The sequence below is a fragment of the Streptomyces malachitofuscus genome, from assembly GCF_055571035.1.
The window spans coordinates 206,844-251,718 of sequence record NZ_JBVIGA010000007.1 but is presented as its reverse complement, the minus strand read 5'-3'; the positions used below and the strand labels follow the sequence as shown (position 1 = coordinate 251,718).

Annotated in this window: 35 protein-coding genes (1 of these 35 running past the window's edge); 18 read left to right on the top strand and 17 right to left on the bottom strand. The window is 72.4% G+C overall.

Annotated elements, in window-relative coordinates; genetic code table 11:
- Positions 1–104: 104 nt before the first annotated feature.
- The 6 genes from fxsT to ACZ44S_RS13090 all read right to left on the bottom strand — a co-directional run bounded on the left by fxsT (position 105) and on the right by ACZ44S_RS13090 (position 12,898).
- Entirely contained in the window at positions 105–4,649 is a 4,545-nt protein-coding gene (gene fxsT, locus ACZ44S_RS13115; RefSeq protein WP_466927907.1) for an FxSxx-COOH system tetratricopeptide repeat protein, read from the bottom strand.
- The gene (locus tag ACZ44S_RS13110) at positions 4,650–5,735 is read right to left on the bottom strand and encodes an AAA family ATPase (RefSeq protein WP_466927905.1); all 1,086 of its coding nucleotides are present in this window, start codon (positions 5,733–5,735) and stop codon (positions 4,650–4,652) included.
- Positions 5,732–7,288 carry a VMAP-C domain-containing protein gene (locus ACZ44S_RS13105; protein ID WP_466927903.1) on the bottom strand — a complete coding sequence of 519 codons (1,557 nt, stop codon included), beginning with the start codon at positions 7,286–7,288 and terminating at the stop codon, positions 5,732–5,734. The genes ACZ44S_RS13110 and ACZ44S_RS13105 overlap by 4 nt, the downstream gene beginning before the upstream one ends.
- 507 nt (positions 7,289–7,795) lie before the next feature.
- On the bottom strand, positions 7,796–10,351 hold the full coding sequence (locus ACZ44S_RS13100) for a polynucleotide kinase-phosphatase (protein WP_466927901.1): 2,556 nt from the start codon (positions 10,349–10,351) through the stop codon (positions 7,796–7,798).
- Positions 10,348–11,811: a 3' terminal RNA ribose 2'-O-methyltransferase Hen1 gene (locus ACZ44S_RS13095; protein WP_466927898.1), complete on the bottom strand. Its 1,464-nt coding sequence runs from the start codon at positions 11,809–11,811 to the stop codon at positions 10,348–10,350. The genes ACZ44S_RS13100 and ACZ44S_RS13095 overlap by 4 nt, the downstream gene beginning before the upstream one ends.
- Positions 11,812–11,974: 163 nt before the next feature.
- Positions 11,975–12,898: an LLM class F420-dependent oxidoreductase gene (locus ACZ44S_RS13090; protein WP_466927895.1), complete on the bottom strand. Its 924-nt coding sequence runs from the start codon at positions 12,896–12,898 to the stop codon at positions 11,975–11,977.
- A 225-nt stretch (positions 12,899–13,123) separates the two neighbouring features.
- Between ACZ44S_RS13090 and ACZ44S_RS13085 the strand changes: the two genes are divergently transcribed.
- On the top strand, positions 13,124–13,327 hold the full coding sequence (locus ACZ44S_RS13085) for a hypothetical protein (RefSeq protein ID WP_466927893.1): 204 nt from the start codon (positions 13,124–13,126) through the stop codon (positions 13,325–13,327).
- Positions 13,328–13,353: 26 nt separating this feature from the next.
- Here the strand turns inward: ACZ44S_RS13085 and ACZ44S_RS13080 are convergent, their stop codons facing one another.
- The 4 genes from ACZ44S_RS13080 to ACZ44S_RS13065 all read right to left on the bottom strand — a co-directional run bounded on the left by ACZ44S_RS13080 (position 13,354) and on the right by ACZ44S_RS13065 (position 16,126).
- Positions 13,354–13,824, bottom strand: a complete 471-nt coding sequence (locus tag ACZ44S_RS13080) for a DUF6099 family protein (RefSeq protein ID WP_190164935.1) — start codon at positions 13,822–13,824, stop codon at positions 13,354–13,356.
- A gap of 203 nt (positions 13,825–14,027) precedes the next feature.
- Positions 14,028–14,402 carry a nucleotide pyrophosphohydrolase gene (locus ACZ44S_RS13075; RefSeq protein WP_466927892.1) on the bottom strand — a complete coding sequence of 125 codons (375 nt, stop codon included), beginning with the start codon at positions 14,400–14,402 and terminating at the stop codon, positions 14,028–14,030.
- Positions 14,395–15,609, bottom strand: coding sequence for a P-loop NTPase family protein (locus tag ACZ44S_RS13070; protein ID WP_466927888.1), 1,215 nt, complete (start codon positions 15,607–15,609; stop codon positions 14,395–14,397). The genes ACZ44S_RS13075 and ACZ44S_RS13070 overlap by 8 nt, the downstream gene beginning before the upstream one ends.
- A 121-nt stretch (positions 15,610–15,730) precedes the next feature.
- Positions 15,731–16,126, bottom strand: coding sequence for a cell division protein SepF (locus ACZ44S_RS13065; RefSeq protein WP_190164938.1), 396 nt, complete (start codon positions 16,124–16,126; stop codon positions 15,731–15,733).
- Between the two features lie 206 nt (positions 16,127–16,332).
- Here ACZ44S_RS13065 and ACZ44S_RS13060 point away from each other — a divergent pair, with 206 nt between their 5' ends.
- Positions 16,333–16,947: a YdeI/OmpD-associated family protein gene (locus ACZ44S_RS13060; protein WP_466927884.1), complete on the top strand. Its 615-nt coding sequence runs from the start codon at positions 16,333–16,335 to the stop codon at positions 16,945–16,947.
- 50 nt (positions 16,948–16,997) lie between these two features.
- Here the strand turns inward: ACZ44S_RS13060 and ACZ44S_RS13055 are convergent, their stop codons facing one another.
- Complete coding sequence (locus ACZ44S_RS13055; RefSeq protein WP_466927882.1) at positions 16,998–17,945, bottom strand: helix-turn-helix transcriptional regulator; 948 nt, start codon at positions 17,943–17,945, stop codon at positions 16,998–17,000.
- A gap of 78 nt (positions 17,946–18,023) precedes the next feature.
- Between ACZ44S_RS13055 and ACZ44S_RS13050 the strand changes: the two genes are divergently transcribed.
- On the top strand, positions 18,024–18,992 hold the full coding sequence (locus tag ACZ44S_RS13050) for an alpha/beta fold hydrolase (protein ID WP_466928089.1): 969 nt from the start codon (positions 18,024–18,026) through the stop codon (positions 18,990–18,992).
- Positions 18,993–19,024: 32 nt separating this feature from the next.
- Positions 19,025–19,615 carry a YdeI/OmpD-associated family protein gene (locus ACZ44S_RS13045; protein ID WP_466927881.1) on the top strand — a complete coding sequence of 197 codons (591 nt, stop codon included), beginning with the start codon at positions 19,025–19,027 and terminating at the stop codon, positions 19,613–19,615.
- Here the strand turns inward: ACZ44S_RS13045 and ACZ44S_RS13040 are convergent.
- From ACZ44S_RS13040 to ACZ44S_RS13025, 4 genes are all read right to left on the bottom strand, one after another.
- Positions 19,606–21,099 carry a glycoside hydrolase family 3 protein gene (locus ACZ44S_RS13040; protein WP_466927878.1) on the bottom strand — a complete coding sequence of 498 codons (1,494 nt, stop codon included), beginning with the start codon at positions 21,097–21,099 and terminating at the stop codon, positions 19,606–19,608. The genes ACZ44S_RS13045 and ACZ44S_RS13040 overlap by 10 nt on opposite strands.
- A gap of 9 nt (positions 21,100–21,108) precedes the next feature.
- Entirely contained in the window at positions 21,109–21,939 is an 831-nt protein-coding gene (locus tag ACZ44S_RS13035; protein WP_466927875.1) for a carbohydrate ABC transporter permease, read from the bottom strand.
- Positions 21,936–22,922, bottom strand: coding sequence for a carbohydrate ABC transporter permease (locus tag ACZ44S_RS13030; protein ID WP_466927874.1), 987 nt, complete (start codon positions 22,920–22,922; stop codon positions 21,936–21,938). Before ACZ44S_RS13030 ends, ACZ44S_RS13035 begins: the two co-directional genes overlap by 4 nt.
- Before the next feature lie 88 nt (positions 22,923–23,010).
- Entirely contained in the window at positions 23,011–24,288 is a 1,278-nt protein-coding gene (locus tag ACZ44S_RS13025; RefSeq protein WP_466927872.1) for an extracellular solute-binding protein, read from the bottom strand.
- A 371-nt stretch (positions 24,289–24,659) separates the two neighbouring features.
- Between ACZ44S_RS13025 and ACZ44S_RS13020 the strand changes: the two genes are divergently transcribed.
- The 8 genes from ACZ44S_RS13020 to ACZ44S_RS12985 all read left to right on the top strand — a co-directional run bounded on the left by ACZ44S_RS13020 (position 24,660) and on the right by ACZ44S_RS12985 (position 34,320).
- A complete protein-coding gene (locus tag ACZ44S_RS13020) occupies positions 24,660–25,424 on the top strand; it encodes a GntR family transcriptional regulator (protein WP_466927869.1) in 765 nt (254 codons plus the stop codon).
- Between the two features lie 159 nt (positions 25,425–25,583).
- Positions 25,584–27,104, top strand: a complete 1,521-nt coding sequence (locus ACZ44S_RS13015) for a glycoside hydrolase family 3 protein (protein WP_466927867.1) — start codon at positions 25,584–25,586, stop codon at positions 27,102–27,104.
- 131 nt (positions 27,105–27,235) lie between these two features.
- Positions 27,236–28,261 carry a phytanoyl-CoA dioxygenase family protein gene (locus ACZ44S_RS13010; RefSeq protein WP_466927864.1) on the top strand — a complete coding sequence of 342 codons (1,026 nt, stop codon included), beginning with the start codon at positions 27,236–27,238 and terminating at the stop codon, positions 28,259–28,261.
- On the top strand, positions 28,258–29,589 hold the full coding sequence (locus tag ACZ44S_RS13005; RefSeq protein WP_466927863.1) for a DUF6271 family protein: 1,332 nt from the start codon (positions 28,258–28,260) through the stop codon (positions 29,587–29,589). The genes ACZ44S_RS13010 and ACZ44S_RS13005 overlap by 4 nt, the downstream gene beginning before the upstream one ends.
- Positions 29,586–31,274, top strand: coding sequence for a GNAT family N-acetyltransferase (locus ACZ44S_RS13000; protein WP_466927861.1), 1,689 nt, complete (start codon positions 29,586–29,588; stop codon positions 31,272–31,274). The genes ACZ44S_RS13005 and ACZ44S_RS13000 overlap by 4 nt, the downstream gene beginning before the upstream one ends.
- On the top strand, positions 31,274–32,494 hold the full coding sequence (locus ACZ44S_RS12995) for an MFS transporter (RefSeq protein ID WP_466927858.1): 1,221 nt from the start codon (positions 31,274–31,276) through the stop codon (positions 32,492–32,494). The genes ACZ44S_RS13000 and ACZ44S_RS12995 overlap by 1 nt, the downstream gene beginning before the upstream one ends.
- Positions 32,495–32,552: 58 nt before the next feature.
- Positions 32,553–33,143, top strand: coding sequence for a flavoprotein (locus ACZ44S_RS12990; protein ID WP_466927855.1), 591 nt, complete (start codon positions 32,553–32,555; stop codon positions 33,141–33,143).
- Positions 33,130–34,320: an NAD(P)/FAD-dependent oxidoreductase gene (locus ACZ44S_RS12985; RefSeq protein ID WP_466927853.1), complete on the top strand. Its 1,191-nt coding sequence runs from the start codon at positions 33,130–33,132 to the stop codon at positions 34,318–34,320. The genes ACZ44S_RS12990 and ACZ44S_RS12985 overlap by 14 nt, the downstream gene beginning before the upstream one ends.
- A gap of 34 nt (positions 34,321–34,354) precedes the next feature.
- Here the strand turns inward: ACZ44S_RS12985 and ACZ44S_RS12980 are convergent, their stop codons facing one another.
- Both ACZ44S_RS12980 and ACZ44S_RS12975 read right to left on the bottom strand, forming a co-directional pair.
- Complete coding sequence (locus ACZ44S_RS12980; protein WP_466927850.1) at positions 34,355–34,999, bottom strand: superoxide dismutase; 645 nt, start codon at positions 34,997–34,999, stop codon at positions 34,355–34,357.
- A gap of 133 nt (positions 35,000–35,132) precedes the next feature.
- Complete coding sequence (locus ACZ44S_RS12975; protein WP_466927847.1) at positions 35,133–36,347, bottom strand: MFS transporter; 1,215 nt, start codon at positions 36,345–36,347, stop codon at positions 35,133–35,135.
- Between the two features lie 453 nt (positions 36,348–36,800).
- Here ACZ44S_RS12975 and ACZ44S_RS12970 point away from each other — a divergent pair, with 453 nt between their 5' ends.
- The 6 genes from ACZ44S_RS12970 to ACZ44S_RS12945 all read left to right on the top strand — a co-directional run.
- Complete coding sequence (locus tag ACZ44S_RS12970; RefSeq protein WP_466927844.1) at positions 36,801–38,474, top strand: serine/threonine-protein kinase; 1,674 nt, start codon at positions 36,801–36,803, stop codon at positions 38,472–38,474.
- A 374-nt stretch (positions 38,475–38,848) separates the two neighbouring features.
- Positions 38,849–40,327 (top strand): sugar transferase, encoded by a 1,479-nt coding sequence (locus tag ACZ44S_RS12965; RefSeq protein ID WP_466927841.1) that lies wholly within the window; start codon positions 38,849–38,851, stop codon positions 40,325–40,327.
- Between the two features lie 70 nt (positions 40,328–40,397).
- Positions 40,398–41,714, top strand: a complete 1,317-nt coding sequence (locus ACZ44S_RS12960; RefSeq protein WP_466927839.1) for a nucleotide sugar dehydrogenase — start codon at positions 40,398–40,400, stop codon at positions 41,712–41,714.
- Positions 41,704–42,999 carry a glycosyltransferase family 4 protein gene (locus tag ACZ44S_RS12955; protein ID WP_466927836.1) on the top strand — a complete coding sequence of 432 codons (1,296 nt, stop codon included), beginning with the start codon at positions 41,704–41,706 and terminating at the stop codon, positions 42,997–42,999. The genes ACZ44S_RS12960 and ACZ44S_RS12955 overlap by 11 nt, the downstream gene beginning before the upstream one ends.
- Complete coding sequence (locus tag ACZ44S_RS12950; protein ID WP_466927833.1) at positions 42,996–44,360, top strand: Wzz/FepE/Etk N-terminal domain-containing protein; 1,365 nt, start codon at positions 42,996–42,998, stop codon at positions 44,358–44,360. Before ACZ44S_RS12955 ends, ACZ44S_RS12950 begins: the two co-directional genes overlap by 4 nt.
- A protein-coding gene (locus tag ACZ44S_RS12945; RefSeq protein WP_466927831.1) for a Wzz/FepE/Etk N-terminal domain-containing protein crosses the window boundary here: on the top strand, positions 44,357–44,875 show its 5' portion. Its footprint extends 1,215 nt past the window's final position; only the first 519 of its 1,734 coding nucleotides appear in the window; the start codon lies at positions 44,357–44,359; the stop codon falls past the right edge of the window. Before ACZ44S_RS12950 ends, ACZ44S_RS12945 begins: the two co-directional genes overlap by 4 nt.

Genomic DNA, 44,875 nt, shown 5'->3' with positions numbered 1-44,875 from the left:
AAAAAACCCCGCAAAGATACGACCTCCCCAAACGCGCCCCCCCCCCCCCCCCTCCCCCCCCCCCCCCCCCCCCCCCCCCCCCCCCCCCCCCCCGCCGCCGTGTGTCACAGGGGCATCGGGGCCATGTCGCACTCGATGCGGGCCCGCTGGAGGGCCGCCGCGAGCCAGTGGTGGTCCGGACGGAGCACCCGGCTGAAGCCCTCCACCGCCTTGCGCTGCAGCTCCTCCGCCTCGGCGCCACGGCCCAGACCCCGCTTGTCGAGGGCGAGGTTCGCGGTCAGGGCCAGCGTGAGCGGGTGGTCCTCTCCGGCGACCTCCGCCAGCAGCGGCAGGTTGGCCGAGTCGATCGTGTGGGCCCGCTCGAAGTCGAGCTGCCCGTACGCCGTGTTCGCCCGGCCGATGGCCACGGTCAGGGTGGTGATGTGCCGCTCCCCCACCGTTTCGGTCAGCCGGCGTTCCGCGTCCTCCTCCAGGTCGTGGGCCGTGTCATGGGCCCCCAGCGCACGCCAGGTCGCGGCAAGGTTGGCCTTCGTCAGCAGCGTGTAGGCGTGATGCGCACCGAGGCGCTGCTCGAACCGCCGCACGGTCGACTCCGCCAGCTCACGGGAGCCTTCCAGATCGCCGGCCAGGCGCCGGTCGACCGAGAGGTTGACGGCCGTCGACAGGGAGTCGAAGTGGTCCGGCCCGTACCGGGCGACGAACCGCCGCAAGGTCTCCTCGGAGAGCTTCGTCGCCTCCGTGAGCGCACCGTCACGGCGCTGGCAGACCGCGAGGTTGCGGGCGATGCGCAGGGTGAGGGGGTGCTCCCCGCCGAGCGCCGCCCTGGCGCGGCGGTGGACGTCCTCCTGGAAGTCCCGCGCACCCATGAAGTCGCCGCTCTCGCGCATGTCGATGGCGAGACCGTTGAGGGTGTTGAGCGTGAAGAAGCTGGCCGGACCGAACAGCAGTTCACGCTGCCGGGCGTTCTCCTGGTCCAGTGGCAGCGCCTGGCGGAAGTCGCCGCACAGCCGGAGGTCCCTGCCCCAGGCATGGATGGCGCGCAGCGTCACCGGGTCGTCCGGGCCGAACAGCGACCGGGCCAGCTCGGTGGCCTCCTCGGTCAGCTTCCGGGCCTCGAGGAACCGCCCCTGGTAGCCGCGGGCGTCGGCCATCTCGCACAGCGAGTCGATCATGTCCTCGGTGTCGGCCTCGATGCGGCGCGAGACCTCCAGCGCCTTCTCGGTGAGCGGGATGGACTCCGGCACCTGGCCGTTCTGGCGGAGCAGGAATCCCAGGCTCTTCGTCATGCGGATGACCTGGTTGTCCTCCTCGCCGGAGGCCGCGAGCCACGCGCTCCACGCCTGCCGCGCGTAGTCCGCCGCGCCCTCGTGGTCGCCCCAGTAGTAGAGGAACCAGACGGTGTCGAAGACCAGCTCACGCACATAGGTGTCGGTGGCGGTCACCGCGTGCGAGGTGAGCACGTGCGGGAGCAGCGCCTGATAGGCGCGCCATTCCAGCGACGAGCCGGGCGGGCCCGGCTTGGCGGCCGACAGCAGCTGGTGGGCGGCGTCCCGCATCCGCTCGCGCTCCTGCCGGCCCAGCTTGGCCAGGAGCACCGTCTGCAGCAGACGGTGCATCTGGAGCGTGTCGGAACGCGGGTCCACCCTGATCAGGGAGAACTGGCTGAGGTCGCGGACCGCGCGGTTCAGCTTGATCGCCTCCCGCAGCAGCGGGTCGACCTCGGGCGTCACGTTCACACCCCGGCTGCCGCGCAGCATGGACCGCGGGATCGGCTCCGGGGCCATGCTCGCGCAGATGTCGAGGAGCTGGCGGGCGCCCGGGTTGTTCTGCTGGATCCGCTCCAGCGAGATGTCCCAGGCGGCGGCCACGGAGACCGGGTAGTCGGGGGCCGGGTCGAGTTCGAGGATCTCGGGGCTGCGCTGGGCGAGCAGGTCGAGGTACTCGTCGACGAGCATGCCGGTGACCGCGCGCCAGGCACCGGCCTGCTCGACCGCCAGCGGCAGGTCGCCGAGGGCCTCGGCGAGCCGGTCGGCGTCGGCCTCGGTGAGGTCGGGCGAGCGCCGCTGGAGCAGCTCGATCGACTCCTCGCGGTCGAACACGTTGACCGGCAGCGGGGTGGCGACGCGTTCCCAGGCCCGGTTCCGGGAGGTGACGATGACCTTCCCCGGCCCGTTGGTCGGGAAGTACTGGCGGACCGCCTCGACGTCCTCCGCGTTGTCGAAGACGAGCAGCCAGTTGTCGTACGGCGTGCCGGTGCGCAGTGCCTCGAGGACGGCGGGCACGGCGGTGTTGGCGGCGGGCGCGCCCGTGCTGTCCTGCCCCGCCGGGGCGACGCCCAGCTGGGCCGCGAGCTGGGCCAGCGCGGCGAGGATCAGGCTCTCCCGTTCGGCGGGGATCCAGCAGATGACCTTGTAGTCGTGCTGGTGGGTGTAGATGTACTCCAGCGCCAGCTGGGACTTGCCGACACCACCCAGCCCGTGCAGTGCGTGCGGGAGCACGGCAGCCGTGTCCTGGGCACCCAGTTGGTCCTCCACGGCCCTCAGCAGCGCCTGCCGGCCGACGAACGAGGTGTTCCGGAGGGGAACGTTCACCAGAAGGGCGGGCGTCGGGGTCATGGTGCTCTGCATGAGCGGCTCAGCCTCCGGGGCTTCTTGTGGGGTGGCGTCGGTTACCGGGCTTGGCACGGGCTCTCCTGGTTCGTCGGGACCGTTCGACGGTGGCAGGCTTCCCCCTCCGTCGGACGATCCCCCATCATTGGCACGGTTCACCTCAGAGGGCGTAACTTCGGACGAATCGGAATGCACCCGTTCGGCCGTGTCCGCGCCGGTGCCGCGGGAGAGACGGGGCTCGATCCGCCGCGCCCGTTCGGAGTACGGCCCGGACAGTGCCCGCATCACCGCCAGCTCGCTGCGCGCCCAGTCGCGCAGGGACGGGTCCGGCAGGGCGGCGCCCAGGGGGTCCCGCAGGGCGGCGCGCAGGGCGACACCGCGCTCACCCGCCGCGGGCAGTTCGCCCACCACACTGACGGTGTGGGCGAGTTGGCTGCGCGTGGTGGCGGAGAGGAGTTCCTCGCGGACCCCCTCGGCGAACTCGGGCCGGCCCTCGGCGCCGTGGTCCCAGTCGATCAGCCCGCCCATCAGGATCTCCGCCAGATGGTCCGGCCGGGTCTCCGGCATGATGCGGTGCCGGAGCTGTTCGAAGAGGTCGAAGTCGAACGGCACGGCGGCGAGCTGGGAGGCGAGCCGACGCGCGGCGGGTGTGGCGAGGGTGAAGAAGCGACGGACGGCGGCTCTGGCGGCGCGCGGGAAGCGCGGGGCGCGCAGTCCCGGCGCCGGTGCGCCCTTGACGAGGGTGCCGGCCAGCACGATCGGCAGCGCGCGGCGCACGCCGCGCTCCCCGGTCACCAGTCCGGCCCAGGCGGCGAGCGAGCCGGGCTTGAGGGAGAGCACGGGCACCGGCACCGCCCCGTCGCCGCCGTCCGGCAGCGGCCGCAGCGGATCGGGTCCGCCGGGCGGCGGCCAGTGGGTGAGGGCGTCGTTGGCGGCGCCGAACCCGCCGGCCTCCAGCACGGCCTCGTAGGGGTAGAGCGTGGAGCGGCGGCGCATGTGGGGCGGCAGCAGGTGCACCAGGGCGGTGGGGCCGGCCTGGGCGAGGCGGCCGAGGAGTTCGTCGGCGGCCGGCGCGGCCCAGCCGTGGGCGAGTCCGTCGGTGACGACGAGGTAGATGCGGCCGCCGCGGCCGTCGAGGAGTTCACCGGGGTCGGAGGTGGTCCGTCCGGTGCCCCAGCGCAGGGTGGCGGGGCCGGTGCGCGGCACGTTCACCCGGACGGTGCGTACGGTGCGGAAGGCGCCGCTGTGTTCGGCGGCTCTGGCCAGGCGGGCGACGGAGTCCTTCCAGATCCGCAGCGTCGGGGCGTCGTCGACGAGCAGCACCAGATGGAAGGCCGAGGAGCGGGCGGGGCGCAGGAAGGGCATCCACATGCCGTCGGCGACCCCCTGCTCGGCGGTGGTCTCCTCGTCCAGCTCCAGGGTGTCGCGGGAGGGGACGCGGCGGGCGAGCAGATGCAGGGCGCGCGCGAACTGGGCGGTGACGCGGCCGGGTCCGTGCGGGGAGCGGTCCTCCGCGGGCAGCAGGGGCCGCCCGACGTCCGCGGCGAACGGCCCCTCCGGGTCGGGTAACAGCTGTGCCGCCGGGCCCGGTCCGCCGGCCGCGCGTCCGGCGGACCGGGGGCGGGGCGGGTCGCCGGGGACGGCGGTGCCGTGGCCGGTCAGCGGGCCGTCGGTCGCGGAGGGGGCGGGGGCGGCCGGGAACGCGCCGGCCGGGGGCGGCTCCGGCCGATCCTCCTCCTCGGCCGACGGCGCGGGCACAGGCACGCGACGGGGCGGTGCGGGCGGGGACGGCGCCACGGCGGCGGGGGCGGCCGGGGGCGCGCCGACGACCGGGCCGCCGTGACGGTCCCAGTACGCGGCGAGCCAGACCGCGTCGGCGACGTCCTGCCAGCGCGCTCCGGTCGGGTCCGGGGCGTCACGCGGTGCTGCTCCGCGCTCGCTCGTGTCGTCGGGCTCAGGGAACGCCGAAGGGGGCGACGACCCCGAGCGGGGGAAACCGTCGCCGAGCCCGGATGCGTGCTCCCTGGGGTAGCCCTTCATTCAGCGGCCCTTCGCGAGGTCGCGTAGGAGCATTTCCACGAGCTTAGCCCCGTGACCATCCGCCTGGAAACCACCAGCCGTAGTCATCTGGACAGCGTTGAGCAACTGGTCGAGCGAGTGCGTACCGCCCGCTTGGACCCGTTGGACGAACAGTTCCACCAGGTCTTCCGTGCCCTGGGGCCGGGCGCCGAGGTGCCCCTCCACCATGGCCAGCAGCTGCTCCCGAGTGGGCGTACGCATCTCCAGTGGCAGACACCGCCGGCGGAACGCGGCCGGAAACTCACGCTCTCCATTGCTGGTGATCACCACGACCGGGAACTCCCGGCACTCGACCCGCCCGTCGCGCACGTCGGCCCGGCTCCCGGGGTCGCTGGTGTGGACGCGGGCCGTGTCGGCGGCGTCACGCACCAGTTCCGGGACGTCATAGCTTCCATTCTCCAGGACGTGCAACAGATCGTTGGGCAGGTCGATGTCGCTCTTGTCGAGCTCGTCGACGAGAAGCACCCGGGGTCGATCGTAGGGCAGCAGAGCCGTGCCGAGTGGCCCCAGAGTGATGAAGTCTCCCAATGCGGGGGGAAGTTGACGTGTCCTTGACTCGCCGGTGGTGTCGCCGTCGCCGGCCGCCGCGTCCTCGGCGTTCCCGGTGGCGCGGTTCAGTCCCGCGCGCCAGGCGGCGATGGCCTGGGCCCTTCCCATGGCGTCATGCGCGTACAGGCCGTCGCGCAGCACGGTGCGGCTGACGATGTTCCACTCCAGGACGCGGCCCAGTCCCAGTTCCCGGGAGATCAGATAGGCGAGGGTGGACTTGCCGACTCCGGGCGGGCCCGTGATCAGCAGCGGCCGCCGCAGCAGCAGGGCCGAGTTGACGACGTCGATCTCCTCCTCGCCCAGCTGCGGCGCCATGTCGCCGGGACCGAGGCGGCGCACGGCGGCCTGGGTGTCGGCGGGCGGCACCGGACGGGGCGGACCGCCGCCGAACGTGCGCCAGGGCGGCGGCTGCGGCAGCGCGGGCGGGACGGCCGGTTCCCTGCCCGTGCCGTGGAACACCCGCCAGCCGTTGGGGGCCGTCTGCTCCTGCGCGGTCATGCGGTCGCCTCCTCGTCGGCGAGATCGCCGGGATCGGTGGGCTGGAAGTCGATCGGCCGGGTGGGGTCGTCCCAGAAGAATCCGATGTGGCGGCCGAGCAGTTCGCCCGGCCCCTGCCCGTCACTCTCGGCGTTCCTGCGCAGCAGATGCACGGCGGTCGGTATGCGTGACGGGGTCTGGGCGGCGGCGAACAAGGCGGTCACCACCTCTCGTCGCTCCTCGGCGAAGACTCCTCTGCGGTCCCATACGGCGAGCCCTATCCCTTCCGCGATGGCGGCCTTGAGCGCCGCCAGGGCACGGGTGTCGCTGGGCGCGTCCAGTACGACCGCCGTATGTCTTGTTTCCCCGGCGAGGCCCGCCTGCCACGCATCCAGCCGGGAACCGTCCCGTTCCCGCCATCCGTGGACGGCGACGCCCTGCTCCCGCAGCGTGCGCCAGCGCTGTTGCCACTGGTCGCGGATCACGGTGTCGTCCGAGCACATCCGCTCCAGACTGCGCAGATGCACGCCGTACTTGAGGCTGAGCGGCAGCGGCTGGCCGTCCCCGACCCGGTGCGTCAGGCCGGCGACGTCGTGGTTGAGCAGGTCGTAGGGGAGGACGAACTCGATGTACGGCGGTGGGGGCCGGCGTCCTCTCGTGTCCGGCTCGCGCTGTGCCGTCCAGAGCCGGGTGCCCTGTCGCAGCGCCTGTCCTACGGCGATGCCGAGGTCGTCCAGGGTGGTGTAGGCGGGTTCCCCCGGCTGGGGGTTCCAGTGCCCCGGGACGGTGTTGAGCCAGGGACGTACGACGATGTCGCGGGTACCGTCCCGCGCCGGTTCCACGGCGATGACGAGGCAACACGGTATGTCCGGGTCGCCCGGGGTCGTGGGGGCGGCCTGCCGGCGTTCCTCCAGCTGCTCGGTCAGTCCGGCCCGGCGGGCCCAGTCGTCGGCCCAGCCGGCCAGGGCGGTGCGATGGGCCGGGGTGGCGGCGAGCCGGGCGGCGTGGTCGACGAGGAGCACGGCGGGCGGGAGCCCGTCCAGCTGCGCGGTCCAGCCGAGGACGTGGGAGAAGAGCTGATCCGGGGTCAGCCCCGTGGGGAGGTCGAGGCCGTTGAGTTCCTCGACGAGGGCGTCGCGCAGGCGCGTGGCGGGTAACTCGCCCCGGGCGAGGACGGCGCGGGCGCTCCGCTCGTCGTCCCGGGAGACGGCGGGGCCCGCGAGGATCTCGGGCGGTCCGGTCGGTGCCGGGGGCCGGTCGAGCAGCCCGTCGAGCACGCGGTCGAGTTCGTCGCCCGCCAGGTCGCCTTCGAGGATCCGGACCACTTCGACCAGTACGCGTTCGCCGCCCGCCGTGTTCAGCGCCGCGCGCACGAGAAGGACGACGTCCTCCCGTAACTTGACGCCGCGGAGGTCGACCTGGGTGCCCAGCAGATCGCCCAGCACCACGGCGAAGTGCAGACGCCCTTGCGCGTCCTCCATGCAGCCGAGGTCGCACAGGGCGTTGGTCAGCCCCAGGAGCACCCGGCTGCCCCGCGCACGCTCGGATTCACCGAGCCCTGTGTCCGTTGTCACCGACTTTCCCCCTGAGCCGGTTCGCCTGCCTGACCGATCAGCGAAGTTAGCACGGCAACCAGCGGTTAACCAGGGACGAATGAGGTCGGAACGTCGCCCTCCGGCCAGGATCGCCCGCAGGGGTGACACCTTGGCCGAATTCCCACGTGAACGGCAACCGCCGTCCCGGCACACGCACGCGGCGATCCCCCGTCCGGGCTGCGACGTGCAGACCCCGGCGGGCGGATCCAGCGACGGCACACTGCGAACCCCCCACCGCAGCAACCCGGCGCCGCCCGCGCGCACCGCCGACGGCCCCCCGGCAGCCGCCCCGAAGCCCCGGCACAGCCCGTCGGGGCGGCGGCGTGCGAAGGCGGGGCCGGCGAGCCCTCCGCGGGCGCCACTGCCGAAGCGGCGCGGCGGGGCGCGTGCAACCCGCACCAACCCGGCCCGCGGGGGCGGAACTGTGCTGCCTGGCCCCCGCCTGCGGGCAGGTGCCCGCGGAGAGTTCCGGCGCAGGCCGGTCGGTTACAGGCGGGGGTCGACCGGTTCCGACTCCAGGGCCAGGACGGCGAAGACCGGCTCGTGGATGCGCCACAGGGGCTCGCCCTCGGCCAGCCGGTCCAGGGCCTCCAGGCCCAGCGCGTACTCGCGGATCGCGAGGGACCGCTTGTGGTTCAGGAAGCGGTTGCGCAGGCGATCCAGGTTCTCCGGCCGGGTGTACTCGGGACCGTAGATGATCCGCAGGTACTCGCGGCCCCGGCACTTGATGCCGGGCTGCACCAGGCGGCCCGAGGCGTCGCGGACCAGGGCACCGACGGGCTTGACGACCATGCCCTCGCCGCCGCGTCCGGTCATCTCCAGCCACCAGTCGACGCCGGCCCGCACCGACTCGGGGTCGGCCGTGTCGACGTAGAGGCGGCGGGTGGTCTGCAGCAGGCCGGTGGCGTCGTGCTCGACCATGCGGTCGAGCAGTGCGAGCTGCTGGTCGTGGGGCAGGGCGGCGAGGCTCCGGCCCTGGACGGCGAGGATCTGGAACGGCGCCAGGCGCACGCCGTCCAGGCCGTCGGTGGTCCAGCAGTAGCGGCGGTAGGCGTCGGTGAACGCCGAGGCGGACGCCGCGCGCTCGCGCTGGCGGTCCAGCAGGTCGCCCACGTCCACACCGCGGGCCCCCGCGGCCTCCAGCGCGGCCAGGGCGCCCGGGAACACCGCCCCGGAGGCGGCGCCGACCGCGGCGTACTGCGAGCGCAGCAAGCCGGACGCCTTCAGGGACCACGGCATCAGTTCGGCGTCCAGCAGGATCCAGTCCGTCCCGAGCTCGTGCCACAGGCCCGCCTCGGTGACCGCCGTGCGCAGCCGGCCGAGGATCTCCTCCGTGACGGAGGCGTCGTCGAAGAAGGGGCGGCCCGTACGGGTGTACAGCGAGCCGGTACCGCCGCCGACGACGCCGAAGCGCTCGGCGGCCACGGCAGCGTCGCGGCAGACCAGGGCGACCGCGCGGGAGCCCATGTGCTTCTCCTCGCAGACCACCCGCGCGACACCGTCCCGCTCGTACTGGGCGAAGGCCTCCGCCGGGTGCTCCAGGTAGCCGTCGAGGTGCGAGGTGGCGGTGGGTGCCATGGTCGGCGGCAGGTACGGCAGCAGACGCGGGTCGATCGCGAAGCGGCTCATGACCTCCAGGGCCGCGGCGGCGTTCTCCTCGCGGACGGACACCCGGCCCGCGTGCCGGGTCTCGACCACGCGGCGGCCGTGCACGTCCGCCAGGTCCAGCGGACGCCCCTCGTGGCCGCCGGGAGCTTCCGTGCGCAGCGGGCGGGCCGGCTCGTACCAGACCCGCTCGGCCGGTACGTCGACCAGTTCCCGCTCCGGCCAGCGCAGCGCGGTGAGCTTGCCGCCGAACACCGCGCCGGTGTCCAGGCAGATGGTGTTGTTGAGCCAGGTGGCCTCGGGGACGGGGGTGTGTCCGTAGACGACGGCCGCCCGGCCGCGGTAGTCCTCGGCCCACGGGTAGCGCACGGGCAGGCCGAACTCGTCGGTCTCGCCGGTGGTGTCGCCGTACAGGGCGTGGCTGCGGACCCGGCCGGAGGTGCGGCCGTGGTACTTCTCCGGCAGACCGGCGTGGCAGACCACGAGCCTGCCGCCGTCGAGCACGTAGTGGCTGACGAGGCCCTCGACGAACTGCCGTACCTCGGCGCGGAACTCCTCGCTCTCGCCGTCCATCTGCTCGATGGTCTCGGCGAGCCCGTGGGTGTGCTGCACCTTGCGGCCCTTGAGGTACCGGCCGAACTTGTTCTCGTGGTTGCCGGGCACGCACAGCGCGTCGCCCGACTTCACCATGGCCATCACGCGGCGCAGCACGGCGGGGCTGTCCGGGCCGCGGTCGACGAGGTCGCCGACGAAGACGGCGGTGCGGCCCTCGGGGTGCGAGCCGTCGGCGTAGCCGAGCTTGCCGAGCAGCGCCTCCAGCTCGGCGGAGCAGCCGTGCACGTCGCCGATGATGTCGAAGGGCCCGGTGAGGTGGGTGAGGTCGTTGAACCTCTTCTCCGTGACGACGGTGGCGTGCTCGACCTCCTCCACGCCGCGCAGCACGTGCACCTTGCGGAAGCCCTCGCGCTCCAGGTGGCGCAGCGAGCGGCGCAGTTCCCGGGTGTGGCGCTGGATGACCCGGCGCGGCATGTCGGCGCGGTCGGTGCGGGCCGCGTTGCGCTCGGCGCACACCTGCTCGGGCACGTCGAGCACGATGGCGATGGGCAGGACGTCGTACCGCTTCGCCAGGTCGATCAGCTGCCGCCTGGCGTCCTGCTGGACGCTGGTGGCGTCGACGACGGTGCGGCGGCCGGCGGCGAGTCGCTTGCCGGCGATGTAGTGCAGCACGTCGAAGGCGTCACGGGAGGCGCTCTGGTCGTTCTCGTCGTCGGCGACCAGGCCGCGGCAGAAGTCCGAGGAGAGGACCTCGGTGGGCTTGAAGTGGCGCCGGGCGAAGGTGGACTTGCCCGAGCCGGAGGCGCCGATGAGCACCACGAGGGAGAGGTCGGTGACGGGCAGGCTGCGGCCCGGTGTCGTCGAAGTGGCTTCGCTGGTCATGCGGCCTTCGCCTCCTGCACGGTCCCGGTCACGAACACGGCCATCTGAGTGGGCGGTCCGACCTCGGGGTCGTCCGGCCCGACGGGCAGGAGATCGACGTGGTAGCCGTGCCGTCCGGCCACCTTCTCCGCCCAGGCGCAAAACTCCGCACGGGTCCACTCGAAGCGGTGGTCGCCGTGGCGGACATGGCCGGCCGGCAGGCTCTCCCAGCGCACGTTGTACTCGACGTTGGGGGTGGTCACGACGACCGTCCGGGGGCGGGCCGCGCCGAACACCGCGTACTCCAGGGCGGGCAGCCGGGGCAGGTCGAGGTGCTCGATCACCTCGCTGAGCACGGCGGCGTCATACCCCTTGAGCCGCTTGTCGGTGTAGGCGAGCGAGCCCTGGAAGAGGCGTACACGCGACGCCTGCCGCTCCCCCATGCGGTCCAGCTTCAGCCGCCGGGAGGCGATGGTGAGCGCCCGCATCGACACGTCGACGCCGACGATCTCGGTGAAGGACGGGTCCCTGAGGAGCTGCTGCACCAACTGTCCCTGGCCGCAGCCGAGGTCGAGCACCCGTGCGGCGCCCGAGGCGCGCAGCGCGGCGAGGATCGCCTCCCGCCGCTGCACGGCGAGCGGCGTCGGCTTCTCCTCCTGCTCGGCCTCCGCCCCGACGGCGTTGTCGATGTCCTCGACCTCGCTGTCGTCCGCCTCTGCCAGCCGGACCAGCTCCAGCCTGTCCATGGCCTGCCGGGTCAGTGACCAGCGGCGGGAGAGGTAGCGGCTGGTGATCAGCTTCTGCTCGGGATGTCCCGGCAGCCAGCCCTCGCCGGCCCGCAGCAGCTTGTCGACCTCGTCGGAGGAGACCCAGTAGTGCTTGGCGTCGTCGAGGACGGGGAGCAGGACGTAGAGGTGGCGCAGCGCCTCGGCGACGGTGAGCGTGTCCGCGTCCAGGACCAGGCGTATGTAGCGCGAATCACCCCACTGCGGGAACGCGCTGTCCAGCGGCACGGGCTCCGCGGTGACCGCCCAGCCGAGCGGTTCGAAGAGCCGGCGGACGAGTTCGGGGCCGCCGCGCGCGGGCAGCGCGGGCACCTCGATGCGCAGCGGGCGCGGCTGTCCCGGGAGCTCCGGCCGGGCGTTGCACACCCCGCGCATCGCGCTGGAGAAGACGCCGCTCAGCGCGACGGCGAGCAGGGAGGAGGCCGCGTACGGCCGGTCGTTGACGTACTGCGCGAGCGCGGCGTCGGGTGCGCCGCCGCGGCCCTTGCCCTTGCCGCGCCTGACCAGTGCCACCGCGTCCACCTCGAGCAGCAGCGCCGCCGTGCAGCGCCGGTCGTCGGCCTCGGGGTAGAGGACGTGCGCTCTGCCGTAGGAGGTGGAGAACGCCTGCGCCTTCTCGGGATGCTTGTGCAACAGGAAACCGAGGTCGGTCGCCGGGCGCTGTGCGGTGCCGGTGGTACTGATCGTCAGGAACACGGTGGTTGCCCCTCGAACACCTTCTGAGCTGCGGATACACGCCGGGATTCCGGCGCGTCCGGTCAGCGTACGGGGGAAGGGGCCGCGGTGTTCGAGGATTTTCGGGGCGCCGACGGCGGGCGGGGCCGTCCCGGTGGGTGCGGTCCTGCCCGCCGAACGTGCCCTACGGCAACTGGGACTGGACCTGGGAGGAGATCAGCTCCAGGTGGTCGAGGTCGGAGAGGTCGAGGACCTGGAGGTAGATGCGCCGGGATCCGGTCTCCGCGTAGCGGCCGATCTTGTCGACGGCCTCCGCCGGGGAGCCCGCCAGCCCGTTGGCCCTGAGCTCCTCGACCTCGCGGCCGATCGCGGCGGCGCGGCGGGCGACCTCCTGGTCGTCCTTGCCCACGCAGACGACGAGGGCGTTGGAGTAGACGAGGTCGTCGGGGTCGCGGCCGGCTTCCCGGGCGGCGTCACGGACCCGGGCGAACTGGCGCTCGGTGTCCTCGATGGAGGCGAAGGGCATGTTGAACTCGTCCGCGTACCGGGCCGCGAGGCGCGGGGTGCGCTTCGCGCCGTGGCCGCCGATGAGCACCGGCACCTTGGCCTGGGCGGGCTTGGGGAGCGCGGGGGACCTGGTGAGGTCGTAGTACGTGCCGTGGTGGTCGAAGGTCCGGCCGGGTTCGGTGGCCCACAGGCCGGTGACGATCTCCAGCTGTTCCTCGAGGCGGGCGAACTTCTCCTTCGGGAAGGGGATGCCGTACGCCTTGTGCTCCTCCTCGAACCAGCCGGCGCCCAGGCCCAGTTCGACGCGGCCGCCGGACATCTGGTCGACCTGGGCGACCTGGATGGCGAGCACGCCCGGGAGGCGGAAGGTGCCCGCGGTCATCAGGGTGCCGAGGCGGATCCGCCGGGTCTCGCGGGCCAGGCCGGCCAGGGTGATCCAGGCGTCGGTGGGGCCGGGCAGGCCGTCCGAGGAGCCCATGCTGAGGTAGTGGTCGGAGCGGAAGAAGGCGTCGAAGCCCAGGTCCTCGGTGGCCTTGGCGACGGTGAGCAAGGTGTCGTAGGTGGCCCCCTGCTGGGGCTCGGTGAAGATGCGAAGATCCATGTCTCCATCCTGCACGCTCGCGCGCGGGGGCGGCCGTGCCCGCTCTCCGGCGTGGCCCGGGCCACGGTCGGGTGAAATCGGGGCGGGCCGGGGGGTGCGGTGTGACCGGTTCCGGTGAAGATCGTTGGCTCGGGCGGAGCCGGAGCGCCCGGCTCCCGCTCCGGGCGGTGTGCGCCGGGGTGTCATGGTGTCGGTCCGCAGGGACCAGGGGCCGGGGAGGCCGTCATGTCCGAAGAGAGCGTGCCGCAGCAGGGCGGGGTGGCCGCGGGGCCGCCGAAGGGGCTGTTGCGGCAGATGGAGGAGCTGATGGCGGCGCTGAACGCGGACCTGTCGGCACTGGACGCGGATCTGCAGGCGGCGGGGCCGGGGCGGGGAGGTGGAGCCGACGGCGTCGCTGCCGGTGCGGTGGGGGAGGACGAGGGTCGCTGAACCGGCGGCGCGGGAGGTCGGTGGGGTCAACCGGCCTCCCGCTCCGGTAAGACCTCCTCGCGGTCCGCCAGTCTGCGGAGCATCTCCAGGACGCGGTCCCGGGACTCGTCCGCCGCGTCGATGGCCTCCATGCACTGCCAGTACGTCGCCTCGTCGTCGACGGAGCAGGCGATGCCCACGAGGGCGATACCGACCTCGCCGAGCAGCCCGCCGAGGTACATCAGGGACTGGCGGGCCTCGCCCAGTTCGGTGAGCTGGGCCGCGCGCAGTTCGCCCGGACCGAACTCCCGGGTGCCCAGCACTCCGCAGCCGCGGCCCGCCAGCTCCGTCAACCCCAGTGCCTCGCCGCGCAGTTCGGGCGGCCCGGCGACCGCGAGCCGGCTTCCTATCGCCTGCGCCAGGGCTTGCGCCTGCCACACCTCGGTCAGCAGCTCCGGTACGCCCCGGCTCGCGGCCAGGGCCCTTCTGCTCGTCACGATGAGCCGCACAGCGTCCATGCGCTGCCCCCGTCTGTCCGACGCGCTGCCCACGCGTCCGCATCCGTTGAACTCTCCTGCTCACTACCCAGAGTGAGGGGGCGTGAGACAAAAAGCCAGAGGAAGACCGAAATCTGTGGACAACAATTCGGAGGAGGTCGACTTTTAGAACACGGAGAGTGAAAACGGAGTCGTCGACTCCTCCGTATCTCCCTCGGGCTCCTTCACGGGGACGCGGGGCGGGGCCTCCCGGCCGGGAACCTGTGCTCGTTGCGGTCGATCTTGGCGGCGAGCGCCGACAGCGGGTCGACCCCGAGGACCTCGCACAGCTGGAGGAGATAGGCGAGGACGTCGGCGACCTCGTCGGTGACGCGGTGCGCGGTGTCCGGGTCGTCCATGACACGGGCCGACTCCTCGGGCGTCAGCCACTGGAAGATCTCAAGGAGTTCGGAGGCCTCCACGCTGAGCGCGGCGACGAGGTTCTTGGGGGTGTGGTACGGCTGCCAGTCGCGCGCGGCGGCGAACTCGGCGAGGCGGCGCTGGAGTCCGGCGAGGTCGAGGTGCTCGCGCGGGGTCTCGTCGTCGTACGGATCAGTCACGGTCCAGGTGTACCACCGTCACTCCGGGCACCGCCGCGGCCCAGGAGGCGTCGCTCACCGCACCGGCCAGCCGGATGTGCCCGCGCTCGCACATCCGCGCCGCCAGCCGGAGCAGGTGCGTGCGCTGGCCGGGGTCGAGGGAGCGGTCCAGACCGTCGGCGAGGACCGTGAGGGTGCGGAGCGCGGCCGGGACCTCGCCGGGCACGTCGGTCTCCAGCACTCCGGGGCCGGTGAGCAGCACCAGCGCGAGGGCGGTGTAGCGCAGCTCTCCGTCGCCGAGGCGCCGCAGTTCGGTGCGGGTGCCGTCGCCCCGGTCCAGCAGGGCGCGGACCAGACGGCCGGCGTCGTACGGCTCGGCGAGCAGATCGGCGACCGGCCCGGCGCAGCCGGCGCGCACCGCGTCGACGAGGAGCGCATGCCGGCGTCCGCACTCGGTGCGGGTGCGCCACAGCACGTCGGCGAGGTTGTCGCAGCCGCCGAGCAGCCGGCCGGACCCGGCCGGCACGGGCCCGCGCATCCGGTCGGGGCGGGGGTCGCAGGGGAAGACGGAGCGCAGCGCGACGACCATCTGCTCGGCGGCGGCGAGCACCTGGCGCTGCCCGGGGGTCTTGCCGGCGACCCGCAGCGGCAGCAGCGCGGTGCCGAGCCGGTCGTCCGGCAACGGGGCCCGGGTGACCGGGGTGGCTCCCGCCGTGTACCAGGCCGCCTGCACGGCGCGCCGACGGGGATCGCGCAGCGCGGTCTCCAGCAGGACCAGCCCGTCGGCCGTCAGCCGCTCCCCCACGATCCGCAGGTCGGGTTCCGCCTGGACGGCGACCTCCAGCCGGACCGGCCCCCCGGGGCCGTCGGCGGTACAGCCGATCCGGAAACCACGGCGGTGCTGGGCGTCGGAACGGGCCCGTTCCGGTACGCATCCGCCGGGCTCGGGGAAGACCTCCTCCAGTGCGGCCCCGCCGCCGAGCCGGGCGAGCGCCTCGTACGCCCGCAGCGCACTGGTCTTGCCGCTGCCGCTGGGCCCGGTGATCAACGTGAGATCCCCCAGGGGAAGCGCGGCCCCACGGTGCCCGGCGAACGCGGAGAGCAGCAGCTCGGTCACCCGCGGCAGACCGGGCCGCGTGCCGGGGGCGGTGCTCGCGGCGGGCGCGCTCCCGGCCGACGGCATGGGAGGCGGGGGCGTGCCCGGGCAGGACAGGGGTGGCGAGGTCATGTGCGGGACGCTAGGGGATGCGATGCGGGGCGAACCGTTCCGCCCGGGCGGCCTTCCTACGATCGGGCGGCGTGGGTCCGGTGGCCGCTCGCGCCCCCGTGGACCGTGCGCGCCCCTGCGCTCACGCCCCCGTGATCCCCATCCCCTCCATCAGCCCCGTGACCTCCGTGCCGGACGGGGTCAGGAGGAAGACGTTGCGGTCGACCCGGTGCATTCCGCTGGCCAGGCCGAAGACGACGCCCGTGCTGAAGTCCAGGACGCGTTTGGCGACGTCGGCCTCCGCGCCCGTCAGGTCCAGCAGCACGGGTATCCCTGACATCAGGGTCTCGGCGACGTCGCGGGCGTCCGCGAAGACGTTCACGCGCAGGACGACGAAGCGGCGTCGCGCCTCCGTCTCGGCCTCGGGCAGGGCGCGGTGGCCCACCGCGGACGGCCACGCGTCGCGGCCCCGCAGCGGGACGACCTGGGCGAGCCCCTCCCACTGTTCGTCGGTGACATCGTGGCTGCTCACCGGCATGCTCCGTCCCCTGTCGCACTGGCAGTCTGCATCGGGCAATTCTTACGCATGGTCACCCGTTCGGCCCAATACGACACGCTCCGCCATCGCGCTGCCGCTCACAACGGACGTCCTGCGCGCTCAGGGCCATGGCCTTGTCGGCCGGGTAGCCGTTGTTCATGGTCAGCACGACGTCCAGGAGGCCACCGTTGCGGTACTAGCCTGCGGTGGTGACCGGAACCGAGCTGGATGAGCTGATCGTCGCTGACGGCGCGGCGCTGCGCGCGTGGCTGCTGGCCAACCACACCACCTCTCCTGGCGTGTGGCTCGCCCTGACCAGGAAGGGCGGCTCCGTCACCACGCTGACCTGGCAGCAGGCGGTCGACGAGGCACTGTGCTTCGGCTGGATCGACGGGCAGGCCCGCAAGCGCGACGAGGGGAGTTCCTGGAGGCGGTTCACCCCGCGTCGGCCCCGCAGCGTCTGGTCCCAGCGCAACGTCGCCAACGTGGCCCGGTTGGAGGCGGCCGGCCTGATGCTGCCCGCCGGCCGCGCCGCGGTGGACGCCGCGAAGGCCGACGGGCGGTGGACGGCCGCCTATGCGCCGTCATCGGAAGCGGAGGTACCGGCCGACCTGCGAGCCGCGATCGCCGCCGACCCAGCGGCGCAGGCGATGTTCGAGGTGCTCACCAGGACCAACCGCTTCGCCCTCATCAGCCGGGTCAATGCCGTCAAGCGGGCCGAGACGCGCGCCCGGAAGATCGCCGAGTGCGTGGCGATGCTGGTCCGGCATGAGACGGTCCACCCGCAGCGAGCCAAGCCGGCGGACCCGCCGACGTCGTGACCGGGCGCCTGCCGGACCCACGCTGGTGAGCGGAACGCGCTGGTGCGCGGTCAGCCGTAGCGTTCGACGAGCGCGTTGCCGATCGCGGCCAGGTGGTCCCGGACACCCGGAGGGCCGGTCACCTCGATCCATTCGACCAGCCCGGCGAGCTCGCCGGCGAGCATGTACTCGCTGTGGCCGCGGATCACGACCTCGATGCGGCCGTCGGTCGTGGAGCCCCCCACGTCGAGCCGGTCGCCGAGCGCCATCCGGAGTATGCCTGTCCCGCGGGGTGTGCATACCGCCTGGATCTCCAGCGGCGTTCGTCGGCGGTCGACCTCGTCGGCGATCTCGCGCCAGCTCTCGGCGAGGTCGAAGTCCTCGGGCCGGTGCACGGGATCGTCGGTCGGGTCGACGGACGACACGCGGTCGATCCGGAAGGTCCGTCGGCCGGTCTCGGTGCTGGAGACGAGGTACCACGCCGGGCCTTTGGCGACGATGCCCAGCGGGTGGACGGTTCTCCGGGTGTCGACGCCTTTGCTGTCGACGTAGCCGAGCCGCACCTGGACGCCGCGGATCACCGCGTCCTGGAGTGCGTCGAGGAAGCGGGGCGGCCGGTGCTCCACGCGGCTCGCCCCCCATTGTTGCGGGTCGATGACCAGCGACGACGCTGCTGCCTCGGCCTGCACCCGGAAGGGCTCCGGCAGAGCATGGACGAGCTTGCGCAGAGCCGCTCTCACGGCCGGCGTCGCGGCCGACGCCGGGCCGACGGCCAGGAACAGGGCGCGGGCCTCACTCGCGGTCAACCCGGACAGGTCGGTACGGGCGCCGCCCACGAGGCGCCAGCCGCCGCCTCGGCCCTGCACGGAGTACACGGGCACCCCGGCCATGGCGAGGGCGTCGAGGTCGCGGCGGGCGGTGCGCTCGGAGACCTCCAGCTCTCGGGAGACCTCTGCTGCCGTGACCTGCTCGCGCCGTTGCAGCATGAGGAGGATGGCCACCAGCCGGTCGGTTCGCATGCCGACAAAACTGTCACATAAACCGGTCATGGGGTGACCGGTTTCGGGCGGCAGGATGGCGCTATGACCTCACCGAGGATGTTCCATCCAGCCGATTTTCCCAAGCCCACCCTCATTCCGGTCAACGGAGTGGAACTCGAAGTCTTCGAAGCAGGCCGAGAGAACGCGGGAAAGCCCATCGTGCTCTGCCATGGCTGGCCGGAGCACGCCTTCTCCTGGCGCCACCAGATGCCCGCCCTCGCCGCAGCCGGCTACCACGTCATCGCACCGAACCAGCGTGGTTACGGCAATTCGTCCCGCCCGGCCGAAGTGACGGACTATGACATCGAGCACCTGTCGGGCGACCTCGTCGCACTCCTCGACCACTACGGATACGAAGACGCCACCTTCGTCGGTCACGACTGGGGCGCGTTCGTCGTCTGGGGACTGACCCTGTTGCATCCGGACCGTGTGAGCAAGGTGATCAACCTGAGCCTGCCTTATCAGGAGCGCGGAGAGAAGCCCTGGATCGAGTCCATGGAGGACATGCTTGGCGGCGACTTCTATTTCGTCCACTTCAATCGGCAGCCAGGCGTCGCGGACGCCGTGTTCGAAGACAACACCTGCCGGTTCCTTCGCAACCTGTACCGGAAGAACGAGCCCCCCAGGGAGCCCGGGCCGGGTATGGCGTTGATCGAACTCGCCGAAGCGGAAACGCCACTCGGTGATCCCGTCATGAGCGACAGTGAACTGGCTGTTCTCGTCTCCGCTTTCGAAGCTTCTGGGTTCACGGCCAGTGTGAATTGGTACAGAAACCTGGACCGCAACTGGCGCCTGTTGGCGGACGTGGACCCGATCATCCAACAGCCCACCCTCATGATCTACGGCGACCGCGATGTGATCGCGAGGTCTGAAAGACTGACGGAGTTCGTGCCGGATGTGGAAGTGGTCAGTCTGGATTGCGGTCATTGGATCCAGCAGGAGAAGCCGGAAGAAACGAACCAGGCCATGCTCAAGTGGCTGGACCGGCGACAGGGCGGTGAACGCCCGGGTCGGCGCCCGCGTTGACCGGTGAGCGCCCGAGCCGGTTGCATGGGCGCATGGCTGGTGACGGGGACCGTGTCGTGGGACCGGTGGGCGAGTTCGAGACGCAGGAGGCCTGGGAGGCGTGGCTGGAGGAACACCACGGTGAGACCGAAGGACTGTGGCTGAGGATCCCGCGCAAGGGGTCCTCGATCCCCGGGATCGACTACGCCACCGCCCTGGAGTCGGCGCTCTGCTACGGCTGGATCGACGGCCACAAGAAGGGGCTCGACGACACCCACTGGCTCCAGCGCTTCACCCCGCGCCGCCCGCGCAGCCGCTGGTCGGCGGTCAACCGCCAGAAGGCCCTCGATCTCATCGAGCGAGGACGCATGCGGCCGCCCGGACTGCGCGAGGTGGAGCGGGCGCAGGCGGACGGCCGCTGGGAGGCCGCGTACGCGAGCCAGAGCAAGGCGACCGTCCCCGACGACCTGCGGGCCGCGCTGGACGCGGCACCCGGCGCCCGCGACTTCTTCGGCACCCTCGACAGCCGCAACCGCTACGCGATCCTCCACCGCATCGAGGAGGCCAAGCGGCCCGCGACCCGGGCGTCCCGCATCGAGAAGTTCGTCGCCATGCTCGCCGAGGGGAAGAAGATCTACCCCTGACCGACGACCGCCTCCGCCGCCGCCACGCCGCAGACGCGTGCCGCGCCGTGGGTGGCGATGTGCGGGGCGCCGCGCGGCGGGGACTGGGGTACACCCATCTCCACCACCACGGTCTCCGGGTCGGCGGCGAGCAGGGCGTCCACCGCCGTGCGCATCCACGGGTGCCGGTGCTCGTCGCGGACCACGGCGACGACACGCCGGCCGGCCGCGGCCTTCAGCGCCTCGTCGCCGGCGTCGGCGCCGGTGAAGCTGCCCGTGGCGGTGCCCGGGAGCAGCCGCTCCAGCTCCGCGCCGACACCCCAGGGGGTCTCGTCGCCCACGGCGATGTTCGGGGCCGGGTTGAAGGTGGCCACGTACACCGGCCCGGTGACCGGCGCCGAGGCCCCGGCGCGGGTGACGGTCACCGCGCGGCGGGCCGCCTTGAGGCCGATCTCCGGCTCGGGGTCGGCCGTCGCGGCCGGGGAGCGGCGTACCCGGGCGGTCCATTCGGCGAGGGAGCGCACCCGGGCCGCGGCGTCGGCGAGCCGCTCCTCGGGCAGTTCGCCGGAGCGCACGGCGGACACCAGCGCGTCCTGCAGGCTCTGCACCGTGTCCTCGTCGCACAGCCCGCCGCCCACGCAGATCGCATCGGCGCCGGCGGCGATGGCCAGGACGACGCCCTTCTCGAGCCCGTACGTGCCGGAGATGGCCTGCATCTCCATGCCGTCGGTGACGATCAGGCCCTCGTAGCCGAGTTCGCCGCGCAGCAGGTCGGTGAGAATGCGCCGGGAGAGCGTGGCCGGGCGGTCCGGGTCGAGGACCGGCACCCGGATGTGGGCGCTCATGACGGCACGGGTGCCGGCCGCGATCGCCGCCCGGAACGGCTGCAGTTCACGCTCGTGCAGCGTGGTGGCGTCGAGGTCGATGTGCGGGATCGCGTGGTGGGAGTCGACGCTGGTGTCGCCGTGGCCGGGGAAGTGCTTGGTGCAGGCGGCGACGCCGGTGGACTGCAGGCCCTCCACGTAGGCGGCGGTGTGCCGGGCGACCAGGGCGGTGTCCCGGCCGAAGGAGCGGACGCCGATCACCGGGTTGTCGGGGTTGGCGTTGACGTCGGCGGACGGCGCCCAGTTGAAGTTGACCCCGCACTCGGCGAGCCGGCGGCCCAGTTCGCGGGCGACGCCCCGGGTCAGGCCGGTGTCGTCGACCGCGCCGAGCGCGTGGTTGCCGGGGAAGGAGGAACCGGTGCGGACCTCCAGGCGGGTGACGTCGCCGCTCTCCTCGTCGATGGCCACCAGCAGGTCGTCCCGCTCGGCCCGCAGCTGCGCGGTGAGGGCGGTGACCTGCTCGGCCGTGGTGACGTTGCGGCCGAAGAGCGCGACGGAGGCGAGGCCCTCGCCGAGCCGGCGGCGCACCCAGTCGGGCGCGGTGGTACCGGCGAAGCCGGGCTGGAGCACGGCCAGCGCGTCCCGGGTGAGGGTGTCGGTGCCGGTGGTGAATGTCGTCATCGGGTGGCGTTATCCCTTCACGGCGCCCGCGGTGAGGCCGCTGACGGCCTTGCGCTGCAGGAAGACGAAGAGGATCAGGATCGGAACGGAGACGAGCGATGACGCGGCCATGGTCGCACCCCAGTCGTCGCCGAACTGGGTCTGGAACCGGGAGAGCCACAGCGGCAGGGTCTGTGCCTCGGCGTCCTTGTTGAGCACCAGGACCAGGGCGAACTCGTTCCAGGCGGTGATGAATCCGAACAGCGAGGTGGACATCAGTCCCGGCGCGAGCAGCGGCAGGATGACCCGGCGGAACGCCTGGCGCCGGGTGCAGCCGTCGACCATCGCCGACTCCTCCAGCTCCTTCGGCACGGCGGCCACGAAGCCGCGCAGCGTCAGGATGGTGAAGGGGAGGATCATCATCGTGTAGAAGAGCGTCAGCGGTACGAGGCTGTTCAGCATCGACGCGTCCCGCACGATCATGTACATCGCGATGATCATGACTTCCCAGGGCGCCATCTGGGCCAGCATGAAGACGATGATGAAGTGGCGCCGCCCCCTGAACCGCATACGGGCGAGGGCGAAGGAGCCGGCCAGCGCGATGACCAGGGAGAAGACGACGGCCAGGACGGTGACGGTCAGCGAGTTGGTGACGTATGTCCAGAAGTGGTCGACGTCGACCGCCGTCCGGAAGTGCTCGAAGGTGACGTCGGTCGGGAACCAGACGGGGTTCTCCGAGACGATGTCGCCGGTCGGCTTGAAGGCCGTGGCGAACATCCAGTAGACGGGGAAGACGAAGCCGAGGAACAGGACGACGGCCGTGACGTTGGGCCACAGTCGGCCGATGAGCGAGCGCTTCACAGCTCGTCCTCCTCTTGCTTGAGCACGATCCGGAGGTAGTAGGCGGTCAGGCCCAGCAGGATCAGGATGGTCAGGACGGCGATCGCCGCGCCCATGCCGTAGTGCTGGTTGCCGACGCCCTCGACGTAGGCGTAGACGGGCAGGATCTCGGTGAGACGGTCGGGACCGCCGCCGTTGAAGGTGAAGACCTGGACGAACGCCTTGAAGACCCAGATGATCTCCAGGAACGTCGTGGCCAGCAGGAACGGCCGCAGGAACGGCAGGGTGACCGTGGTGAAGCTCCGCCAGGCGCCGGCGCCGTCGAGGGACGCGGCCTCGTAGAGCTCCTTCGGGATGGTGGTGGTCGCCGCGTAGAGGCTGATCGCGACGAACGGGATGGACATCCACACGATCAGCAGGATGACGACGAAGAACGTCGACATCTGGCTGCTGGTCCAGCTGTAGTCGGCCATGGAGTGCCAGCCGAGCTTGTCCAGCACCCAGTTGACGACACCGAAGCGCTGGGCGAACAGCCACTGGTAGACCGTGGTCGCCGCGACCGGGGGCATCGCCCAGGCCAGCACCAGGCCGACCATCAGGGTGAACCGCATCCGCGAGCCGAGGCGGGCGAGCAGCAGGCCGATCAGCGTGCCCACGACCATGATCAGGACGACGTTGACCGCCGTGAACACGATCGAGCGGAGGGTGACCCGCCAGAAGTCCTCGCTGGTGAGGGTCTCCTTGTAGTTGTCGACGCCGTTCCACTCGGTGACGTGCTGGATCAGCTGCGCCATGTTGAGGTTCTGGAACGACAGCAGTACGTCCTTGAGCAGCGGCCAGCCCAGCAGCAGCACGGTGGCCACGCAGGCGGGCAGCAGCAACAGGTACGGGGCGAGCGCGCCGGCGCGCGACGCGGCTCTCGTTTTCTGCCCGCCGGGGCCTCCGTCGTCCGCTTTGCGGACGTCCGCCGGGCCGGAGGGCGGCCGTTCGGTCTGCACGGTCATGCTCGCGATCTCTCTTCTCGGCCTGTTCAACGCCGGGGCGGGGACCGTCGTACGGCCGGTCCCCGCTCCGGTGGGAGTGCTTGCGCTTCTACTGCTGCTGCGCCAGGCGCTTGTTGAACTCGCCCTCGACCTGCTTGGCGGCGTCGGCCGGGGACTTGCCGTTCAGGACGGCGGTCAGGTACGTCTTGATCGGGTTGGGGTCGTTCTCGACCGCGGCCCACTCGGGGATCAGCGGCGTGGTGCCGCCGACGGCGGCGGCCGGAGCGGCGGCCTCGGCGGGGGCGTTGCCCTTGAGGTTGCTCTGCAGCGACTCCTTGTTGGGGATGACGCCGTTGAGCTTGGCCAGCTGGCCCTCGAACTTGTCGGACAGCGCGATCTTCAGGAACTCCTTGGCGAGGTCCTGCTTCTTGCTGCCGGCGGCGACGGCGAGGTTGGAGCCGCCGAGGAAGACGCCCTCGGGCTTGTCGGCGGTCGCACCCGGGATGGTGAAGTAGCCGATCTCCTTCTCGATCTTCGGGTTGGCCTTGATCGCGATGCCGGCTTCCCAGCCCATGCCGATGAAGGCGCCGACGTTGCCCTTGGCGAAGACCTCACCCTGCTGCGGGGTGGCCTCGTCCTTGTCCTTGGGGGCCTTGGACAGGCTCTGGAACTTCTGGTAGGTCTCCGCGGCGGCGACGACCTTCGGGTCGTCGAGGTTGGAGACGTACTTGTCGCCGTCCTTCTTGACGAGCTCGCCGCCCTCGCCGATCACCAGACCGACGAAGTGGTACCAGTTCTGGCCGGGCAGGTAGATCGGCTCGGCGTCGGTCTTCTCGCCGATCGTCTTGAGCGCGTCGTAGAACTCGTCGCGGGTCTTGGGGGTCTCCTTGAGGCCGGCGTCCGCCCAGACCTTCTTGTTGTAGAGGACGACGCGGTTGGCGAAGTACCAGGGCGCCGCGTACTGCTTGCCCTCGAAGACGGACGACTCGTTGAGCGACTCGGTCCACTCGCCGCCGATCTCCGACTTGAGGTCGGCGAGGTCGGCGAGGCCGCCGGTCTTGGCGTAGGCCGGGGTCTGGGTGTTGCCGATCTCGAAGACGTCCGGCGGGTTCTCCTCGGAGAGCGCGGTGGTCAGCTTCTGCTGAATACCGTTCCACTGCTGGACCTCGAACTCGACCTTCGCCTTGGTCTTCTTCTCGAACTCGGCGGCGAGGTCCTTCTGCCACTGGTCCGGAGAGGAACCGTCCATCACCCAGACGGTGAGCGTCTCGCCGGCGTAGCCGTCCGCGCCCGCCTTCTTGTCGCTGCCACCGTCGTCGCCGCCACACGCGGCGACGGAGAACAACATGCCCGCGACACCGATCGCGGCTATCAGCTTGCGCTTCACGCGCCACCCCTCCTCAGGAATGCCTTCCACACCCACGCCCTCGGCGGTGACCCCCACAACGGCGCAACAGCTCGGCGGGCTGGGACCCGGCTTCCTCTAAATGGTTTAGACCAGCAAGGGGAGCTTGGCCTAGACCTATGGCTCTGTCAAGGGTCGTGGACTCACACCTGGATAACGGCTCGGACACCTCTTCCGGGCCGTAGAACTCCACCCAAACGGGGATGGGTTGACGGTTGGACTAGACCAAAGCGAGAACTCACCGTTATAACGGGATCGCCGAGCGTGCGGCGCCGACCCCGGCCGTCCGCCGACGTGCACCGCGGCCGGCACCTGCCGTCCGCGCGCCGGACACCGCAGCCGGAAGGCAGGTCATGAGCACGGACGTCAGCAGCGCCCAGGCCGACACGGGGGCGCCGGGCCGTATCGGTCGCGTTCCGAAGTACTACCGCATCAAGCAACGGTTACTGCAGATGACAGACGAGCGGGCACCGGGCTCCCCGATGCCGGCCGAGCGCCTGCTCGCCGTCGAGTTCCGCACCTCCCGCACCACGATCCGCAAGGCCCTGCAGGAGCTGGTGGGCGAGGGCCGGCTCGACCGCATCCAGGGCAAGGGCACGTTCGTCGCCCGCCCCAAGGTCTACCGGACGCTCCAGCTGACCTCGTACACCGAGGACATGCGGGCGCAGGGACTCAGCCCCACCTCCCAGGTGCTGGACATCGGGTACATCGCCGCCGACGCCGAACTGGCGGCCCTGCTGGAGATGGAGCCGGGGGACAGGGTGCTGCGCATCGAGCGGCTGCGGCTGGCCGGCGGGGAGCCCATGGCGATCGAGGCGACCCACCTCTCCGACCGCCGCTTCCCCCACCTGCGCCGCAACCTGAGCCGCTACACCTCGCTCTACACCACCCTGGCCGAGGTGTACGGCGTCCGGCTGGCGGAGGCCGACGAGACCATCGAAACCTCCCCGGCGACACCGCGGGAGGCGGGGCTGCTCGCCACGGACGTGGGCCTGCCGATGCTGCTGCTCTCCCGCCACTCGCGGGACGAAACGGGCACGCCGGTGGAGTGGGTCCGCTCGGTGTACCGCGGCTCGCGCTACAAGTTCACCGCCACATTGACCCGTCCAGCGCCCTGACCGGGCCCTTCGCCGTCAACTCAGGGCGTTTGGCGGCAAGTTCGACAAGTCCTTCCTTGACACGGCCCATTGGTCCAGTCCAACATCAAAATGGTCTGAACCACTCGTGGCGCATTCCGTTGGTATCCGCCGCGTGCACCACCCGCACGGAGGTCCCGCATGACCGAGAAGAGCCACCCGCGGCTGTCGCGGTGGGCGCACTCCGTGCTCCAGCCGGGCTTCGAGGGGACGACGGTGCCCGACTGGGTGCGCCGCCGGATCTCCGAAGGGCTCTCCTCCGTCGTCCTGTTCGGCCGCAACATCCAGGGTCCGGAACAGGTCGCGGGGCTCACCCGCGCCCTGTACGCGGAGCATCCCGGCCTCGTGGTCGCCATCGACGAGGAGGCGGGTGACGTCACCCGGCTCGAGGCCCGCACCGGGGCGTCCCGCCCGGGCAACCTGGCCCTCGGCACGCTCGACGACATCGATGTCACCGAGCAGGTCGCCCGCGATGTCGGCCGGGAACTGCACGGCCTCGGCATCACCCTGAACTACGCGCCGAGCGCCGACGTCAACACCAATCCGCTGAATCCGGTGATCGGGGTGCGCTCCTTCGGGGCGCGCTCCGACGTCGTCTCCCGGCACGCCGCCGCCTGGGTGCGGGGGCTGCAGTCGGCGGGTGTCGCCGCGTGCGCCAAGCACTTCCCCGGCCACGGTGACACCGTGGTCGACTCCCATCACGGGCTGCCGCAGGTCTCGGCCGCCGCCGGCACCCTCGCGCTGACCGCGCTGCCGCCGTTCATCGCCGCCATGGACGCGGGCGTACGGGCCGTGATGACCGCGCACCTGCTCGTACCCGCCTACGACGACCGATGGCCGGCGACCCTGAGCCGCCCCGTCGTCGACGACCTGCTGCGCGGTGAACTCGGCTTCACCGGGCTGGTCGTGACCGACGCCGTGGAGATGGGGGCCGTGGCCGACCGCTACGGCATGCCGGGGGCCACCGTCCGGGCCGTCGCCGCCGGTGCGGACGCGGTCTGCGTCGGCAGCGAGAACGCCGACGAGGCGACCACGGCCCGGCTGGCCGACGCCCTGGTGGGTGCCGTGCTGGCGGGGCGCCTGCCGGAGCAGCGGCTGGCCGAGGCGGCCGGACGGGTGCGGGAGTTCGCCGAGTGGGCGAGCACCCTGCGCCGCACCACCCCCGGGCCCGGCGGCACCCCCGGTATCGGGCTGGCGGCGGCCCGGCGGGCCGTGCACATCCACCACAAGCCGGACCGGGACACCGAGTTCCCGCTCGTGGACGCCCCCCACGTGGTGGAACTGGCTCCCGCCACCACCCTCGCCATCGACCCCGCAACCCCGTGGGGCGTGGCGGAACCACTGAAGACGCTGCGTCCGGGCACCACGTCCGTCCGGATCGGCGAACACCGTCTGCAGGACGGCGACGAGGTGCTGGACCGGCTGGCGCTGCGCCCGGCGCACGGCCGTCCGCTGGTGGTGGTCGTCCGCGACGCCGCCCGCTACGGATGGATGACCCGCGCCCTCGCCTCCCTGGTCCGCCGCCGGCCCGACGCACTCGTCGTCGAGATGGGCGTACCCGCGGGCGAACGCCCCGGTGCGGTGTATCTGGCGACGCACGGCGCCACGCGCGTCTCGGGCATCGCCGCCGCCGAGGTCCTGGTGGGCCGGGCCGGGCCGTAGGGGCACGGCCGGTCACCGATTCCTTCGTCGCCTCTCTTCCCTCCACCTTCCCCTGACCCGCCCCTTTTGACCCGTTCCGCCCTGCCCTGTCCGCATGCCGTGAGTGACCCCGATCCTTCCCGGAGTACCGCATGACGACGCACCACCGCTTTTTACACCGCGCCGCCTCCGAGCGCCCCTACTTCAGTGCCGACGGCGAGACCTACCTCGCCGCGACGCAGCTGAGGCATCTGACCAAGGACCTGCCGCTGCGGGTGCTCTCTGAGGAACAGTTCGCGTCCTGGCAGAACCACGGCTACGTGGTGGTCCCGGAGGCGATATCCCGGGACGCGGCCAAGCTGCTGCTGGAGTTCGCCTGGGAGTTCCAGGGCCTCGACCCGCACCGCCCCGACACCTGGTACCCGGAGCGCACCTTCCGCTCGGACCTCGACCGGGACCTGTACGTCTACGGCTTCGTCGAGGCGTACCACCACCAGCGGATCTGGGACAGCCGGCAGACCCAGCGGGTCTACGACGCCTTCGTGGACGTCTGGGACTGCGAGGAGCTCTGGGTCACCCTGGACCGCCTCAACCTCAATCCGCCCAATGTGAAGAACCGCTCGCGCTCCCTGATCGACCCCACGGACGAGGGCTTCGACATCGAGCTGCACTGGGACGTCGACACCACGGCGAGCATTCCGCCGCAGCGGGTGCAGGGCATCATCGCCCTCACCGACACGGAGCCGGACCAGGGCGGCTTCCAGTGCTCCCCGGAGCTCTTCCGCCGGTTCGACGAGTGGAAGGTCGCACAGCCCGCCGGCCGGGACCCGATCCGGCCCGGGACCGACCGCACGGAGTTCCCGGTGGTCCGGCCTCAGCTGGGGGCCGGTGACCTGCTGATCTTCAACGGCATGCTGGCGCACGGGGTGGCCGGCAACTCCTCGGTCGACGGGGTGCGCGCGGTGCAGTACCTGTCGATGATGCCCGCCCTCGAGGAGCACGAGCAGCTGCGCCGGTCCCGGGTGGAGTCCTGGCGCACGCTCAATACCCCCGACTGGAACGCGACCCTGCTCGGCGACGCCACGCAGCACGAGTCCCTGCGCTACGGCCCCGCCGAACTCGACGGTCTGGGCCGCAGGCTGCTGGGACTCGACACCTGGCACGAGCGCACACGATGAGGCGGGAAACCGACGTGCACCGGATATGTCTGGCCCTCCCCACCGATCGGGAGTGCTCCGCGACCATCACGGCCATCGGCGCCGAAGCCGTCGACGCCGCACGGCACTTCGACGTCGAGGTGCATCTGCTGATCCTCGACTCCGCCGACGAGCCGACCCGCGCGGCCCATGCCAGGGCGGCGGCCGCGCTCCCCGAGGTGCCCGGCGTCGTCGTCCACCATCTCGACGAGGCGGCCCAGCGGGACTTCCTGCGCCGCGCCGTCGACCGGGCCGCGCTCCCGGAACCGGAACGGGTCCTCGATCTCATGCTCCCGGACGCGCTGTCGTACGGCGCCTGCACCAACCGGGCGTTCCTGATCGCGGCCGCGCTGGGCTGCCGTTCGGTGCACCGGCGCGACTCCGACTGCAGCTATCAGGTCTTCGAGGGCGAGCCGGTCCATCCCGTCCACCACGAGCTGGCCTCCCTGGGCAAGCCGGCCCGTGACGCCGTCGCCGCGGTGTCGGAGGTGACCCTGGATCCCGCGCTCGCCGACCGGACCGTGTCGATGGCGGGCGCCTCCTTCATCGGGGAGCTCTCCGTCGACATCGGCCGGATCCAGGAGCTCGACAAGGAGGTGTACGAGGAGGTCGTCGGCCTGTGGGCGCCCGGCCACTGGTCCGCCGAGCAGCGGCGGGAGCTGGTCGAGGAGTCCTTCAAGGGCGCGGGGACGCAGCCCTTCACCGGCGACCACTCGACGCTGACCCTGGTCGATCCGATGCGCGTCGACATGTCCAACATCGCCTTCGACCACGACGTGTACGAGCGGCTGCCGCTGCCGCCCGCCACCGCGACCATCGGCAGCGACTACTTCCTGATCCACGCCGTGTACGACGCCGAACTGCCCGGCGTCCTGCACAACCGGCACATCGAGAACTACTACACCGGGGAACGCCGCACGCACGCCGGCTTCCTGGCGTACCAGACGCGGTTCGTGAAGTTCCTGCTGTCGATGCTCTACCTCCACTACGTCTACGAGCGGATGGCCGACGCGGGCGCCTCCCTGCTGGACGACGAAGGGCGGCTCGACCCGGCGCCCTTCGCCGCGTTCCTCGCCGAGAGCGTGCGGCTGGACCGTACGGAGAACGAGCGGCGGCTGGACACGGTCGCGTCGGCGTACGCGCGACTGGGCGGGGAGTACGCCGAGTTCGCGCGCGGCATGACGGCGGACCGGGAACGCCTGCTGGACGAGGCCGCGCGGGACACCGAGGAGTTCGTGCGCCTGATCGGGGCCTGGGAGCCCCTGGTGGGAGCGGCCCGGCTCACGGACGTGCGGAGCACCCCCCGGTGAGCACGACCCTCCGCACCGCCCTCGCGGCCGCCGACCGGGACCAGCTGGTCTACGACCTGGACGGTATCGCCGGCCGGTTCGACACCCTGACCGGGGAACTGCCCGGCGTCGGCATCCGGTTCGCGATGAAGGCGTGTCCCGTGGACGAGGTCCTGCGGTGTCTGGCCGAACGGGGCTCGGGCTTCGACGCGGCGAGCCCGCGGGAGATCGCCCAGGCCCTGGCGACCGGGGTGCCCGCCGGCCGGATCCACTACGGCAACACCGTGAAGTCCGACGAGAACATCGCGGAGGCCTACCGGCTCGGCATCCGGGACTTCGCCACGGACAGCCTGGAGGACGTGGCGGCACTGGCCGAACACGCCCCCGGTGCCCGGGTGTTCTGCCGGCTGGCGACCAGCGGGCAGGGGGCGCTGTGGGGGCTGAGCCGGAAGTTCGGCTGCTCGGCGGAGGACGCCGTGCGGGTGATGACGGCGGCCCGGGACGCGGGACTGGTCCCCGCCGGGCTGTCCGTGCACGTCGGATCCCAGCAGATGACCACCGAGGGCTGGCAGCCGGCCTTCGCCACCCTGGCCGACGTGCTCACGGCACTGCACGACCACGGGATCGTGCCGGACCACGTCAACCTCGGGGGCGGCCTGCCCGCACTCGGCTACACCGACCGCAGGGGCACACGGCTGGAACCCCCGCTGGACAAGATCTTCGCCGTGCTGCGCGAGGGTGTGCAGACGCTGCGGGACCTCTCCCCCGCTCCGCTGGACGTGCTGCTGGAACCGGGACGCCATCTGGTCGCCGACCATGGCGCGATCAGGGCGCACGTGTCCCGGCTGACGTCCCGTCGGCAGCCCGACGGGCAGCTCGAGCACTGGCTGTATCTGAGCTGCGGCAAGTTCAACGGCCTGTACGAGATGGACCAGTTGCAGTACCCGTTGCTCTTCCCGACCCATGCCGCCGACGCCGAGGCAGTATTGGCCGTCATCGCGGGCCCCACCTGCGACAGCGACGACGCCTACGCCCATGAGCACTGCCGGGTGCGCGTGCCGAAGGAGGTGGTGTCGGGGGACCCGGTCTGGGTGATGTCCGCCGGAGCGTACGCCACCAGTTACACGACCGAGGGCTTCAACGGCTTCCGTCCGCTCCCCCTCACCTGTATACGGGACGACGTACGGATACGTCCCGTCGCCGCGGCGGACTGGCCGCGGATCGCCGCCCTGGAGGCGGAGGTGTACGCGCCGGTCTCGCTGTCCGAGGGCCGGGACGCGCTCGAGTCCCGGGGCCGTGCCTCACCGGAGACCTGCTTCGTCCTGGAGGCCGGGGACCGGATCGCCGGCTACGTCCTCTCCCTGCCCTACCCGCCGTCGCGGTACCCGGACCTGACCCGGGAGGAGGGCGAGCGTTTCGGCTCCCGCAATCTCCATCTGCACGACATGGTCGTCGCGGAGGACCTGCGCGGCCGGGGGCTGGGCAGCAGGCTGCTGCGTCATCTCACGGCCGCCGCGAGCCGCTCCTACGACCGGATCTCCCTGGTCTCCGTGGGCGGGACGGAGAGCTTCTGGGCGGGCCACGGCTACCGGCCCGAGCCGGGCGTCGCGCCCCCCGCCGGCTACGGCGAGAACGCCGTCTACCTGTACTGCCCGCTTCCGGGCCGCAGCACCGGCGGCCCCGCCGCCCGGGACGAGGAGTACTGATGTCAGCATCCACACCCCCATCCCCCTCCCCCTCCCCTTCTCCGGTCGGCTTCCGCCGCGGACGGCTGGCCACGGCGGCGCTGTTCTGCTTCCTCGGCTTCCAGTACGCCACCTGGGTCTCCCGGCTGCCCGCCCTGAAGGACCGCTTCGGCCTCGACGAGACCCGGGTCGGCCTGCTGCTGATGGCCTGCGGGGTCGGGGCGGCGGTGTCCTTCCCTCTGGTCGCCCACCTGATGAAGCGGCTGGGGTCCCGGCGGCTGGCGCTGTGGTCGGCCCTGTGCCTGGTGGCGGTGCTGCCGGCGCTGGCCGCCGCGGGGAACTACCCGTTCGTGCTGGCGGTGGCGTTCGTCGACGGGGTGGCCGTCGGCTGTCTGAACGTCGCCATGAACGCGCAGGGCGCGGCGCTGGAGTCCCGGTACGGGCGGACCACGATGGCCCAGTTGCACGCCACGTTCAGCGGCGGCTCGCTCGCCGGTGCGCTGCTGGCGTCCGGCATGAACGCCGTGACACACGCGCTGACCGCGCACTTCGCCCTCGCCGCGGGGCTGCTGACGCTGCTGCTGGTCTCCGCCCGGCCCGGCCTGTTGACCGACGAACCCGACGCGCATGCGGAGGAGTCGGCGCAGGACGCGGCCGGGGCCAGGGGCCTGCGGAGGCTGACCGGCGCCGGCCGGGCGGCGCTCTGGCTGGGCGCCGCCATGCTGCTGGGCACGATCACCGAGGGCGCCATGACCGACTGGTCGACGCTGTATCTCACGGAGGAGACCGGGGCGTCCGGGCGGCTCGCGCCGCTGGGTATCGCCGTGGTCTCCGTGATGATGGTGCTGGCCCGCCTCCTCGGCGACCGCTGGCGGGAGCGCTGGGGTGACGCGCGTGTCGTCCGGGTCGGCAGCGTGGTCGCCGGGACGGGTCTCGCCCTCGCCCTGGCGACGGGCGGCACCTGGCCCGCGCTCGTCGGCTTCGCCTGTGTGGGGCTCGGCATGGCGACGGTGACGCCGTGCGTCTACGTCGCCGCCGCCGCGGAGGGTCCGAAGGCACTGACCCTGGTCGCCGCCACGGGCACCACCGGTCTCCTGGCCGGCCCGGCACTGATCGGTTTCGTGGCGGGCCGCACCAACCTGACGGTGGGCATGGCCCTGGTGGCGGTCTCGGCCCTCCTGGTGTCGGTGACGGCGAGACACCGCACCTGGGAGAAGCCCGCCAAGGCCCTGACCGGCTGAGGATCCCGCACCGCCCGCCCCGGCACACCGGCCGGGCTCGCCGCACCGGCTCGGGTCGGTGCGGCAAACCCGGCCGCAGTCCCCGCCCGCCCGCCCCAGCACACCGACCAGGCGCCCCCGCACGCCCACGCAGCTGCTCTGGGTGCGGCGGCAGCAGCCCTCGCTGGAGATCCAGGTGGTGCTGACGCGGGCGGCCGGGCAGTTCGTCGGCAAGGAGGCGCTGCACATGATCGCCGGACGGCCCGCCCTGGACGACACCTGGGAACCCGGCGCCGGCACCGCGGGCGCACGGCACGTGGAGTGGTCCCGCTGGGCCGAGCTGGCGGTGGTCTGGCCGGCGACCCTGCACTACACCGCCCGGCTGGCGCTGGGCCTGGCGGACTCCCCCAGCCTGCTGGCGCTGCACTGCACCGACGCCCCGGTCGGCGTGGCCCCCTCGCTGCCGCCCGGGGGCTGGCAGTCCCCCGTGTTGTCCGGACACGTGGCGGCGCTCGAGGCGCGTCCGGGCGTCAAGGTCGTCCCGCCCGAGCCGGGCCCGAGCATGACCACCGGCACGTCGGACGCCTGGCTCTGCCCGCCGCTGAGCTCGGTGCTGCACCAGTTGGACCAGTGGGCCCACGACCGGCAGGAGACCGATGAGCGGCCATGACGTGATCGTGGTCGGTGCCCGCTGCGCCGGCGCCGGCACCGCCCTGCTGCTGGCCCGGCAGGGGCGCAGGGTGCTGCTGCTGGACCGGGCAACCTTCCCCAAGGACACCCTGTCCACCCTGTACATCCAGCTGCCGGGTGTCGCCGCGCTCGCCGAATGGGGCCTGCTGGACCGGCTGCGCGCCACCGGCTGCCCGCCGTTGGAGCGGGTGTCCTACCGGGCCGGCGGGATCACCGTGACCGGGTCGAGCCGGCCGGTGCGCGGGCAGCGGGTCAGCTATGCGCCGCGCCGTCACCTGCTGGACCAGCTGCTGGTCGACGCCGCGGTGGCGGCCGGCGCGGAGTTCCGGGACGCCACCACGGTCGGCGACCTGCTGTTCACGGACGGGCGGGTGACCGGTGTGCGCTGCCGCACCGCGGGCGGCCGCTGGGTGAGCGAGCGGGCCGCCCTGGTGGTCGGCGCGGACGGCATGCGCTCGCAGGTGGCGCGGCGGGCCGGAGCCGAGGTGCTGACCGGCACCCCGCCCAAGAGCTGCGCCTACTACGCGTTCTGGGACGTGCCGAGCGACAACACGCTGACGATGACCCACGCCGACGGTGTGCTGGTCGGCGCGGCCGGTACCAACGGCGCCACCATCGTCACCTGTTACCTGCGCCAGCGGGAGTTCGCCCGGGCCCGGCAGCGGCCGCTGGAGGTCTACCTGGAGACCATCCGCGAGCACGACGGCGAGCTCCACGAGCGGCTGCGCTCGGCCGAACCGTCGGGGCGGCTGTACGGCACGGGCGACCAGCGGAACTTCATCCGGCGGGCCGCGGGCCCGGGGTGGGCGCTGGTGGGTGACGCCGCCGTGCACAAGGACTCGATCACCGCCTGGGGCATCACCGACGCCTTCCTGCAGGCCCAGTTGCTCGCCGGCACCCTCGCCCCCGGCACCGCGCAGGACCGGGCGCTGGCCGAGTACGCCACCACCCTGCGGAGCATCGTGCGGGGCGGCTACGAGGCCACCCTGGCGGCCGCCGATCTGACCCTCGGCGACGACGAGCTCGCCCACCTGCGCCTACTGGCCGACCACCCGGAGCTCGCCGAGCTCTACTTCTCCGTGGCCTCCGGCGCGGCGGCCCCCCAGGAGTACCAGGCCGCCCTTCGGGCCCACCCCCTGCCCGCGGCCGCCGGATGAACCGCCGGCCGGACGGGCACGGGCGGCCGGGCGGTCACGGAGCGAGCAGCAGCAGGCCCTCGCCGCGCTCCTTGGCCGCGCTGTAACGGCGGGCGACGTCCTGCCAGTTGACGACCTCCCACATGGCCTCGATGAAGTCGACCTTCTGGTTCCTGTACTGCAGATAGAAGGCGTGCTCCCAGGCGTCGAAGACGAGAATCGGGGTGGAACCCTGGCCGACGTTGCCCTGGTGGTCGTAGACCTGCTCGACGATCAGCCGCCCGCTCAGCGGCTCGTACGCCAGGACGCCCCAGCCCGAACCCTGCGTGGTGGCCGACGCCTTGGACAGCTGTGCCTTGAATCGGGCGAAGGAGCCGAAGGACTCGGCGATGGCGTCGGCCAGTTCGCCCACGCCGTCCTTCTCCAGCGGCTCGCCGCCGCCGTCGCCGGTCATGTTGTGCCAGTAGATCGAGTGGAGAATGTGCCCCGACAGATGGAAGGCGAGGTTCTTCTCCAGGCCGTTGACCGACCCCCACGCCTCCTTCTCCCGCGCCTCGGCCAGCTGGTCGAGGGTGTCGTTGGCCCCCTTCACATAGGCCGCGTGGTGCTTGTCGTGGTGCAGTTCGATGATCTCGGGGCTGATCACGGGGGCGAGCGCCGCGTAGTCGTACGGGAGTTCAGGGAGCGTGTACAGGGCCATGTCCGACGTCCTCCAGGCCTTATTGCCAATGATATGCAACTGCACGCTAACAGCAAGAGACGCGGCGCGGGTGGCGCGCCGCGCCGACCACGACGGACGCGGGCGGCGTCCACAGCGGGCCGCCGCCCGTCGCTCAGGGGCGCCGGGCCCGCAGCACCGGGGCGAGCAGGACGACGAGGAGCCCGGCGAGCGGCACCACGAGCAGCCCCACGCGCAGACTGGTCGCGTCGGCGACGAGTCCGACGACCGGCGGGGAACACAGGAACCCCAGGCGCATCAGCCAGGAGACGATCGTGAGTCCCGACCCGGGCTTGAGGCCGGGCAGTTCGTCGGCCTCGTGCATCGCTGCGGGGACGAGGGTCGCCACGCCGAAGCCCGCCGCGGCGAAGCCGAGAACGGTTCCCGGCACCGTGGGCACGGCCAGCGCCAGCCCCATGCCGGCCGCCGCGACGAGCCCGCCGGCGCGGGCCACCTGCCGCTGGCCGAACCGGTCCACGAGCCGGTCGCCCATCAGCCGGCCGACGAACTGCGCCCCGACCAGGGCGATGAACCCGCAGGCCGCCAGCGTCACCGACGCGTTCAGGGAGTCGGAAAGGTACAGCGTGGCCCAGGAGTTGCCGGCGTCCTCGACGAGGGTGCCGGCGGTGGCGATGAGGACGAGGGCGGCCAGCACGTAGGCGGTGCGCCGTGACGCGGTGGCCTCACCGCCCGGCTGCCGCGGATCGAGGTCCCCGGCGGCGTCCTCCTTTGCGGCCGGCTCCGTGTCGGGTCCGGGCAGGCAGTAGCGCAGCGCGACGCACGCGGCGACGCCGAACAGCACTCCCGAGATGAGCAGATGCTGCCCCCGGGACAGGTCGAGGGCGATCGCCCCGGCGGCCATGGCGCCGCCGGTGACCGCGCCGATGGACCAGATGGCGTGGAAGGAGTTGATGATGCTGCGCCCATAGCGGCGCTGCACCCGCAGGGCGTGCGCGTTCTGGGCGACGTCCGTGATCGCGTCCATGGCCCCGGCGAGGAACAGCGCCGCCGCGAACAGGGCCACCGAGCCCGCCAGACCGGCCGCCAGTGTTCCCACGCCCGTCAGCAGGGTGCCGAGCACGGCGACGCGCGCCGACCCCAGCCGGCGGACCAGCACCCCCGCCGCCAGACCGGCCACGAGGGCGCCCGTCGGGAACGCCGCGACGGCCAGGCCGTAGGAGGCGTTGCCGATGCCGAGGTCGTCCTTGATCTGCGGATACCGCGGCAGCAGGTTGGCGAACAGGGCGCCGTTGGTCAGGAACAGCACCGCCACGGCCGCCCGGGCCCGCCGGTCGGCCAGGGTGGGCTGCTGCATTAGGTCGACAGTCATACGGAGGAGCCTACAGAGAGGAGCGTACGTTCGTACGCTCCACCCCCCGCCCGACGAGGTCGCCCACACCGCCGGACGGGATCCACGCCGGCAGGAGTGGCGTCCGGACGCCACGACCCCGGCGACCCTGGGGCGCGGGCCCCGTCCGGGAGAACAGGGTGGAACCGGCGGGGGCCGAGCAGGGTCGCCTCACGCTCGGGCGAGCCGCCGACCACGCCGAGCGCCGCGCGGTCGCCCGGCGCGGGAGTGCGGCGAGGCCTCGCCCGGAGGAAGGCGCGCGAGCCCCTCCCCGCTCCCACCGCGGGTCCGAGTCCCCTCCCGCGACCGGCGCCGAGCGATAGCCCCAACGCCTCGCCGGTTGAGCATGGGGAATGAGTTCTCGTACCCATGTGCCGGACCGGGGGGCTGGTTAGGCTGCGGGCAGGTCTGGTGGTCGGGGGAGGCGGGTGCGGAATGCGGCTGGCGGGCGGACCGGAGGAGCTCAGGGAAGGCGATCCCCGGGAGATCGGTGGCTATCCGCTGTACGCCCGTCTCGGTGAGGGCGGCATGGGGACGGTCTATCTGTCGCGCACGCGCGGGAACCGTCCGGTCGCGCTCAAGGTCATCCGGCGGGAGCACGCCGAGGACGCCCACTACCGGCGCCGTTTCGCGCGGGAGGCGCAGGCGGCCCGGAAGGTCGCCGGATACCACCTGGTTCCCGTACTCGACTTCGACACCGACGCCGAACAGCCCTGGATCGCCACCGCCTACCAGCCGGGCCCGGACCTGGGCTCCGTACTCGAGACGCACGGTCGCCTCCCGGTCGCGACCGTCCTGCAGATCACGGGGTGCGTGGCGCGGGCGCTGCAGGCCGTGCACACCGCCGGATACGTGCACCGGGACGTCAAGCCCGGCAACGTCCTGCTCGGGGCGGACGGCCCCTGGCTGATCGACTTCGGCATCGCGCGCTCCGCCGACTCCACCAACCTCACGGTCACCGGCGGCCTCGTGGGCACGCTGCGTTTCATGTCACCGGAGCAGGCGCGCGGCCGGGAGCCCGGGCCGCCCAGCGACGTGTTCTCCCTGGGACTGCTGGCCGCGGTGGCGGCAACCGGACACCACCCGTACGGGGATGACGAGGGCGTGGCCGTCGCGGCGGCGATCGCCGGTACGGACACGCGCCCGCCCCTCCTCGACGGTTGTCCCGGGCCCGTGCGACGCGTCCTGCGGGCCGCGCTCGCCGCCGACCCCGGAGACCGGCCGGACGCGGCGGAACTGGCGGCGCTGTGCGAGGACGCGGCCGGGCGTCCACTGACCGACTTCGGCGACTGGCTCCCCGGCCCCGTCGCCTCCGCCGTGGCGTCGCTGGAGACGGAGGTGGCCAGGCTCGCCTCGCCTTCGCGGACGGCCGGCCCCCTGCCGCCGCCACCCGTGCCCGCCGGCTTCGGGCCGCCCCCGCTCATGCCCCCGGCACCTCACCGTACGGAACAGGCGTCGCCGGCACGACGTGTACGGGTACTGACCGCCGCACTCGCCGTACTCGCCGTGGCGGGCGCGGCCGTGGCCGTCGCGTCGATGTGGCGGGAGGGCACCGACCGGACGGAGGGCACCGGGCGGCCCGGCACCGGCGCCCCGTCCGCCACACAGCCGGACGCGTCGAAGCGGCCGGCGCAGGACGACGCCGACGGCGGGCGCGCCGTGCCGCATGCCCCACCGGGCTACCGGCTGGTCTTCGCCAACAAACCCTTCACGTTCGCCCCGCCCCCGGGGAGCGACCGAGCCACCCACCTGGATCTGGACGTGCCCCGGTCCACGCACATGGAGCGCGGAGCGCTTCCCGGACCGGCGGAACTCGTCTACAACTCCGACGGCTGGCTGGGCAGCATCCTCGTGGTCGTCGGGGAGCGGAAAACCGTCTGCACGGAGGAACAGCAGACAGCCGTCCTGTCCCACCCGCTGCCCGCCGCCGAACTGCGCCTGGGGCGACAGGTGAAGGTGGGCACCATCCTGTGCGCCATCACCAGCAACGACAGCGTCGCGGAGGCGCAGATCACCGAGATCGTACCGGGAGAGGGCCCCGAGGGACTCCCGACATTCAAGGGATACGTCACCGTGTGGAAGGGCCCCGCGAGCGGCCGGCAGGGCTGAACGCCGCCGGGGACATCACCGGAGCACGGGGCTCCCCTCGGCCCGGCGGGGCCACCGGCCGGTACATCTGGCTCGAACCTTCAACACATTTTCCACACAACCCCTCTTCAACACTGACCTCCATGGTCTAGATTGACCGTGCTTCAGCTGTTCGAGCACGAGGCGACCGTTACCGGTCCTTAGGTCCGGCGCCACCGAAAGCCAGCAGTCGCGTCCCCGGCACCGCACATGGGGATGATCGAGTTCCACGCACCTCGCACGTCCGGCGGGGCGGCACCTGCGCCGCCGCCGGGACAGTTGTACGAGCACCTCTGAAACACCGGGATGTCATGTTCGGGGGGCGGGGGCCTCCCGAGGGGGACCTGGGGGGTTCTGTGCGGCAAGGGGGATTAGTCAGCCCGTTTCCGTCGGCGCGCGGGCGTCTGGCGAACGGGGAGATCGGCCAACCCGCGAGCGACTGGGAGCAGCGGTACCGCCGTACCGTGATCACCAGTGACAGCGTGACCACCGCCGTCGTCGTCTCGGCGATCGGTAACTTCTTCGGGGCCCGGGACGCGGCCAACTGGCATGAGAAATGGGGCATCTTAGCCTTCGGGACCTGGCTGCTGGTGCTGGGGGCGCTCGCCGTCAGCCGGTCGTGGGCCCCGGCCGTGCTCGGTCAGGGGGCCGAGGAGTTCCGCCGGCTCGGTCGCTCGCTGTTCGCGGCGACCGTCGTCCTGGCGCTCGGCGGGATCGCCCTCACCTCGCGCAACATCAAGCTCTGGATCTTCGTCGCGGTCCCCGCGATCGCGATCGTCACCATGACCGCGCGGTATCTGCTGCGTCTGTGGCTGCACAAGCAGCGCAAGGACGGGCGGTGTTTAAGACCGGTGCTCGCCGCCGGGAGCCCCGACACCGTGCGCGACCTGATCACCCGGACCCGCAAGTTCCCGCACCTCGGCTGGCGGGTGGACGCCGTGTGCACCCCGGACGGTCACCGGCTCGGCGGTGACCGGCTGGACGGGGTGCCGGTCGTCGGCCGGCTGACGGACGTGGCGGACCACGTCCACCGCGACGGCTACCGTGTCGTCGCGGTCACACCGGATCCGCACTGGTCACCGCACCGGCTGCGGCGGCTGGCCTGGAGCCTCGAAGGCAGCGACGCCGAGATGATCGTGGCGCCCGTGCTGATGGAGGTGGCCGGTCCGCGGCTGCACGTCGACGCGGTGCTCGGGATCCCGCTGCTGCGGGTCAGCATGCCGGCCTTCACCGGGGGCCGCCGGGTGGTCAAAGGGGTGGTCGACCGGCTGGGCGCGGCGGTCCTGCTGCTGCTCTTCGCGCCGCTGATGGTGTGCGTCGGACTGCTCGTGCTGACGACCGGCCGGGGCGGGGTCTTCTACCGTCAGCGAAGGGTCGGCAAGGACGGCCGCGAGTTCACCATCCTCAAGTTCCGCACCATGGTCGCCGGGGCCGACCGGGCCCGTGCCGCGCTGGCCGACCGGAACGAGGGCGCCGGACCACTGTTCAAGCTCCGGCGGGATCCGCGGGTGACCCGGGTGGGAGCGGTGCTGCGCCGCTGGTCGGTCGACGAACTCCCGCAGCTTTTCAACGTGCTCACCGGATCGATGTCGCTCGTCGGTCCGCGGCCCCCGCTGCCGGAGGAATCCGCCGCCTACGGCCCGGACATCCGGCGGCGGCTGCTGGTCAAACCCGGGCTCACCGGCCTGTGGCAGATCAGCGGGCGCAGCGACCTGTCATGGGAGGAGGCGGTCCGGCTGGACCTGCGGTACGTGGAGGACTGGTCGCTCGCCCTGGACACAGTGATCTTGTGGAAGACGCTGCGTGCGGTGCTCCACGGGCAGGGCGCCTACTGATGCGCGGCGGTCGTCTGACGGCCGCGCGGACCGCAGGCCGCCGGGGCCTGCCTGGGGGGAGGAACGGATCATGAGAGTCAGCGTGTTCGGGCTCGGCTACGTGGGCTGCGTGTCGGCCGCGTGCCTGGCCGACATGGGGCACGAGGTCGTCGGGGTGGACGTGAACCGGGTGAAGGTCGACCTGGTCAACGCCGGCAGGGCCCCGGTGGTCGAGGAACGGATCGGCGAGCTGGTCGCCGAGGTGGTGCGGACCGGGGCGTTACGCGCCACCGGTGACGTCCGCGAGGCCATCCGGGACAGCGAGATCTCGCTCGTCTGCGTGGGCACGCCGTCGGAACCCAACGGCAGCCTGTGCACGACGTACCTGGAGCGGGTCACCGAGCAGATCGGCGCCGCGCTCGCCGAGCGGGGCGGGCGGCACACCGTCGTGTTCCGCAGCACGATGCTCCCGGGCACCTGTCTGAACCTGCTGGTGCCGATCCTGGAGAAGTACCTCGGCGGCACGGCCGGCGTGGACGTCTCGGTCGCCGTCAACCCGGAGTTCCTGCGCGAGGGCACGAGCGTGCGGGACTTCTTCGACCCGCCCAAGACCGTCATCGGCGAACTCGACCCGGCGAGCGGCGACATGGTGGCGGCGCTGTACGAGGGGCTGCCCGGCGAGGTGTTCCGGGTGCCCATCCCGACGGCCGAGGCCATCAAGTACGCGGACAACGCCTTCCACGGTCTCAAGATCGGCTTCGCGAACGAGCTGGGCGCGGTGTGCCAGGCGCTCGGTGTGGACTCGCACCAGGTGATGGACGTGTTCCTGGCCGACCGCAAGCTGAACATCAGCCCCGCCTATCTGCGGCCCGGCTTCGCCTTCGGCGGCTCCTGCCTGCCCAAGGACCTGCGGAGCCTGGTCCACGCGGCGCAGCGGGCCGATGTCTCGGTGCCCATCCTCGCCCATGTGCTGCCCTCCAACGCCGACCATCTGCAGCGCGCGGTGGAACTGGTCGAGCGGACCGGAAAGCGCCGGGTGGGACTGTTCGGGCTGTCCTTCAAACCGGGCACCGACGACCTGCGCGAGAGCCCGCTCGTCGAGCTGGCGGAGAGACTCTTCGGCAAGGGGTACGACCTGAAGATCCATGACTCCCACGTGAGTCTGTCCCGGCTGCTGGGCGCGAACCGCGAGTACGTCGAGACCCGGCTGCCGCACCTCGCGCAGCTGCTCGCGGACTCCGTCGACGAGGTCCTCGAGCACGCGGAGGTGTGTCTGGTGGGGACCAGGGACCCGGCCGTGCTGTCGGCGCTGCCGCACGGCGACGCCCCGGTGATCGTCGATCTCGTCCGCCTCCCCGACGCCGAGGCGCGCCGGGCCGAACCGGGGTACATGGGCCTTGCCTGGTGACACATCGTTCGCAGACCCGTCGGCCGGGGACGGCGCCGGCCGCGACCGCCCGGGCCGGCGCGCTCTGATCCTCGTGGAGAACCTGTCGGTGCCGTTCGACCGGCGGGTGTGGCAGGAGTGCACGACGCTGCGCGACGCGGGCTGGGAGGTGCACGTCATCTGCCCGCGGGGAAGCAAGCGGGACACCGAGCCGGAGGCGGTGATCGACGGCGTGCGGATCCACCGCTACCCGCTGCGCGCGGCCACCGGAGGGCCGGCCGGCTATCTGCGGGAGTACGGAGCGGCGCTGTGGCACACGGCCCGGCTGGCCCGGAAGGTCGGCCCGGTGGACGTGGTCCACGCCTGCAACCCGCCCGACCTGCTGTTCCTCCCGGCCCTGTGGCTCAAGCGGCGCGGCGCGCGGTTCGTCTTCGACCAGCACGACCTGGTGCCCGAGCTGTACCTCTCCCGGTTCGGCCGCGGCAAGGACGTGCTGTACCGCGCCGTGTGCGCGCTGGAACGGATGACCTACCGGGCCGCGGACGTCGTGCTCGCCACCAACGAGAGCTACCGGGACGTCGCCGTGCGCCGCGGCGGCCGGCGTCCGGCGGACGTCTTCGTGGTGCGCAGCGCCCCCGGCACCGACCGGTTCCGTCCGGTGCCGCCCGAACCGGAGCTGAAGCACGGCAAGCCATATCTGCTGTGCTATCTCGGCGTCATGGGCCCGCAGGACGGCGTCGACTACGCCCTGCGGGCGCTGGCGAAGCTGCGCGACGAGGTGGGGCGGACCGACTGGCACGCGGTGTTCGTCGGTTCCGGTGACGCCTTCGACGCGATGGTCGAACTGACCCGGCGGCTCGGGCTGGAGGACCAGGTCCGGTTCACCGGGCGCATTCCGGACGCCGACCTGTTGCGCCATCTGTCCACCGCGGACGTGTGCCTCTCCCCCGACCCGCGCAATCCGCTCAACGACGTGTCGACCATGAACAAGGTCCTGGAGTACATGGCGATGGGCCGGCCGATCGTCTCGTTCGACCTGAAGGAGGCGCGGGTCTCCGCCGGAGAGGCCGCCCTCTACGCGCCGGCCAACGACGAGGCCGAGTTCGCCAAGCGCATCGCGCTGCTGCTGGACGACCCGGAGCAGCGGGCCCGGATGGGCAGGATCGGCCAGGAACGGATCAGCGGGGAGCTCTCCTGGCGGCACTCGCAGACGTCGCTGCTCGCCGCCTACGCCGCTGCCTGCCGTGACCGGGCCCCGGTGGCGGCGGGCCCTCGGAGCAGAACAGGGAAGAGGCCGCGCCGTTGAGCGACGACACGATACGCCTGGCCACGGTCGGGCGGGTGATCCATCGGCGGTGGCGGCTGCTCGCCGTCCTCACCGTGCTCGGCGCGCTCGTCGGTCTCGGCGCCTCGCTGCTGTTCCCGCCGCGCTACACGACATCGGCCTCGGTCCTGCTGTCGGGACAGTGGGAGGAACGCGAACTGCTGACCCAGGCGGAGATGGTGACCGGTTCGGCGGTGCTCGACCGCGCGGCCGCGCAGCTCGGCGGCGGCAGCGGCACCGAGCTGCGGGACCAGGTGGGCGTCGGGACCGGCGACGGGAACATCGTCAAGATCTCGGGCACGGCCGACACCCCGGAGGGTGCGCAGCGGCTCGCCGACCGGGTGGCCGAGGAGTACGTCGCGTTCGCCGCGCGGCTCGCGGGCGACACCGCCGACCCCGACGCGGCGGCGCGGCCCGAGGAACTGCGCAGGACGGTCCTGCAGACCAGCCGCCGCATCACCGACCTGGCCGAGGCGGCCGATCCGGGCCGGAGCGTGGAGAGCGTCCAGGGCCGTACCGAGCTCGAGAAGCTGCGCACCACGCTGCAGGAGGCCATGGAGAAGCTGGAGGAGGCCGACCCTGCGCTCAACAGGGCCAACATGGTCGTGATGGGGCCGGCGGCCCGGCCCGACGGCGAGGCACCGCCCACGAGGCTGCACCTCGTCCTCGCCGGGGCGCTGCTGTTCTTCCTGCTCACGGTCGTCGGTCATCTCGCCGCCGCACGGATGAGCCGTCGGCTGCGCACCGAACCGGAGATCGCCGCGGCGCTGGGCTCCTCGCTGCTCGGCACGGTGGACGTGCCCGCCGAACGGTCCGTCCGGGCACCGGAGGCCCGGGGCAGGCGGGCCCGGATCCGTCGGCTGCTGGGCGTCGACGTCCCGTGGGACGTCCCGGCCCCGCGGGCCTCGGGCGACGAGGCCTCCAGGCAGCTGCGCCACCGGCGGGTGTGCGCCCGCCTCAGGGACCGGATGCCGTCCTCCGGGCGTGAGGTGCTGGTGGTCGTGCCGGACGGCGACGAGGTCGCCCGCCGGGCCGCCGCGCGGCTCGTGGACGAGGCCGCCGGCGATCCTGCGCTGCGGGTGGTCGAGGTTTCCGTGGACCGGCCCACGCTGCCGGACCGCGACGACGAGTCCGGCGCCCTGGTCGTGCTCGGCACGGGCGGCTGGACCGCCGGTGAGCTCGCCGGTGTCGCCGGGGCCTGCGCGGACGCGGGACACGAGATCGTCGGCGTCGTCGTCGCCGGCACGGTCCGGGCCCGTCCGGCGCGGACCGCCGGCCGGTCGGCGCCGCCCGCCGCACCGGCGCTCGCGGGCGGCGGCGACGCGAGGGGAGGTCCGGCGTGACAACGGACAGGACGCCGGAGTCGTCGGCGGCCGCGCCGCTCCTCGACCTGCAGGCGCTGGTGGTCGCGGTGCGCAGGCGCCGCCGCATCTGGTGTGCGACGGCGCTGCTGGGACTGCTGGCCGGCGCGGCGGTGGCGGTCCTGATGCCGCCGCCGCCCACCGCGGTGACCACGGTGCTGGTCGCGCACGAGGGGGATCAGCCGAGTGACCCCGGAACGCTCATCCGCACCGATGCCGCGCTGTTGCAGACCACACGGATCGCCGACCGGGCCCTGCGGGACCTCGGCTCCCCGGAGAGCCCGAGGGACTTCATGCGCGACTACCGGGGCACCGGCCTGACCAACAACCTGCTGCGGATCGAGGTGACGGGCGACAGCGACACGGAAGCGGTGGCCCGCGCCGAGGCGCTGGCCGACGCGTTCGTCGCGGACCACGTGCGGCGGATACGACAGGCCGCGGACGCCGAGGCCGAGGCTCTGCTCGGCCGGCGTGACGAGCTGCGGGACGAACTCGCC

Bases quoted from the DNA above. Each gene is read 5' to 3' on its own strand.
- fxsT (WP_466927907.1), bottom strand. From the start codon at position 4,649: ATGAAGGGCTACCCCAGGGAGCACGCATCCGGGCTCGGCGACGGTTTC.
- ACZ44S_RS13110 (WP_466927905.1), bottom strand. From the start codon at position 5,735: ATGACCGCGCAGGAGCAGACGGCCCCCAACGGCTGGCGGGTGTTCCAC.
- ACZ44S_RS13100 (WP_466927901.1), bottom strand. From the start codon at position 10,351: ATGACCAGCGAAGCCACTTCGACGACACCGGGCCGCAGCCTGCCCGTC.
- ACZ44S_RS13090 (WP_466927895.1), bottom strand. From the start codon at position 12,898: ATGGATCTTCGCATCTTCACCGAGCCCCAGCAGGGGGCCACCTACGAC.
- ACZ44S_RS13085 (WP_466927893.1), top strand. From the start codon at position 13,124: ATGTCCGAAGAGAGCGTGCCGCAGCAGGGCGGGGTGGCCGCGGGGCCG.
- ACZ44S_RS13080 (WP_190164935.1), bottom strand. From the start codon at position 13,824: ATGGACGCTGTGCGGCTCATCGTGACGAGCAGAAGGGCCCTGGCCGCG.
- ACZ44S_RS13070 (WP_466927888.1), bottom strand. From the start codon at position 15,609: ATGACCTCGCCACCCCTGTCCTGCCCGGGCACGCCCCCGCCTCCCATG.
- ACZ44S_RS13065 (WP_190164938.1), bottom strand. From the start codon at position 16,126: ATGCCGGTGAGCAGCCACGATGTCACCGACGAACAGTGGGAGGGGCTC.
- ACZ44S_RS13055 (WP_466927882.1), bottom strand. From the start codon at position 17,945: ATGCGAACCGACCGGCTGGTGGCCATCCTCCTCATGCTGCAACGGCGC.
- ACZ44S_RS13050 (WP_466928089.1), top strand. From the start codon at position 18,024: ATGTTCCATCCAGCCGATTTTCCCAAGCCCACCCTCATTCCGGTCAAC.
- ACZ44S_RS13045 (WP_466927881.1), top strand. From the start codon at position 19,025: ATGGCTGGTGACGGGGACCGTGTCGTGGGACCGGTGGGCGAGTTCGAG.
- ACZ44S_RS13040 (WP_466927878.1), bottom strand. From the start codon at position 21,099: ATGACGACATTCACCACCGGCACCGACACCCTCACCCGGGACGCGCTG.
- ACZ44S_RS13030 (WP_466927874.1), bottom strand. From the start codon at position 22,922: ATGACCGTGCAGACCGAACGGCCGCCCTCCGGCCCGGCGGACGTCCGC.
- ACZ44S_RS13020 (WP_466927869.1), top strand. From the start codon at position 24,660: ATGAGCACGGACGTCAGCAGCGCCCAGGCCGACACGGGGGCGCCGGGC.
- ACZ44S_RS13015 (WP_466927867.1), top strand. From the start codon at position 25,584: ATGACCGAGAAGAGCCACCCGCGGCTGTCGCGGTGGGCGCACTCCGTG.
- ACZ44S_RS13010 (WP_466927864.1), top strand. From the start codon at position 27,236: ATGACGACGCACCACCGCTTTTTACACCGCGCCGCCTCCGAGCGCCCC.
- ACZ44S_RS13005 (WP_466927863.1), top strand. From the start codon at position 28,258: ATGAGGCGGGAAACCGACGTGCACCGGATATGTCTGGCCCTCCCCACC.
- ACZ44S_RS12995 (WP_466927858.1), top strand. From the start codon at position 31,274: ATGTCAGCATCCACACCCCCATCCCCCTCCCCCTCCCCTTCTCCGGTC.
- ACZ44S_RS12985 (WP_466927853.1), top strand. From the start codon at position 33,130: ATGAGCGGCCATGACGTGATCGTGGTCGGTGCCCGCTGCGCCGGCGCC.
- ACZ44S_RS12980 (WP_466927850.1), bottom strand. From the start codon at position 34,999: ATGGCCCTGTACACGCTCCCTGAACTCCCGTACGACTACGCGGCGCTC.
- ACZ44S_RS12975 (WP_466927847.1), bottom strand. From the start codon at position 36,347: ATGACTGTCGACCTAATGCAGCAGCCCACCCTGGCCGACCGGCGGGCC.
- ACZ44S_RS12970 (WP_466927844.1), top strand. From the start codon at position 36,801: ATGCGGCTGGCGGGCGGACCGGAGGAGCTCAGGGAAGGCGATCCCCGG.
- ACZ44S_RS12960 (WP_466927839.1), top strand. From the start codon at position 40,398: ATGAGAGTCAGCGTGTTCGGGCTCGGCTACGTGGGCTGCGTGTCGGCC.